Origin of the sequence: Brucella sp. NBRC 12950 (assembly GCF_030268145.1) — a bacterium.
Taxonomy (GTDB): domain Bacteria; phylum Pseudomonadota; class Alphaproteobacteria; order Rhizobiales; family Rhizobiaceae; genus Brucella.
Genome location: NZ_BSQC01000007.1, coordinates 1 through 57,205 on the forward strand (window position 1 = coordinate 1; position 57,205 = coordinate 57,205).

A 57,205-nucleotide genomic window follows, 5' to 3' on the forward strand; every position below is an offset into this window, starting at 1 on the left:
TTTCGCATTCGCTGCATGAATTCACTTGTGGCCCAAGTGGGCACAATTGAAGCGATCAAGGTTCGCCATTCAGGCGATGTGACGGGCAAGGTGATAGAGGGCACATATAGCGTATTAAATGAAGCCGAAAAGGTTCTCGCCGCCCCGCAGGACTGGTCAGCTATTCATTTGAACCGAGATGAGCAGGCGATCTTTGCCGATGCCGCACACATGCTGCGTTTTGGCAATGCAGAGGGCGTAACCCGTACACCCATCAAACCCGCTCAACTTCTCATCCCGCGCCGCCATGATGACAAGGCAGACGATCTGTGGACGGTTTTTAACACTGTGCAAGAAAACTGCTTAAAGGGCGGATTGCGTGGCATTAGCCGTGACGCATGCGGCCGCCCGCGCCGTGTTAAGTCCCGTGCTGTTAATGGCATCGATCAGGATATCAGGCTGAACAAAGCGCTCTGGACGCTGTCGCAGAAGATGGCGGAGCTCAAAGCGTAACAGCAAGCAAGACGGACGCAGGCAACGAAGGCCCGTCAGAAATGCCCGATGCGCCCCAATGCACGCAATCGGCACCATCGCAAATTTCGTATTTGAAAGTGAGAGCAGCAGCACTGAGCCAGCCAGTGCTATCGTGGAGGATGAGCCACCGCGACCGAGGCAACGGCTTTGCTTTCAATTCGGAGGCTAATACAATGTGGTTCATACCACTGAGTGTTACCCTTACTTTGAAAAAAACCCGGACCAGCTGGTTACTGACGATCCGGGTCAATTTCATTAAGTAAGGAAACGGAAGGCAGTGTTAAAGCTGCCTTCCACTCCGGAAACAGTCTAACAAAATCGAGCCCCGAATGAAATCCCAATGTTTTGCATTGCCGCGCACATGCGCCGGCGGTGGCAAACAGGCCGGATCGACCGGCCGATTTGCCAGATGAGAGGGGCTTTACCACCTCTCAAACTCACCCCATGCGCAAAGAGTATGACCCTTTTCTTTGCCTACTCTTTATGAACGAACTGTTTCACTACTCCAAACCAAAGCTAATCCTCTCCTGGGAATTGGAGGCCCAAAGGACACTGGCAAAGCAGAGGATTATGACGCGCCAGCGAACGAGCTGATCGGTGCATCCCGGCACAGGCCTCGGTGTCTTAAGGCCTTTGATATGCACTCAGAGCGTCGTCCGGTATAGAGTTTCTCTTTTCCTTGTTTTAGTCGAGTTTCAAGGGCTTAGGGCATCTGCCCTCAGCGCGCTTCGGATTGATTTCCGCCCAGCTTCGCTCGCTTTGCTCTCTGCAGCTGGTTCCCCGCGAAACCACCCCTCCGCTTGCACACCCGCTGTTCGCCACGAGGCAAGAGGTACAGCAGCGCAGAGCTGCTGACCTCTAAAGAGGGACAGAACTTAAAAGCGGAGAAAGCCTACCCATGACTATCTGCACTGATACGGCCAGTTTCGACAAAGCCCGCGCGATGCGTGAGGACGAAATGCTTAAAACTGCACTGTCAGCCAATTCCGACAATCGAAATCCTGCGTGCGCTCACCAAAGAGGGTTTTGTGCCGGTCGGAGCAAAACAATCGCGCGGGCAATGAAGGCCTGACAGAAATGGCCGATGCGCCCCAATCCACGCAATCGGCGCCGTCGTAAATTTCGTATTTGAAAGCGAGAGCAGCAGCACTGAGCCAACCAGTGCTATCGTGGAGGATGAGCCACCGCGACCGAGGCAACGGCTTTGCTTTCAATTCGGAGGTGTATGCAATGTGGTTTTTACCCCTTAGCATCACCCTAGAAATGAAAAGAACCCGTACGAGTTGGACGCTCATTGTACGGGTTCGGTTCATTAGCTAGGAAATAGGGAGGTGGGCGAAAGCCTGCCTTCCACTCCGGAAACAGTCTAACAAAATCGAGCCCCGAATGAAATCCCAATGTTTTGCCACTGCCGCGCACGTGCGCCGGCAGTGGCAAGCAGGCCGGATCGACCGGCCGATTTGCCAGATGAGAGGGGCTTTACCACCTCTCAAACTCACCCATGCGCAAAGAATATGACCCTTTTCTTTGCCTACTCTTTATGAACGAACTGTTTCACTACTCCAAACCAAAGCTAATCCTCTCCTGGGAATTGGAGGCGCAAAGGACACTGGCAAAGCAGAGGATTATGACGCGCCAGCGAACGAGCTGATCGGTGCATCTCGGCACAGGCCTCGGTGTCTTAAGGCCTTTCATATGCACTCAGAGCGTCGTCCGGTATAGAGTTTCTCTTTTCCTTGTTTTAGTCGAATTTCAAGGGCTTAGGGCATCTGCCCTCAGCGCGCTTCGGATTGGCTTCCGCCCAGCTTCGCTCTCTGCAGCTGGTTCCCCGCGATTTCGCCACGAGGCAAGAGGTACAGCAGCGCAGAGCTGCTGACCTCTAAAGAGGGGACAGGCAAAGGAAAAGGCGGAAGCAAACCCATGACCATCTGCACCGAGACTGCCCATTGGACCCGCGCGATGCGTGAGGACGAAATGCTTAAAACTGCACTGTCAGTTTTTGCTCTCACTGCCCATGAAAGCCGCTCACACCGCTTTCAGCCAATTCCGACAATCGAAATCCTGCGTGCGCTCACCAAAGAGGGTTTTGTGCCGGTCGGAGCAAAACAATCGGGCGGGCAATGAAGGCCTGACAGAAATGGCCGATGCGCCCCAATGCACGCAATCGGCGCCGTCGTAAATTTCGTATTTGAAAGCGAGAGCAGCAGCACTGAACCAGCCAGTGCTATCGTGGAGGATGAGCCACCGCGACCGAGGCAACGGCTTTGCTTTCAATTCGGAGGTGTATGCAATGTGGTTTTTACCCCTTAGCATCACCCTAGAAATGAAAAGAACCCGCACGAGCTGGTCACTTGTTTTGCGGGTTCGATTCATAACCTAGGAAATAGGGAGGTGGGCGAAAGCCTGCCTTCCACTCCGAAGACAGTCTAACAAAATCGAGCCCCGAATGAAATCCCAATGTTTTGTGTTGCAATGCATGTGCTTCGGCGGTGACAAACAGCCCGGATCGACCGGCCGGTTTGCCAGATGAGAAGGATGCGCTGCGTTGTCACGAAAATAACGGCCGCCGATTATTGTCAATGCCTCGTGATCATTGCCAGTCAATAGTGCAACATTCTTTCAACGAAACCACGCATCTTTGTAATCAATGCAATAGCGCTATTGTGCCTTACCCACTTTCGGATACCTCCATAGATTTACAGGGTCACAGACAAGCACCAGTTTGCCAGTCAGACTTCGGCCGAGAATATAAATCATCAATCATTTGTCGTTGATTGTTTGCTGCCTGTCCGCGCGACTAACGCAAACGCTGACGAGCGTTACCAGACCGGCGCAAGAAAGTGTTTTCAGGTTACGAACGATAGCGTTCTTCCAGTTCGTTCAACGCAGGAGTTGCAAGATGGTCTAATGCTGCAATGACAGGTGCACGCAATAGATAACCATCGGAACGAATATTGAGCGGATCTTTAATGTTCCGAATATCATCGATTGTGGATTGCCTGAATTTCAACATCACACGTTTTGATGGGTTACTTCGTGGTGGAAACGTCGTGACAGTGAGATCGAGCGCCTGGTCGTCGAAACGTCTGGCAATGAGCAGCAGCATATCTTCTAAGCTGCAACCGACTTTCGCCGTGATCTGCAATGCAAGCTCGTAGTCTGTGATCTTAAAAGCGAAGGTGAATGGCATGCTGATGAATGCGATTTTAGCAGCATGTTTTGACAAGCTTGCAGCCGAAACATTGAAAGCGCGTTTTGGGTCAGTCATCGGGGAGGGGGGAGGAAGTGCTACAGCGCGAGCCACTTCAAATTTGTCTTTGAGACTGGTTTCAGGCTTTTTGAGATCAGTCATTGCAGGGCCTCGATGCTTCTCAGTGTGCTGCCGGCAATACGCAAATCTGTTTGCAACGCCTTGCGCACAAACGGATTACTGACCACATTCTCCTCCTGCAATTCGCGAATAAAGATGACGCCCTGATCAAGCGTGTCATAGCCGTTTCGAGCTGGAATGTAGAAGTCCGCCAGCATCTCGTCTTCATGGATCGTGTTGAGAATTGTCTTTTGCCGATTGGTAAGACGTGTGTTTTGGGCCCAGTCGTTGAGTAGCAGAGCTGCTTTCGGGGCGGCCACGCCCTTTGCTTGCAGTGCATCGCGCAGTTGTATGTAGAGCGTTACGGTTGCCAGCTGCGATTCATATTCTTTGACACTGGGTCGGAAGGGGATAATCACCCTATCTGCAACGCTGAGAGCAAAGCGGGTCAATTCCTCGTGCTGTCCGGCCGTATCGATAATGATGTAATCGATGGCATCTGCTTCCGCCTGCTCGAAAGCCGCTAAAAGTGAGCTTTCATCATGAGCTATTTTGCATTGAAAGCGCGTGTGAAGGTCCGGATATTTTTGCATCACCCTACGGTGATACATTGCGGATGAACCCTGATGATCGGTTTCAATGAGGAGAGCGGTTGTCTCATCGGAAGCTGCAAGTGCTGCATTTATAAGGAGCCAGGAGATGGTTGACTTGCCCACTCCTCCCTTTTGGCCAGCGAGTACGATTTTCAACATTATCCATTCCAAGCAATACGGAAGAAGAGCTCATAAAAATTGATGGCTGAGCACCCAGTGAGATTGAATAAGCAGTCTGGTCATCGAAAAAAGGATCGTACGGCAATAATGGTAGATCCAGATCCTGTTTGTTGTTCTGATAACGGTAAACAGGTGAACGCTTTGCCGAAACGGCAATATGTTGTGTTAAATAATTCGCGGAACAAAAAGTGCGATGTAAATTGTGTGAAAATGTTCGGTTATTTGAGCATTTAAACATCTAAACAGTTGTACACCCATACAGTTGAGCGATCAGACCGTTAGCTAACATGTTGTCAGATCACACTACCTGCCATGTGCCCGGATAAAGGATTCTGACGTCAGAAGTTCGGTGCTGTGCCCAGCCGTTGGCTGGGCTTGGGTGGAGCCGGACCGCGTCTTTATTGAACGCCGTAGGTTCGGCGGAGCCCATCTAGTAAAAGCTTTGGTACTAAGCATGGTTTGTCCTCTCCTTTACAGTTTTAGCTCACTCTTAGTTGGCGATGTGTCGTCTGGGGGAGGATGATAAAGATGGGGTCTAAGATTGGGCTGTGAAGCAGGAAATGTAACTTGTCAGCGCTACACTCGACAAACCACCCATCTCGCCGGCTTAGCCGCGATGAAACGATTGCGATTGTGCGGGATCATAAGGCGGGTTTGAGCATCGCAGCTACCGCTCGCAAGCACAGTGTTGCGCGCTCAACGGTCTATAGGGCTTTGGAGAGTGGTCAGCCTTCACGCGCGGGCGCGGCATACGCGGTGCGGGTGTATTCACGCCTGTCAGCAGAAGACTATGCGGCGCTGAAAGCGGTTGCAGAATTGCGTGGGCAGACTGTTTCTGCCCTCTCGCGCAGTGTGCTGCGTCGGGCAGCGGGGTTCTTTGATGCGGATACTGAGATCGCAAAGGCCGCTGTGGGGCTATCGAGGGAGCTTAAAAGGATTGGTAGCAATCTCAATCAGGTGGCTTATCAAATCAATCGCGAGGCGCTTTTGCAAGGTAGAACAGCCCCACAGCCACAATATCTGGCCGAAATCCGAGCCATGCAACGCACTTTTCTCGTAGCAGCTGACAAGGTTGACGCCTTGCTTGTCCGTGCCGGGCAACGTCGCTTAACAACTGTGGCGCAGCTGATTGGCACGGAAGAAGAGGGCAAATGATGTGTTCTGCCAGCGTGTTTGTGACCAATCGTTATGAGTATTTCAAGAATGTCGGCGGTTTGAGCCATGCCCCGTGTTTTTCACGCGTCGGTTTTAAGGCTGCCAGCGACATGTCGCGCTATGCCCGCAATGTGCAACGCCTGCCACAGGTGATGTTTCGTACGGTTAGGAGCGGCTATTGCAGCGGCTATATAGGGTTGTCGGCACAACTCAATTATGTGCTCGGGAAAGCTCAACGGGTGATTGATCCGAGCGGGGAGTTTGATGGTGAGGATCATATTGCGCGCAAAGACACTCAGGGTCTGGCGTCGCGTTGGGCCGATAGCTGGAAGAAAACGGCACACGACGGCAAACACACGATGCACCTGGTAGCAAGCTTTCCGCACGGAACGTCCCAGAGTGCTGTAGAGGGCATAATCTATGATACCTGCGACGAGCTATTATCGCAGGGGCGTAACCGGTTTGACTATATCGCGGCCATTCACACCGATACCAACAATCCGCATGGTCATATCATCGTCAATCGTCGCAATGGGGAAGGTGAATGGTTCTATCTCGCGCGCGATCATGAGTTCACATACGATCTGTTCAAAGACACACTTGTTAAACACGCGCGCTCGTATGGCGTGGAGCTGAACAACTCGTCGCGTCTGTCACGAGGGCTTGGTGATTATGCGTTGGACAGCAATCCAAAAGAGGCAATGCGTGGGCTTGAAGGCGCTGTTCTCGATTATGGTTCCGCCGCCTATAGGTATCAGGAGAGCGGATCTGACAGTTTTTATGTGACGCTACAAACCCGCTTCGGCGCGCGCACCATTTGGGGAGTGGGTCTGGCAGCAGTGCTGGAAGATAGCGGAGCCACGCCCGGTGATAAGATCCGTATTCGTCATGAAGGCAAAAAGCCGGTCGAAGTTCTGGCGCAGGACGGCAAGATCATCACCACCCACCGCAATGACTGGCGCATTGATTTTGCCGGTGAGGAATACGGAACATTTTGTCGCCCTGAAACTGAAACATCGACAGAAAAGGAAGAAACTATCGCTGATAGACGGCGTAGCCTCGTATTGCAGGAGGCTAGCCGTTATCGCCGGTTTGCAGAGTTTTGCAAGGGAGCACAGATCGCGTTGAGCCTGGCGTTTCAGGCGGCGAGTGAGGCGCTACACAATGGACAGACAATTGATGATTTGAGACATGTTCAGGAGGATTTTATGAGTGAAGATGTAAATTTAAGTGAAGCGGCTATTGCCCGGGACCGCGATGCGCTATGTGCTTCCATTGAAGAAGCGCATGACCAGCTTAAGGCCGTGTGGGAACACTTGCCCAAGCTTCCCCATGACGAACGCCCTGTGGTCGAAGAACGGTATTTTAAAGTCGTTGATGACATAGATCGTCTGCTCACAGGAGAGCGGCGGCATGAGTTTATCCAGAAGGCGGAAGGCTCTGTCTACGCGGATGAGCATCGTCGTAAGCTGTCTCGAAAAATACCGACCCGCAGTTTGCAGTGCCTTGAGCAATACGGAATATCCAGTGACGAGTTTATTGCGCGTACCCATGTAGCAACGTGTTGTTATGCGTTAGAATCGCACTGGATCGAGCGGGATGTCGCAGCTGTTGCACAGCATCTGAACGTGGATGTTCATTCAGAAGAGGGGCGCGAAGCGGCTCTGCGCGAAACGGCAGAACTGCATAGTGCCATCATTGAGGATCTGAACGAGGCTGAAACTCTGCTGGATGGAATAGAGGAGGCTAAAATTCTGGATCAAATCCGCGATCTGGCAAGACAAGACCGGCTGACATTGGAGGAGAGCCGTACTCTGATTGATAACCTTGAGGAGGTTTTGGGTGGAGATGGCATGAGAGATCTTCAGAATGCCAATCCCGATGTATTTCGTAAGGCGGGTTTTGAGATTGAAGGGCGCGAGGCGCTGTCAATCGCGCAAGCCTATTGTGATGCAATGAGCCAGCACGGCTACGTCATGGACGCCTCTATACAGGCCATCGTGCGGGAGCGAGAGCTTCTTGTCCTTAATGAGCAGATCGCAATTCTGGAACACGATCGTGAGCTTGGCGATAAAGCCATGGAAGAGGAGCTGAACGAACGAGAATGCTATGGGCTTTAAGTCCGGGGAGTTTCGACGATGAATAGCCCACAGGACAACAAACGGCAGATCCTGACCGCGTCCTTCCTCTTCATAACAGGAGCGCTGTTTGGCTACATCCTCGCGCTGATGTTGCTGAGTGTATGGCACAGGGACTGGTATGTCGGCCCGTTTTTCATACTGACCAACTATATTGCACTTTATAAAGCCCACTATCCAGAATGGCTGTTGTCATCTTTGCTTGTTCTGATGCCTGGGATTGGCGGATTACTACTCAGTGCGCGGATGCTTGAACCCAATCTGACCGCGTTCGGCACAACTCATTGGCAGACCATCGCCGACATGAAAACCAATCGGTTTTTTTCTAATCCGGCAACCGGATTCTTGTTGGGGAAGACCGGTAAGGCTGAAGGTAGGGGAAAGCATATTGTCTCGGGCCAGTTTCCGCATTGCCTCTTGGTGGCACCCACAGGTGCGGGTAAGACAGTCGGCTTCGTCATCCCAAACCTTTTGACCTATCTGGGGAGCGCTGTGGTGTTGGATGTCAAAGGAGAGTGCTTTGAAAAGACAGCGCGCTTTCGCGACAAAATGGGACACTCGGTCTACCGCTTCGGCCCGCGCGACTTTGACATGCCAAGTCACCGGTTTAATCCGTTACATCGTATTTCTAAGTTGCGAAATCCCGCTCAGCGCATGGCAGAGATCGACAAATTGGCGACCCTGTTTCTGCAAGCCGAAAGCTCTCAAGCAGCCAGCTTCCTACCCAATAGCAAAGACGTCTTTATTGCCTGTGCCATTCTGGCCTTCGAACAGGGCAGCTTCACCCTCGGTCATATATATAAACTCGCTTATGGCGGCGAGCTCGATAACAAGCACAAGTTTAAACGCTACGCAAGACAAGTGCAGGATCAAAGCGCAAAGCTCCTGTTCCAGAAACTCGGCAACACCGCCAAAGACACTTTGAGCGCTTACCTCTCTATATTGAGTTCCAGCGGATTTTCTCCCTGGGCTAATCCGCATACCTGTGCGGTTACGGCAGAAAGCGATTTTGACTTCCGAACGTTTCGGGTCAAACCGCAAACAGTCTATTTTACCGTGCCTTATGATGATTTGAGAACAATATCCCCACTAGTGCGTATGTTCTTTTCAGAAGTCATAGCATCCTTGCAGGCCAGTGAGCCGGGTGAAGATGAACCATTTCCGGTAATGATCCTGCTAGATGAATTCCAGCGCATCGGAAAAATGCCGATCATTGTTGATAGCCTATCGCTGTTGCGCGCGTATGGCGGCAATGTTGCGATTGTCACGCAATCCATTCCCGACATTGATCGTGTTTATGGCATTGATGATCGAAAGGCAATTCAGGCCAACAGCGGCATTAAACTTTATCTGACACCTAGCGAAGAGGACACCATCGGAGAACTATCGGATTCCGTTGGAACTACGACGAAGAAAGTTTCAACCAAATCCCGATCGATCAAAGAGGGTGTGTTTGGTGCCCATATCACCGAGCGCTCAGAAGAATATCCATTATTGACGAGGGACGATGCGAGGCGTTTGCCATCTGATGAAATCATCATTGTCATCAACGGGCATATGCCGATCAGGGCCAAGCGACTGCAATATTTTGCGGATCGTAAGTTGAAGCCGCTGTTTCAGTCCCAAGATCTGAAAGGACCGCTACCGATGCCCACCCATGTTGTTACGGAGGCGGATTATACGTTTGCGAATGACCTCGAGAGCCTCAAAAAGGCAAAAAAGGATTTGAAGAAGGCAGAACAGAACAAGGAGCAACCTCATGCTCGCCTTGAAGATCAACTAAAACAGCGACAGCTGCAGAGCAAAATGAAATCGGGCAGAAATAATTGTGCTGGAAGAGTGAAAGAAGCGGCAAAAAGCCGGATAGTGCAACAAAGGAGGAAAGCAGAGGTAGGACTAACTTGGAACAGGAGCATCAGAAAAGATGTTAGTTTCGACGATTTTGAAATTATTTCATGTAACCTTTCTGATTTGATGAATTTGGCTAAATTGTAAAAATATTCGTCAAAACAATAGGTGATGAATTATGATTAATAAAATCTAAGGAATCTTTGTAATACTATCAATTATAGTAGAGGTGAAAATAGCTTATTGCTTAATAGGTCGGAGAATTCTGGCCTGTTTCGGTCGTCCTCATCTGGTTTATCTGTTGACCAGCGCTACAGGTTTGGGCGACGAATGCTTTTCCGTTTCCACCAGTTCTTGGCGGGCCAATTAAAAAATGGTAGGATATGTGGGACGGTGTTCTGCTTACTATGTTAGCAATTTTATTAGCGGTAATGGCAATTAATTATCTCTTTCTGAAGGCTTACCGTCACTGAATTGAGTAGTGCACAGACCACCGCAACTTAAAACAACCGCGCATTGTATGGGCCTAATAACTCTTGCCGAGTATTCGCTCGTCTCGCGCCAGGGCGCGGGACGGTTCTCCAGGAAATGGACCAGATGGACTTTTTGCTGCAGGATCGCGCTGTGGCGATGGTGATGAAGCAAGTGTCCTATCTCCAAAGCGGGGTGAGTTGTCGTCATTATTGTCTTTTTTCTTAGACGTAAGAGCCTGCATTATTGGCATTCCCAAGTGCAGCGGGCTTACGTGTTGTATCATTCCGGTGAGGCCGGAAACAATCGTTGGGATGAATATGATAATAAGTACGGCGATTCCGACGACAGTGATGAAGGGTATAAATTCCGTAATTGTATTTAACGAACTTGCTTTCATTGATTCAATGTAAGAGTTTGTAATACCTGCGATCAACGCCATGACCGCCGAAGTTATGACCGGATATAGTGCATAAGTGATTGCTCCTTGTAGCCATCTATAAAAATAATCGGATGTTCGTTCAAAAATCAGGCAGCAAATGAACGGCGGAGCAATCATGATGAACACTGAGATCATGATTTTAGAATAGATAATGATGAGAGCGGATACCGCGCCAAGGGTTGCCAAGCAAGTGACTACAAGTATGGTCAGGATTGAGCCGGTAATCCATCCCGTATGCATAAGTGCTTTATTTGAAGCGGTAGCCATGCTTGATAGAATTTGATCGATCGAACCGGCAAGGGATGGGCTGCTTCTTCCACCGGATGATACCGTTTCCAGCAAAGAACTCGCGATGGAGTTCATTCCATTTTCGACTGCGCTGGCGACTAGGCTAAAATTGCCCCATTTCAATCCAATATAGGAAATCAGGATAAGTTTCATCATCAGTGCCAGCATCTTGCTTGGGGACATATAGCCAATTTGCATGAATTGATTGAATATTGCCGTAACGAAGGCGATTGTGGCGACAGCTATCGCAATGGCACTAATGCCATGTGATAGGCTTGAAAATCCAGCTTCATTGGCTTTTCCAAGCATGGTGGTAGCGCTGGCGACATAAGATGCCACAAGACCATCTGACATCAGTATACCCCTAACGCGATACACATGTTTGCGGCGGCGTCATAACTTTTGCTCGCTTCGTCTATGTATCGACCAATGTAGGCTTGCTCTTTTGAACCTGGATTTGCTGGTAAACCCATTGGTAGAAAGTACCGTTTATAGACTTCGATCGCGTGGTCATAAGTTGGGTATAGCATTTCGCACGAACAAGTTTTTGTGCTGAGAATTGATTTGGCAACTTCCGCGAGATAGACAGCCTGCGGCAGTCTTTGCTCTGAAAAAGGGAGGTCAGTAATGAACGTTGGCTTGCTTGGTGACTTGCAATCACGGTGCTCCGTTGGACTAATGGTGTCGTCAGGCGCGTGATCACCAAACGTGAAAAACTTCCGATCTTTTTCGCGTGCGGCTGTATCATCGGCGGCAAATGCTGGCGTAGCACATAGAATTGCAGTGACGATCAATAGTGTCTTTTTCATGCTGCTGCCTCCTGTCCTGGTAGATAGATTTCGCTGATCCCGCGCATTGCACCGTTGCGGCCGGTTTGGATGATGACGTCGATGGTGCGGTCGATATAGGTGAGAAAGTTGTCGTAGGTCATAGGTATGCCGGACCGACTTGCTGCTATTGCAAGCCGGTCACGCGCGAGCTCTGGAGTTTCGCAATGGATCGTTGCAAATCCGCCTTCTTGGCCGGTGTTGATGGCTTCAAGAAATGTCATTGCTTCCCTGCCTCTGACCTCCCCGACAATCAGGCGGTCAGGGCGCATACGTAGCGAAGCTTCCAGAAGCTTGTCCGCAGAGCGGACATCTCCTGATCGATCTGCCACCAGAGAGACATGATTGGGATGCCCCGGAAACAATTCTGGTGCATCTTCTATCGTTATCAAACGGCTATCATAGGGAATGAAGGACACAAGCTTGCGTAGCACAACTGTCTTCCCGGTTTCTGTGCCGCCTGAGACAAGAATATTAAGACGCTTTTCGACGCAGAACCGCAACGTATCAATAAGATCTGCGCCTTCTATAAGCTGCCGCAGTGTGGCCAGTTTTTCCGCTCGCCTCTGCGATGCAGGGCATGATTTTGAATAAAGATACGCAAGCTCGATCTGGTTGATAGGAATAGTTGAGAACATTCGAAATGATAGGGCAGCTCCGCCAAACGCTGCTGGCGGTAGCACGGATTGCGCCCGGATAGGACGGTCACGGTACTGAATAGTTGCTGAAACAAGGAGGTTGTTCTGCCCGGTTTTGGTATGGGTATTGCCAGCAATCAGATTTGTCAGACGTTCAGCAACACCTTGATCCAGCGTCAGACCTGCAAAGCTCATGGTGACGTCACCGCGCTTTATCAGCCAGACCTTGCCGTCCGGATTGACAGAAACTTCAATCATTTCGGCGTCGATGAGCCAAGGTCCAAGCGGCTCGAGTGCATATTGAAGATATTCCATCAGAATATCTCCAGATCACGGTCAACGAAGATGGTGATGTTAGCGCCCTGATACACGCCGATCGTTGGCGGGCGCCTGAGATAATCGCCTATAACCCCGTTAAGCGAGGATTGCAGATTTTGCGACACAGGATCGGCGAGTGTATTAATCGTGGTGACGGAGCTGGTGCCATTGGAGTTGTGGTGCCCGTTCATTGCGGCCGTCGCGAGAGTCGGTGCAACGCCCATCACACTGATAAGTGTGGCCGATCCGAAACGTTGAAAGAAATGGCTGTCGACATGACCTTTGACACCAGCCTGGCCAACGGCGTCAGCGCCGTAGGAATTAATGGTCACTGTCTGGTTATCTGGCAGCAGAATGCGCTCCCAGATCACCATTACGCGCTTCTGACCCAGACTGATCGTGTCCGAGTATTTTCCAAGTACCTTAGAGCCGCGAGGGATGAGGACGCGACTGCCATCGATAGAATGGACATCTTCAGCAACAACTGCCCGAATTGAGCCGGGCAGATCCGTATTGATTGCTGTCTCCAGCGATGCCTGTAAGACAGTGCCCTGCAGAACCGTGTTTGACGGATTGGCAATGATTTTTGCCTGTTCAACCGGGATCGGTTTCGCCTGATCTCTGGCAAAGAGCACGTTTTGACTAAGCGTTCTTTGTTCAAGTGAGTTCTTGTTAGTACTTGCCTGTACACTATTGCTGTTGCTGCCATTGAGTGGGCTGAGTGGTGAGGTTACGCGTTTCCTTAGCAATGCTTCTGCATCCAGCTTTCCCGCGTCCGGACTTTTAGCGCCTTCGCCACTAGTAAGTCGCTTCGCGTCCAGCTCGTTATTCAGACGCTTTATATCGAGATCACGGTCACGGATCGCTCGCTTGTATTCGTCTGATGCCTTTTCCATACGGCTTTTGAGGTCATTAAGCGCTAGAGTGAGCTTATTGACTTCCGTATCATCCCCGACAGCTTGAACAGGACGGTTTTTCAGATCCGCGATCATCCCTTCGAGCGATTTGATCTTCTCCAGCAGTTCCGGATTGGGATCCGGTGCCCTGACAGGAACCGGCTGCTGTATGTTGCCAAAGGCGTCGCCTTCACCATTGATAAACGAAGTGCTCTCGCTGGATTTCAAATCCGATACTTCACGTGTCGGCCACCAGATGTAGCCCAATACGCCAAAACACACGGTTCCGACAAAAAGCAAAATGCCTGCTTTCTGGCCGATGCTGATGCCCGGATTTAGCATGGCTTTAGATGATTTAACCGCATTCGCCAGATCTGCGGCTTTTTCTTCTGGAGATTTATCGATCATGGGAGCCTCCGAGCGCAGTTTTCACCGCTTGTCCGGGCTGCATCCGTTTAACAACCGTTTCCAATGTGCCGGAGCGCAGAACCCAGTAATTGGAGAGACCAGAAACGCGCATTACCCTGTTCTCCAGCACGGTGCTGTTGACCGTGCTTTCTTCGCCAGTCAAAGTCTTGAAAATCGCAGGCAGGGAAGAGCTGGGATAAAACTCAAAATAGGTGTAAATGCCGTCATCCCAGACATTCGTGGGTGTAATCGCATTTTTAACGTTGGCGCCGTAGTTCATGTAGGGCCCGGTCGGGTGGCCCCGGTTACTTTCCGGCACTACTTGTTCTTTGAGCGTGTAACCGCCGTTAAAACGAACTGCGAAATATGCGCTGTTCGGCTTCTCTACGACGTTCAGGTAATAAGCCCGCTTGTTGCTATAGAGCGTAATATTAGTGTTCAAACCGCGTAGAATTGGCTTAATAGCAATTACACGTCCTCCTGGTGCGCCCGCGTACTGAATGGCCTCGGTGTCGCCAGCAACAAGATAGTTGTAGACCTCACCGGCAGGTAGCTCGATTGCGGTTGATCTTAAGAGGGAAGTGTACACGCGAAATACTTGTCCATCGATGTAAGTGGCTTCGCGGACACGGCTATCCATGCGGTTTGACTTCGGCACCGTTTCAGCCATGGCAAATGCCGGAAGCGCGCCAATGACACTGGCGATAATCAATCGTTTCATCATTGCTTCAGCTCTGCTCATATTGTTGCGTGACAACCCTGTAATTCTTGACGACAAAGCCGAACGGATTTTTCCAGACCGCCTCTAAACTGGCTTGTTTGGATGGTGTGAGCTCGTATTCGAGTGTAACTAGAAAGGCATTGTCTTTCATGCCGTCTGTTGAGGTGAGGCGCTTTCTGAGCCGGACCTGAGCCCGATTGTCAGATAAAAGCGCAATGCTTGAAATCGCGACATCAATGCGGGCTTTATCGCTATATTGTCTGGCAAGATAGTCTGGGCTTGACCCGTCCCAAAGGCCGATCAGTGATTTGAGCGCAAGACCGGTTGACCGGGTTTTGACGGTTTCAATTCGAAGATCATTGTCAAAGATATTGTAGGTCTCACGATCACTTACATAGGAATAGATCATCGATTCAATGATCGCATCTTTCTGGGTGATCGAGATCGAACCGACGTTAACATTTGGAAGTGTCACACCGTTTCGAACATCAAACGGCACAAGAGCCGGTGCCGGCTTATCAACCGCAACGGCAACAATACCGGCCAACAAACAGCCGGTTACGCCAAAGCCAGATGCGAAATAGGCAATTTTACGCCAGCGGCGCTCTCGATCCACCGCACCAAAGATTAATTCGTATTCAAGAATTGCACCAATTTTTCGCATTAATAGTATCCTGATGCCGTGATTATTGCGCATTGCCGAATGTGAAGAATTTGCGTTCCTCGGCGCGTTCTGCAGCTGCATTAACCCCGGCCAGACCGTTGTAAACGGCCTCGGTTGAAGTGATCTCAAGGGATTTGGCGAGTTGGATGGAAAGCTCGGCGAGCATGCGGGTGTTGTTATCGATTGAGGTCTTAATGTCGGGACTGTTCTGCGTTTCTTTCAGTATCTGCTGAACACGATCTAAAGACTGACCTGCTTCCTTATAGGATTGCTCTGCAGTTGCCGCTAGCATGGCTCCGCCCGCCGCTTGTTGGGCCGTGCGTTGCTGGATGGGTTCGCCAGACGCGGTCCATCGTGACAATGTTTCAGAGGAAAGGCCTGCGGCTTCCAAACTTCTTTTAACGGTCTCCGTCATCGGAGCCGATTTACCCGAGGCAAAGCCTGTCCATTGGCCCGCTGATCCCGACATCAGTGTCGACAATACGCCGCTCGTGCTGCTGAAATTTCCATCCAAAAGACCATTCAATTCACCTGGTAGCAACATACCAAGAACGTTACGCGGTCCGCTAAACTGATCATAAATGCTCTTGAGCTGGTCAAATTGCTTCGTCAGCATTTTGTATTGCTCGTAAGCATTCTTCAGTAGTTCATTCTGAACGAGAACGTTCTCTTTGAGAACGCCGAGCTGTGCAATTGCTTTTGCAATATTTGCGGAATCGTGAACCAAATAGAATGCGTGTGCAGATGTGGCGCTAAACCATAAAATTAGGCCTGTTGTTAGAACAGTAGCTTTTGCTTTCATTGCACTCGTCCCTCAAAATTAAAGAATTCGCGCTCTTCTGCGCGATCCGCAGCCTCTTGCAACGCCAGCGCACTGATCTGACGCGTCTGGATGGCTGCCATTCTGGTCCGCAGCGCCATAATTCGCGCCATTTCAGCACGCGCATAGGAATTCAACACCCAGGCTTGCGCCGGATTCTCATTAGCTTTCATTTGCTCAATGATGTCTTTAAGACGTCTTGCAATCAGGGAGACGCTCTGAGCGCTGTTGGCGCCATAAGAGCGGAGTGCATCGCTCGCCATTGCATAGTTGGCACCTGCTGCAAGTGCGGGTTCAATCGTGCCTTCTGCATCAAGGCCACCGATTTTCGCGAGATACTCATTGTACTTTTTCGGGATGACAACAACGTAATTCTGAGTTTCTGCAAATGGTGGCACCCCACCATATTTTAGGACGGAACCAGGACCCGCATTGTAGCCAGCTAGGGCGTGAACAATATTGCCCTTAAACATCGCGAGCATCTTCGCTAGATACTTCGCACCACCACGCACCTGTGCCAGTGGTTCGGTTTTGTATTGAGGATCGACGCCCATTTCCTGCGCCGTACCTCTAATCAGCTGTGTCAGTCCAAACGCCCCAGCTTTCGATCCAATAAATGGATTAAACCGCGACTCTTGCCAAATCAACGCCTGTAGCAGAGCTCGCCACTGTGGTTGTGATAAACCGGCTATTGAAACGCCAGACAGGCTATAAGTCTCTCTGGCTCCCTGAATAATTACTTGTTCTACAGTGAGGGAAGCATCCCCAAAAGCTTTGGAGGCCGCTGGATTTGTGTCCTGCGGATTATAGAGATTACTTTCGACACCTTTTGTTTCGTTTGCGCCTCGTTCCAAGTTCTCAATAGAAACGCGCGTCGCGTCTTTTGGCAAAGCGCTTGCATCAATTAACTTATCCAGCTCTGAAATTATCTGATCGTCGGACTTCAAAATATTCGTGTATTGATCAAACCTATGATATTGGGTTTTAAGGTCTTTCAGTGATTGATCGAGCTTAGCTGTTTCTTCAATAAATCTTTCGCTATCAAACACCTCCTTACCGAAAAATGCATAGGCTGGCGCGTTTAATGCCAGTAACAGTGTCCACAGAGTTGCCAGGCTACAGCTTGATAGTTTCATCGGTTAATGCCCACAACTGGTTGATCGGCGTGAACTTGCAGTTCACACGTCCAAACGAAAAGCATTTGGATTTTGCGGGCGCTACACTGGTGCAACCTCCAAGCACACATATGAGTAAAAGGCTGGCTACAAGTTTAATCATGGGAGCCTCGGGAAATGTATTCTTGAAACGCTTTTTGTCCGGATGGTCCACCTCCAAGGATACTCAAATGCTCGCCCAAACAGGTCAGATCAGTATTGACGGCGATGGATTCAGTGTCATTGCGGATCAATGCCATACGGGTGCCTGCAGGGCTGTTCAGTACGGTTTGCAACTCGCGTTCATTGAGCCGGATGGCGTCGTAATTGCTGGCATCGGCATTGCGGTTCGGAAGGACAATATGCGTGCGGATTGCCTGAAACATTGATGGTCCAAGGCGGGATTCGGATATTTGTGAGGGAAACTGTGTAACCAGCATCACTACGGCATTGAGCTTGCGAGCGGTTACTAGCCAGTTTTGCAGCTTTCTTGCAAAGTAATCGGTATTGAGCGCACTCCACGCCTCATCAATGACGATCAAAGTCGGCTGTTTATCCTGCAATTTGCGCTCAATCAGCCGGAACAAATAACCAAGAATAGCGGTCTTTTCTTTCTCATGGCCGCTATCAAGCACAGTGGTCATGTCAAAGCCCATGACCGGATTGTTCAGGCTGAATTCTTCGACGCTGTTTTCACCAAACACCCAACCATAACGGCCATCGGTACACCATTCGCGAATGCGCTGTTGTAATTCTCCGTCATCATCAATATGCGCAAACAAGTCCGGAAAGTTTCTGAAATTGCGCAAATGATCGGGGGCTTTGGCATTGCCGCTTACAGCATCGGAAATCGCCTGCCGCTGCAAGGCGGTGAATCTCTTGTCATCTCTATCAAAAAGCGCGATCAGCCAGTCAGTTAACCATGCCTGACCCTCGGGGTCCGTCTGCCCATAGAGCGGGTTGAGACCGGTAGGCAGCTCGGGCGAAATTTTTGTATAGCTGCCCGACAGGGCCTTGATGGCGGTTTCCATGCCCTGACGATAATCAAACAGGAAGGTCTGTACTCCAAGCCGACGCGACTGCGCAGTCAGAAAGTTGATCAGAACCGTTTTTCCCGAACCCATATCGCCAAACATTGCGGTATGGGCCGCCGGTGGTTCCGCATCAGGACTGCTTTTGGGGTGGAAACTGAATTTATAGATGCCATTGCCGGGTGTGGGAAAAGCAGTAATCGGTGCGCGCCATGGCAGATTATGACCATCAAGGCCTGTCGGAGTTCGATGAAACGCTGCCATACCGGCAAAGACCTGGTTGGTTACAAGCCGGGTGCGAGCACGAAAATGTTCATTGCCCGGCCACTGAGCAAAGTAATGTCCCATACCGGCAAATGCTTCCGTAACAACTTTTGCCCCGGCTTCCTGTGCAGCTGCGCGGATCTCGGCGGAGGCCTTCTCGATTTCATCACCTGTTTCAGCATAGATAGCGATTGTCATATGATGCGATCCAAGACGTTCAAGGCCACTCGCTATCCGATCTCGGCCTTGCGCCATCTGATGCTGATCGGTGACCGCCGCGTCATTGACGCTTACGCGCTGCGCCAATGTCCGCCGAAAAAGCTCCTTTGCACTCTCATCAGCGACCGGTACAAAGGAGTTTGTCAGGACAAAATCGAGCGGCAACTTCAAGTCGTCAAAAATACCAGCATAAGAGCTCCGCGGGTAATCCTTGATTGTGAATATGCGGCCGATGCGGTTTGAAACCGAGCCACCAGAAATCAGGATGATTGTGCCGTTCTGCGTTGGTCGATAATTGGCGATAGATCGTGACAGAATAGCGCATTCTTCCAGAGGATAGGCTCTGGTTTCAATCCCACAACCGATGCTTTCCAGATAGCCAATTAATTCGCCGCTTTTGCCGTTTAGTACCCGCGCATTTTGCGCAGCAAAAGCTGAACAGATCAGCGCAGTTAATTCACCAAGGCGTGTAATACGCTCGCGACTGTCGGCATGATGGGCATCATAGCGGTTCGGTAGTGCCTGATCTCCGCGCAAGGAACGGATACTCTCAGCCAGTCCGCCAAACTTCATCAACAGAGAGGATGAAGAAATGACGGAAATCGTAATGGATGTGTCTTTGTGGCCTTTTCGCATTAAGTGCGAAAGCCATTTGTCATCCAGTTCTCTGGCAAACTGATTACCACGAATCTCTGTCGGCGCATATTTGATGTTTTTCGAGATGCTATGCACATAATAGCTGAACTGTTCATCCGAATTGGCAACGACAGAAGCAAACAGCTTTTTAAGGCCATCGATGGTCGCATTGCTGGAGCTCGAAGAATTAATTCCATCGAGCCTAATGCATTGAATGAACTTCCGCTCTTTTGTCTGTAAAGTGACATCATCTGCCAGCAAGAACGCATAGGGCAGGTAGTCTTCGAATTGCTCTTCGTGCGCCATGGCGCGGGGAAAAATCCTCTTACCTGCCGATGAGAAATAAAGATCACGAAAGCCGCGTGAAGCAAGTTTGAATTTATGGTTCATAAGACACACCACCCCAAAGCCGGGCATTTTTGCTGCGTTTGATATTTTTAGAGGTGATCCAGATCACATGCAGGAAGTTCTGGTCCCATTTAGAGGCGACAAGTAAAATGACGTAAAGTAATGCTATCGCGATCAGAATGTAGAAGGACTGGAACCACATAAACAAAAGCCCGCTGACTGAAATAAAACACACAAAATCAAGCAGTGGTAGAAAAAGAAAAGATGGCTTCTTAAGCAAGCCTCTGTATATTTCGTCACGCTCAAGCACATCCATCTCCATAAATTATCGATGTAATGGCGAAGGAAAGCTCCTCCACCATTCGGAGATTTGCTAAGCACCAGCCCACAGACTGCTGACGATCGTCGAAGCAGAACCGATGCAAACGATGGCAACCACAATCCATAACAACTGGCGAAAATCGATGATGCCAAAGAACCAAGTTAGCAGTGATGCGACAACGGCCAGTGTTGCAGCCGTCTTTCCAAGAGGTCCGGTCAGAGACTTCACGATGCTATCGAGAAACTGCTGAATAGGGCTAAGGTCAATATTTGCTGCCAGTGTTGGCTCAACCGTGCTCAGATAGATTGCTAAGACCGACAGGCAAATAGCAGCAGCCTGCGCCTTCCCGGTGATACGCTTTGTGCGATGCATGCAGTATTTCTCCAATTGGTTAAACGTAATGCTTCCGTAATCGAAAAAAGACGCCCAGGACCTTACGGACGTGCTCGCGGGTCTCGCCATACGGTGGAACGCCACCATTTTTTACGACAGCAGCAGGACCAGCGTTATAGGCAGCGATGGCGAGATCGGGAGAACCAAAAGTATCAAGTAGGCTTACCAAATACTCAGCAGAGCCGCGTAAATTGTCAGCGGGATTATTGATGTCAACGTTGAGGTGCGCTGCTGTCTCCGGACTTAATTGACCAAGCCCGATTGCACCCGTTCTGCTGACGGCAGCAGTATTATAGCCGCTCTCAATCTCGATATTGGCGCGATAAAGAGCAATCCATTCATGTGATGTGAGATTGGCTTTCGCTAAGGCGGATGCGGTTACGTATTTTTGGGCGGTTGCTTCAATTGCTTCGAGAATTGATTTTGATGGCTGAACAGTCCGGTGTCCTCGGTAAGTTCCGGCCTGAGATAGAATACTGGCCGGAATTGCGCCCCGATCCGCGTCTTGAGTGTGCGGTTCAAATGGGGTCAGTTCGCCGGTTTCAATATTGAACTGTAGGACCAGCCCCTCAGAATTTGCAGGATCAGATAAAAATAGACCGAGGGCGGAAGTAAAGAGTAACATCATTCTGGATTTCACAGCCGCTCCTTTTCGCTTTTGTAATGCAAGACAGAGGTACGTAATATCTGTGCAAGCTGTTTATCAGGCCGGCGTATGATCTAAAGGATCGCTAAGCCATGCGTGTATTGGTTTTTCTATAAATTAACATCGGATTCCAGCCGTTTGATAAATAAGGATGACATAGAATACATATTACGCTTTGAAATTGTTTAACGGAAATTTCGTCTTGCTTTATTATTAATAAAAAAGAAAAATATATTATCATATTCGATTATTTCTATAGTAAAACAATTATAGTAATATTTACCAGTTTTATATCTATAATTTCTATGACCAATCAATGTAAATCCGATATGAAGAAGCGATTAGAGAACAGAAAAGAAATTCTATTAATTCAATATATATTGGGTATATAGTCTGATTGTAATCTAGAGCAAAAGAAAAGGCTGATCTATCCCAATTTATTATTTTTTGTTCATTCTGTGTCAGAATAATGAACTTGATTAATTCTTTAAGGCGGGCAGCGCAGTCGGGCGTCGGTTCTTAGTGCATTGTCGAATTGTGGTTCCACAAGTATTACTTCGCGCCTGTCTGATTAGCCATCTATCGCGCATGTGAAGGATCAGAAACCGTCGAAAGGGCAGCCAATTAGGACGCCTATTTCCTGATGCGAATTGGGCCCATATTGTTCTTGCAATGATCATTCCACTGATCATGTTGCTTGCATGCCCCATGCGACAGCTGGAAATGGGTGATGATGCAGCGCGTGCCTCAGGCGTGCATGCCAGTCGTACGCGGTTGCTGTTGATGATCTTGGGTGTTGCCCTGACCGCAACCGTCACAGCTGCGGCTGGTCCCATTGCCTTCATAGCGCTTGCAGCCCACAGATTGCCCGCCGCATCAGCCGTTCTGCAGGCGTTACCCTAATGCCATCCGCACTCACCGGAAGCCTGTTGCTGACAACTGCCGATTACGCAGCCCAGCACGCCTTCCAAACACAGCTCCCCGTCGGCATCTACTTCGTCTTACTTCTCGACAAACAAGGAACAAAGTGAGGGTGCAACGGTCGGTGTAGATCCGGGATGCCTTATGGTCAGACGGATTAATCGTTGACCACCGAAATGAGGTCATGGACGTTCTTTATCATTTTGATGCTGAACCCGTCGCCACCATTGACCGCAGTGCCTTGCGAATTCTGGGGCTGCGGGCAACGAAAGTACATGTAAATGGCGTCATAAAGACATCTGAAAGCACCAATGTTCAAATCTGGCTTTCGCAACGTTCTGATACCGCGAACGCTGCGCCAGGTCATTGGGACACGTTGGTGGCGGGAGGCAAAACGAGCAATGTAAGTTTACATGAAACCGCTGTTAAAGAGGGATGGGAAGAAGCCAGCATTACTACAGAACTCATGTCCGATGTTATACAACGTGAGCGCATCCCATGTATTTACTTTAGTCCACAAGGAATGCATCGGGAATTGCTAGTCTCATATGACATCGTGCTTCCAAGTGATTTCGAACCGATATGCAACGACGATGAGGTTCAGGCTTTCAGGCGCGTTGATGCGAAAAAATTGACGACATCAGACGGCATAGTTCTGCCGATGAAGTTCAGCTCCAAGGTAGTTCTCACGTCTTCCGCAAGAACCCCATAAAGTTGTGGGGTTCTTGCGGTTTGGTTTCCAAATTTTATTACCAACATGCCAGTCAAAATCCCGTAGCGTATCGTGAAATCCTGGCATTGTTCGGTCCAGAGCTCCGTGAGGAGATGCTCCAACCAAAAATCTTGACTGGTCAACTAGAAAGCGAATGTCATCCGCTTTCCTGAGAAGACCAAAGCGATCGTATTTATTTTGACAGGGCCTTTTCGCGAGCCTTGCGAGCAATGCTTTCAGCAAAAAGTGGCGTTTCGCGATGATTGTGATCTCCACCTGCAGCTTGGCGTGCTGCTGCGGCATCTTCGAAGCTTTGTCCGTGTTGTTCGATAAATGTCATGAACGCGTCGGTTGGATGACAAGTCACCTTGTTTGTATAACGGGTGCGGTTGCCCGCAATCGCTTCGCCGATCAGTTCCCAGATAACGTTGACCTGAGTACGCTCACCAGTTGGCGTGAACACGTCAGAAATTGAGTTCATCTTACAGTACAAAGCTGTCGCTACTTCTGCTACATAATGCTGAATTACCAAGCCGGTGCCGATTTTTTCAACGTTGATCGACATCTTGCGACCGTCGTCGGTGAACGTAGCGCCGCAAGCGATGTGGTCAGGTGGGCAGCAACGCTGGTATTCTGCTTCAGGCAGATTGAAAAGCCAATCTGCAATATCGATCTGATCGAGCGGAACATCAATGTCATGCGAATATGCAGAAAGCGACAACAGCTTGTCGGTGAGAGCTTTCATGGTCTAATTCCTTCGTTCTTGAGCTGCATGATGCAGACAGATGCATGTTTTGAACTGCTTCAGCGCTCTGACACGCAGTCCGTAATGAGCTAGTTCAACGTCTGCTCCGGAAGGAAAATCTCACGAAGGAATGGTTTGAAATATTGTACGAAGGGTTCCTGTATCTATCCTTTAGTGTGGACTATCAGAAAGTCTTGTAAATAGGTTCCTAAATCTTTTATCCTTTACGTGTCGTATACCTCATTTAGGTCCAGCAGATGTGGGTTGAGAAAGCGCCTCAACATTGTAAGTAAACTCAACCATCTGCCGGGAAAAACCGTTGTCGGAAATACCGATATCTCGCCTCAACTCATGCAGAGGCGAGATATTATCAGACAGCAAAATCAGGCACGTTCCGCAGCAATTGCCCAGTTATGAAGGCAGCGGTCAAGGCCTATCGCTATCTCAAGTACAAGAACGTCATGCTCTCTAACCTCGCCGCTTCTTGCTCGAGACACAAATTTTAGCGGGAAGTCTGTCCGGCGCGAGATTGAACAAACTTCCATCCATTTGAACCCGTTATCGACCTCGATATCCATGGTGATCTGCGAATAACTCGGGAGGCGATCTGACTCAACGATGCGAGTTGGCAGGTTGATCACGCTAGCAATCATCTTCCGCACTGCTTCAAGAGAAGCGGAATGGTAATCCATTCCGGTGTTAGAGGTAAAAGCCGCTTGGAACTCCAACTGCCAGAACTCCTTGAGCCGCATGTGGGCAGTCGTTTGCTCCTGCTCCCGACGATATGAACGCCCAGCCTGCCATACGCAGAGGGGCAATTTTGTACCAGTGTGATTGTTTAGAAGATACGTCATATAGGAATAGGTGGAAGGCGTAGTCTCGGGCCGAAGGACAAGTTCGGTTTCAGTAGGGTCGTGCTTTTCCTGAACCCAGACGTCAGCGTTCTCATATGCATCGGAAATAAGTTGCCGAGGTATCAGTGTCGGCGCTTCAACACGACGCATGTCCCATGCTGGATTGACGGAGCGAAGGAAGAAGCGCACCTCCTCCGAGAAATGGCGGATGAACTCTTCACGCCGGAGGATTTCACGTTCCTCCCAGTGCACGAGAGAATTTACGTTCGAAATGCTGAGCATGGCCTAATCTCCATGGTGGCCATAAAAGAATGAGGTGAATGCTTTACGTCCAATCGGTCGCGCGATAGCACGGCTTACGACTGGACCCGAAGACCTCGTCCTGCAAACACGCGCGCGCCAACGGTCCGCTGGTTGCGGCCCTGTCTCGTCGGTGTTGCGTGTATGGTGCTCATAAAGGATATGGATGCATGAACATCGGTATCTTGTCAATTCCAACATCAACCAGCGTTTCCGCTACCCAGTCATTGACGCACATCGAAGGGTGCGATGACCTGTCGAAGAAAGTCGATGAGTTTGCTTGCAGCCAGAGATCTTGGGTGATTTTTGGGCGTAAGAAGCCAAAGATCAATCGTTGTTTCTGGAACGATACGTCGTCTAATCAACATATCGGGAGCGAAATCCAAACCGACAAACGAGGGGACGATCGAAACGCCCACGCCGCTGGCTACGAAACAGCAGGCAGTTTCGGAAAGCGGGACTTCGATGCGGTTTTTCTTTTGAACACCTTTGATTTGGAAAGCGCGGTCAATCGTCATTAGTGAACAGTCATCGCGAGCTAGAGAAATGAATGGGTCGCTGCTCAAGTCTTCAAGATCGATAACGGCTTTGTCTGCCAGTGGATGACCTGCAGGCAAAACACAAACCATTTCGAAACGTATGAGACGCTCTGCTTCAACATTGGGGTTTTCGAAGGGCAATACGCTCAGACCGATATCGACTTGCTGCGCCGCGACAAGATCGATAATGCGCGGAGAGGGCAGACTACGCATGGTAAAATGGATGTCGGGCTGGTCTGCAAGCAGAGGTGCCAGGGATTGGGCCAGAAATCGAGTGGTCAGCGCAGGCGGAGCGACAAGGGTTATTTCGCCCCACTCCTGATTGCGTACAGCATCGGCCAGTCGAGCAACACGTGCCGTGCCTGAAAACATCTTGGCAACCTCAGTTGCAAGCATCCGTGCTTCAAGTGTCGGTGTAAGGCGTCCATTTGTTCGAACAAATAGCTGGAAGCCGCACGCGTCCGAGAAACTTCGAAGCAGCTTGCTGACGGCTGGCTGCGATATTCGCATTCGTTCCGCAGCATGCGTTACCGATCCGGTTTCGATTGTGTTGTGGAATGCTTCCAGCTGGCGGATATTCATATGGATACTCTCATCATGAATCGGCAATATGAGTTTTGGTTATAATGATAGGATAATTTGATATTTGACAATTATGTCCTGTCTCGCTTTTCTCCTTGAAAACAAGATGGACTGATCGCCGGTGCGATTTGTTCCAAAAAGGGGAATGAGCATGACATTGGTCCGTACTTCGGTCTTTGCCGCCACACTGGGTTCGGCCCTTATGGCTGTGACGCTTTCAACAACAGCCCATGCCGGCATCTTGTCGGTATGCGTAGAAGGTTCGCCAGAAATATTCAATCCACAACTGAGCAGCAACGGCACCACGTCTAACGTTCTCGCGAACATTTACGATAATCTGGTATCCGTGAAGGCGACCAGCTCCGATATTGAGCCTTCGCTGGCCGAAAGCTGGACAGTTTCGGATGACGGACGGTCCTATACATTTACACTTCGCAAAGGCGTGAAGTGGCAATCCAACGCCGGATTTAACCCGAGCCGCGATTTCAACGCTGATGATGTGATCTTCACATTTGACCGGATGATGAAGGCGGACAATCCTTATGCCAAGATCAATGGCGGCAACTACGTCACGTTCAACACCAAGCTTGCCGATATTCTGGAATCGGTGAAAAAGATTGATGATTACACAGTCACTTTTACGTTGAAGGAGCCGCTGGCCCCTTTTATCGGAATTATGGCGCATCAATCGCTGGCTATAACTTCAGCGGAATACGCAGATGTCTTGTTAAAGGCCGGAACGCCTCAAGCTTTTGATATGCAGCCCATTGGAACCGGGCCTTTTGCCCTACAAGCATATCAACAGGATGCTATGATACGGCTTATACCATTCAAAGAAACATGGGGCGCATCTATCGGTGATAAGAGCCGCACGCCAATGGTCGATGCGCTTATCATGGCAATCAGTACGGATGCATCCGTTCGGCTGCAGCGTGCTTTGGCAGGCGAATGTCAGATAGCACTCTACCCCAATCTCGCTGATCGCGAGATGATCGAGAAAAGTGACATCCTCGATCTTAGACAAACGCCGGTGGCCTCAACCGGGTTCATTGACTTTAACTTTAGAGACGAGAAGTTTCAGGACAAACGCGTGCGAACAGCTCTCGCTGAAGCAATCAACGTGCCAGCACTGGTCGACGCAGTCTATAGCGGCATGGGTGTAGCTACAGGGGCACTCATCCCTCCTGTCTTGTGGGGGCACGCCAAAGACTTGCCACCACACGAATATAATCCAGAAAAGGCCAAGGAACTTCTGAAGGAAGCAGGCTATTCAGATGGATTTTCGACACAAGTATGGGCTGTTCCTGTTTATCGCCCCTACATGCCAAATGGCCGCCGCGCCGCAGAAATGATCCAGGCAGATTGGGCTAAAATTGGCGTGAAGGCTGAAATTGTTACCTATGAATGGGGGGAGTATGTTCAGCGCGCCCGAGCAGGCGAAGCCCCGGTTGCCATGTTTGGCGGTATTTATGACTTCCCGGACCCAAGTCAGATTCCAAATAATTATTTTATCTGCGATTCCGAAGGCAAGCCAAGCCCATCCAATGTGGGCGGCTGGTGCGACAAGGAATTTATCAGCCTCATGAATGAAGCTGGACGTGTCAGCGACAAGGAAAAACGCATCGAACTTTATGAGAAGGCGCAGAGACGTTTCCATGAGGAGGCGCCTGCGGTCATTCTCGGTGGAGCCGATACGCTGACAACGGTCAGCAAGAATGTGAAGGGCTTTGAGCCTGCCATCTTCGGTACAAGCCGGTTTTCAGGCGTGACGGTTGAATAGAACAAGATTTCGTGGCTCCCGGACACGTTCTGTCGGGAACCGCATTGGCATGGGAGCGAATATGAAAGTTTTGATAATTGGTGCGGGTATACTTGGTGCCAGTACCGCCTACCATCTCGCCCGGAAGGGTATCAATGTTGAAATCGTTGATGCCCAGCACGAAGGTAAGGCCACTCTCGCTGGGGCAGGCATCGTGTGCCCATGGGCAACCAAGCTCGAGAACGGTGCATTTTACGACATGTATGCCGCCGGTGCTGCCTATTATGAAACATTGGTGGACGGGCTTAAATCCTTTGGAGAAACTGACCTGGGCTACGGCAAAGTTGGCGCATTGGTCGTTGCGGAAGACAGACATGAATTTGACGCTGCAGCTCAACGCATTGCTCATCGTGTTGCAAATGTTCCTGAAGCGGGCGTGGTCGAGCATCTAAGCTCAGCAGCTGCTCGTGCGAAATTTCCACCCTTGCGGGATGGGATGGAAGCAATATTCATTCCTGGTGCCGCACGCGTGGATGCCCGGTTGTTGGCGGCAGCCATGTTGCGCGCGGCCGTCTCTCTTGGCGCTACAGTCGGTCAAGACCGTGTCACGCTCTCATTGAGGGAAGGAAAGTCTGTCTGCATTGCAAGCGATGGCACTTTGTATGAGGCCGATGAAATCGTTGTGACGGCAGGAGCATGGGCGTCACAGATTCTCGCCACCCTTGGTCTCACCCATCCGGTCGAGCCTCAGAAAGGGCAGATCATTCACCTCCGTCTGCCAGGTGTTCAGACTTCGAACTGGCCGGTGCTTCTGCCGATGGGGAGCCATTACTTGTTGGCTTTCGACGATTCTCGTGTGGTTATCGGTGCAACGCGCGAGGACAATTCCGGTTTCGACTATCGTGTGACGGCAGGTGGTGAAGCTGAAGTACTGAATGCCGGGCTGGCAGTGGCGCCCGGACTTGCTAACGCAACGCACATAGAGACGCGGATCGGCTTCCGTCCGGCATCCGGAAATGCGAAGCCTATTCTGGGTCGTGTTCCGGATGTTGCCGGATTGACCCTTGGTAATGGACTTGGTGCCGCAGGGCTCACCATTGGACCATTTGCTGGCAAGTTGCTGGCGGATTTGCTGACTGATGCACCACTTGGCATTGATTTAGGCGTTTATGCGCCAGCGTAACATCCACACCAACCAATAAATGAACCTGTAAGAGAGGTATAGTCATGGTAACTCGTTACCGGAAGCATCGCATTATGCATGCGGCAGTCGAACATAACGGCTTGATCTTCGTCGGCGGTCATGCGGCAACCGACATTTCGCTCGGCATGAAAGAACAGACCCAACAGATATGCGCCAAGTTGGACGGAGTCCTCGCGGAGTGTGGTTCCGACAAAACGCAGCTTGTTTCTGCCCGCATCTATCTCAGTGACATGGCAAAAAAGGAAGAAATGAACGAAGCCTGGCTTGAATGGCTCGATGGGGATGATCTACCTTCCCGCGCTACCATAGGGGTGGCTGATCTTGGCGATCCGAAGCGGTTGATTGAAGTTGTGGTCGTTGCTGCAAGGAACTGAAGACAGTGATAAATCCGCCGATAATTTCGGCGGATTTTTATCGGGCACCACTGATCACTACCATTGAACAGCGGGAGCTAGGCAGCGGTCTCTCTAGAGCAATGGACTTAAGACATGTTTCCGTTTGGTTCCGTTGAAAAAGTTGTTTTACTCCTTAACCGAAGGGGCTATTCCCTCCGTGAGAGATCAGGCGAACAGCTGATAAGGCGGATGCGTCAAGGTTTGGTTGAGCGTGTTTTGCTGTGAAGCGGCGGCGAGGAGACAACACGTTGGGGAAAACACGTGGTGCGTGAGCACAAGCATGTCCCTTGTGCATTCGCTGAAGCAGTTCAGATTTAAGGTGAATTGAAAAAGTCCGGCGTTAAGTATCTGCATGAACCGCAGCAGGTTCAGACAAAAAAGAGACCAAAGCTATGAGAATGCTCCTCCACCGAACGTTCCCGATAAAACCCAAACCTAAAGCAAACGATCAGTTGGATATGATCTCTGCTCCATAGACGCAAAACGCGACTTGCAGGTTTACGTCTCAAAAACAAAATTTGTCTCGAAAAAGAAACGAAAGACCCCACCGGAGTGGGGTCTGTAACAGTCGAATATTGCCGAAATGGCTGAAGGCGATCACTATCCGCCGCCGCCGCCGCCGCCACCGCCGGCACCACAACCGGAGTTGGTAAGGCTGAAAGTAACTCCATAACTGGAAGAACAGCGCATTCCCGAGGAAATATTGTAAGAGAGTAAGCCCGACATTCCGGCAATTTCTCAAGGTTTGCTTTTACTTCTCGGCACGCTGTTTCCCTCTAAAGGTGCTAGCGGTTCCCACGGCAGACGGCAAAAGATTGCGATACGCTTTTCGGAATTAAGACTGTTGCAACTTCAAGGCTGGATGCTCGTAGGCGCTTCTCCGCTGACATCATCTCGCTCCAAGCATGGACGATCCGCGTGCCCAATAGAATAATCCGCTCCGGCCCAGGTTAAATCTTCAGCTGTTGCTGAATCGAGCTATGAGCTCAGCAGTGTTTTTTACGCCGGATGACTTTATCAGTCTTGCACGATGCGACTCGACAGTTCTGCTCGAGATGTTCAGCTCGCTTGCTATCTGCGCGTTTGTCTTTCCTTGAGTCATCAACGCTACTATTTGCCTCTGGCGATCCGTTAGACGAATGCGCTGGCTGGCGACAGGGCGGCTAATCGGTTGGAAACAATATAATGCCTCCGCAAACGGATCGGCTGGACACCGAGTGCGTCCATGGACTTTGCACCAGAACCGCCTGCCATCGCTCGCTGTCATAATTCGTTCGTCGTAATAAATGTCACCACCGCTCATATGTGCCTGCCACATCTTGCCAGTTCGTACGAAATCAGAATGCTTAGGATATAGGCGGGCGAAACTCTTGTCGATCAGATCGGACGATACGTAGCCGAAGAGAGACAGGAACTCTGTGTTGCAATCCCTAATAATCCTGAACGTTGCGTAGACCATGGGAACTGGAATTTCATGCAGAGAAAACATGAGACCTCAAAGCTAATCGTGCGCAATTCAAGGCTGAAGAACTGCCGTATTAATACGGCTAACCGGAGGCCCATGACAAGTCGTATTTTATGCGGCGCTGCCTAATATGAAGACGAGATGGCAGGCGGGAGGATTTATGAGAAAAGTTTATTCAACTGCAACGCTGGCGCTTGCAGACGCACTCAAAGACGGCATGACGATCATGTCCGGCGGCTTTGGATTGTGTGGTATTCCGACAGCTCTGATAGAAGCAGTTCGCCTGTCAGGAGTTAAAGACCTGACTGTGATTTCCAACAATGCCGGCATTGATGGCTTTGGGCTCGGGGTTTTGCTAGAAACCAGGCAGATCCGTAAGATGATCTCGTCTTATGTTGGAGAAAATAAACTCTTTGCGGAACAGTTTTTATCGGGCGTGCTGGAGCTGGAATTCAATCCTCAGGGAACGTTGGCCGAGCGTATCCGAGCAGGCGGCGCAGGGATCCCGGCCTTTTACACCAAAACAGGTGTTGGAACGCTGATTGCAGAAGGCAAGGAAGTTCGTCGGTTCGATGACGATGATTACGTGATGGAAACCGGGCTTGTGGCAGATGTGTCGCTCGTTCATGCCTGGAAGGCTGATACAGAAGGTAACCTTGTTTATCGCAAGACAGCACGTAATTTCAATCCAATGATGGCTACGGCTGGGCGGGTCACAGTCGCCGAAGTTGAACATCTTGTTCCGCTTGGCGAGATTGATGCGGATATGATCCATACGCCGGGGATTTTCGTTCAGCGCATAGTGGCTGCTCCCGAAGTGGAAAAACGTATTGAGCAGCGAACTGTCGTCGAAAGAAAGTTGGAGGAAGCCTGACATGGCCTGGACACGCAATGAAATGGCGGCACGAGCTGCGCGCGAGCTCGAAGACGGCTTTTACGTCAATCTCGGAATCGGTATTCCAACTTTGGTCGCCAACTACATTCCTGATGGCGTGCAAGTCACTTTGCAAAGTGAAAACGGCATGCTCGGGATGGGTCCGTTTCCATTTGATGGAGACGAAGATGCCGACCTGATCAATGCAGGCAAACAGACCATCACGCAACTGCCCAATACAAGCTATTTTTCGTCAGCTGACAGCTTTGGGATGATCCGCGGCGGACATATCGATTTGTCGATTTTGGGTGCTATGCAGGTGTCTGAGAGTGGGGATCTTGCGAACTGGATGATTCCGGGCAAGATGGTAAAAGGCATGGGCGGTGCCATGGATCTCGTTGCGGGAGTGAAGCGTGTCGTCGTAGTCATGGAGCACGAAGCAAAGGGCGAGCCTAAAATACTAAAGGAGTGTAGCTTGCCTCTGACAGGGAAAAGAGTTGCAGACCTCATCATCACGGATTTGGGCGTCTTCACGGTCGTTAGAAATGGTACACCGAAACTGACACTTATTGAACTGGCAGATGGTGTTTTACTGGACGAAATCAGGGCAAAAACCGAGGCTGACTTCGATGTGCATCTTTCTGCTGGGGAGGTGAGCCATGGCTGATGCAGTAATCGTCGCAGCAAAGCGCACGGCTGTTGGCAGTTTTCTAGGTTCATTTGCAGCGACGCCTTCGCATGAGCTGGGCGCGTCGGTGATCAGGGCCATTCTTGAGCAAACAGACATAGCGCCAGAGAATATCGACGAAGTTATTCTTGGTCAGGTGCTTACCGGTGGTCAAGGGCAAAATCCTGCGCGGCAGGCCAGTATTCTTGCGGGTTTGCCGCATGGCACGACAGCCTTCGGCATCAACCAGGTCTGTGGTTCCGGGCTGCGATCAGTGGCGCTGGCCGCGCAGCAAGTCACGTCTGGCGACGCAAGGATCATGATTGCTGGTGGGCAGGAATCGATGTCGCGGTCTGTGCATTGTCAGTATTTGCGTGTTGCAGCGAAGATGGGGGACGTTTCGCTCGTTGACACCATGCTATCAGATGGGCTGACGGATGCATTCAATTCGTATCATATGGGAATTACAGCTGAGAATGTTGCAAAGGCGTATGGGATTTCGCGCCAACAACAAGATGACTTCGCACTGCGCTCTCAACAAAAGGCTGCGGCAGCTCAGGCGGCCGGGCGATTTGACGCTGAGATCGTGCCTTTTTCGATTGAAACGAGGAAGGGAACAATCGTTGTTAATAACGACGAATATATCAAGGCGGATGCCAGTGCTGAAAAAATGGCAGGGCTGCGTCCGGCTTTTGAAAAGAATGGAACTGTCACTGCCGCAAATGCTTCCGGCTTAAATGACGGCGCTGCGGCGCTTGTTATCATGTCGGACGCTGAGGCAGAGCGGCGCAATCTGCCTATTCTCGCGCGGATTGCCTCCTGGGCTACGGCGGGCGTCGATCCAGCGGTAATGGGGATCGGCCCAGTTTCGGCATCGCGAAAAGCACTTGCGAAGGCTGGCTGGAGCACCAGCGAACTCGATCTGATCGAAGCAAATGAAGCTTTTGCAGCGCAGGCCTGCGCTGTAAATCAGGACATGGGCTGGGATGTTGATAAGGTGAACGTGAATGGCGGCGCCATCGCGATTGGGCATCCAATCGGTGCTTCAGGTGCTCGTATTCTTGTTAGCCTTATTCATGAAATGAGGCGCAGAAATGCCCGTAAGGGTCTTGCCACTCTTTGCATTGGTGGTGGTATGGGCGTGGCTATGTGTCTGGAAGCCTAGTAGTCATCCCGCAGTCTAGTGCAGTTCTTTTGTGACTTCCGTCGCCTTTAGGACACCGATCTGATTTCATTCAAATCGGTGTTCTATTTTCTATTGTATTAAGACAGGTTTCCTGGTGGGCTGTTGCTGATGCACTTTTATTTGCTCTTCAGAATGAAATCTGAGCATCGCTCACCGATCATGATTGTGGGGGCATTTGTGTTACCACTTACAATCGCTGGCATTACCGAGCAATCAGCAATTCTCAAACCTTTCAGCCCACGCAGCTTGAGCGTCGGGTCGACAACGGCCTGATCGTCCGTTCCCATACGAGCAGTGCATGAGGGATGAAACACTGTCTTCGCAAAGCGGCGACAGTGTTCTTCAAGCCCTTCGACCGTATCTCCTGCCGTACCTGGTGCCAACTCTCCGCTGAGGTGCTCAGCTAAAGCTGGAGCTTGCAAAATACGGCGACACAGGCTGACACCACGCATCAGTGTTTGTATATCTTCATCTGTCGTAAGATTGTTGGCATGCAGAACAGGCAGTGCGTCAGGATCTGGATTCCGGAGTGTCACCTGTCCGCGCGATGTCGGGCGCAGGCAACACGGATTTAGAGAAATTCCATGCTGTTGCGGTGGTGCGCGGTCAGCATCCCCCACAAGCGCCGGGACGACATGGATCTGGACATCCGGCCTACCACTTCCGGAAGTGTCGAGAAAACCACCTGTTTCGATGACGTTTGACGCGAGCACACCAGAGCGGGTGAGTAGATAGCGGCTCATGTTTTGGACAGCTTTAAGCCCTCGATCTGCTCCGAACAGGCTTAATGGTGATTTTAGGCTGCCATAGACAGAAGCTGAAACATGATCCTGATAGTTTTTGCCAACGCCATCCAGACGATGAATGTGATTGATACCGTGCGGCACGATCGAAGATTCAGGTCCTATACCTGATAGCATTAGTATCTTCGGTGTGCCCAATCCACCAGCCGCCAGAACTACGTCTTGACGGGCAGTGTATTGAAGCACCTGTCCGTTTTGCATCCGCACTTCGACGCCATGTACCCGGTCGCCATCAACAAGCAGCCGCTGCACTTGTGCACCGGTACGAAGCGTAAGGAGCTTATTTTTTCGAACAGGCTTCAGATAGCAGACGGAGGTTGAGGCCCGGCGTCCGGCATTCGTGGTGCTCTGATAAAAGCCGACGCCTTCCTGATCTTCGCCGTTGAAATCCGGATTGAGCCGCAGTCCTGTTTGCTGCGCGGCGCGCAGAAAAGCATAACCCAGTGGATGACGATGTGCGGGATCCGATACGGTGAGAGGCCCCTTGGTACCGTGGTACTCATTATCGAACAGGCAGTTTGCTTCCGCTTTGCGAAACCACGGCAGGACATCGGCATAAGACCAGCCTTTGGCGCCATTTGCATTCCAGTCGTCATAATCCTGCGCATCGCCGCGAATGTAGATCATCGCATTGACTGAGGATGAGCCACCAAGCGTTCGGCCTTGCGGGATGTGCATCACTCTGCCGAGCGCACCTGCTTCCGGTTCTGTTGCGTAAGGCCAGGTTCGCTTCGAGCCAATAACGCGCACGAATGTGCCTGGAATATGTACAAAAGGAGTTTTATCACTGGGACCTGCTTCAAGCAGCAGCACCGAACGGCCGGCATCCACAAGACGGCGCGTTACAACCGCACCGCCTGAACCGGCACCGATCACGATATGATCGAAGCTATCCATCAGATCAGCCATTCATCTGTGAGACAAACTTGGTGGTCAGGTAAGCCTGGATTCCCTCCGAGCCACCCTCTGAGCCATGGCCGGAATCTTTAATCCCACCAAAAGGCGTTTCCGGGGCTGCAAGGCCAAAGTGATTAAGCGAGAGCATGCCAGTTTCAATGCCGCGAACCATAGCATGAGTGCGATCATTACGGGTTGAGAAGCCGAAAGCAGCCAGACCATATGGGAGACGGTTGGCTTCTTTGATGGCTTCGTCTAATTCGGCGAAGCGATTGACGATCGCGATGGGTCCGAATGGCTCTTCGTTCATGATCCGTGCTGAAGGCGGTACATCTGCAAGAACCGTCGGTTCAAAGAAGAACCCAATATTTCCATGACGTGCGCCACCAGTCAGAAGCTTTGCGCCCTGTGAAACTGCGTCATCAACGAGATCCTGCATCATGTCCAGTCTGCGGGCATGCGCAACCGGACCCATACCAACACCTTCGACTGTTCCAGCATCGAGCTTCAATGCTTTCGCGTGGCCGACAAAAGCCTCTGTAAAAGTGTCAAATACGGCTTCCTGAATCAGAAATCGCGTTGGAGACGCGCAGACCTGTCCCGCATTACGGAACTTAAGACCCGCACCCAGTGCGGCAGCTTTTGCAACGTTATAATCATCGCAGACGATGAAAGGTGCATGGCCACCAAGTTCCATTGTTGTACGCTTGAGATGCTTTGCAGCCAGTGCCCCAAGATGTTGGCCGACCGGAACTGATCCGGTGAAGGAAACTTTGCGAATAATTGGCGATGGGATCAGATGCTCGGAAATTTCAGCCGGAACGCCAAAAACAAGGTTCAGTACGCCTGCTGGAACGCCCGCATCCTCAAAGCAACGCACCAGCGCGATGACACAGCTTGGTGTTTCTTCTGGTGCTTTGGCAATGATTGTGCAGCCCGCCGCCAGTGCGCCCGCAATCTTGCGCACAATCTGACCAATCGGGAAGTTCCACGGGCTGAAAGCTGCAACCGGACCCACCGGCTCAAGGATTACGTTCTGCATGACCTCTGGCTGGCGGGTAGGGATTACCCGCCCATAGGTGCGACGTGCTTCTTCCGCATACCATTCAATATGATCGCCTGCGCTGCCTGCTTCCATGCGCGCTTCGGATAGTGGCTTGCCCTGTTCACGCGTAATAGCCTGAGCGATTTCTTCTGAACGTTCCCGCGCAAAGGATGCAGCACGCTTGAGTATAGCTGCGCGATCATAGGCAGAGGTGCGCGCCCAGTTGACAAATGCGCGGTCAGCAGCTTCGAGAGCGGCATCCAGATCTGCGATTTCAGCAAGAGAAACTTCAGCTACTTTCTCGCCAGTTGCAGGGTTAACGACAGGGAAGCGGCGTGAGCCGGAACCAGCAGTCCACTTTCCATCGATGAACATGGTCTGTGTCATTTAATGTCTCCAGACATAAAGTGAGTCATGCAGCCGTCTCAGGCTGCGTCTTGGGGGGATTTGATTTGATTTTAGACTTCGGGCAGAGGTGCGTATTCTGGTCGTGCTGGGGTGAAAACATCGATGTTGATCACCTCTTCATCCCCAACCACAACTGCGTGGTGCATGGTGTCTGAAGGGATAACAACAATGCCACCTGGCCCAAGTCGCGTGACAGTGTCGCCAATGTGGAAATCAGCGGTGCCCGAAACGATGTAAGCGATCTGTTCGTTGGTGTGTTTATGAGGCTTAGGTTCGTGACCGGGCTGCAGGCGGTGCAGAGCCAAAGTCGCTGCGTTGCCCGAAAAGGCTTTCTGTTCGACACCGGCTCGAATAGTTTTCCACTCGATTTTAGACCAGTCGATCTGATGGATGTTCATGTTATTACTCCTTGAAATTGTGAACCGTGGTCATCAGCTGGCTTGCTCCGTTGCGAAGTAGTCCCTGATCGGAACCACAGACAAAAACGGTCATGCCGCGATGGTGGAGGGCTGGAATATGGCTCGCATCGGAAACAAAAAAGCCGGATGCTTTTCCATGTCGCTTAGCGGCAGCGATAACCTGATCAATGGCTTCATGCATTTCTGGTGCATCTGCGGAACAGCCAAGCGAGTATGATAAATCCTGTGGCCCGATAAACAACACGTCCACTTCGGGTACCGCAGCAATTTCGTCGAGTGCGTCAAGCGCGCAGGCATCTTCGATCTGGGCCAGAAAGATAGTCTGGGAGTCGGACAAAGCACGGTAATCCGCAGCGCGCATGCGACCATATTCTCCTGCACGACCTGATGGGGAAAATCCACGTCCGCGTGCGTATTTCATTGCATCAGCAACGGCACTGGCGTCGGATGCATTGCGAATATGTGGAACCATAATGCCGATACAACCCAGATCAAGTGCAGGCCATATGGCGGCTGGCGATGCGAGGGTTGCGCGGATCATAACAGGCAAGCCGACTGCACGCCCGGCCATGGCTATCTGATCCAGTGCTTCAATCCCGATGGGAGCATGCTCCTGATCTGCAATAATAAAATCGACGCCACCGAAACCGAGCAATTCGGTGACCTGTGGGCTGGGAGTTTTCTGGAACGGGCCAACCAGTAGTTCCCCGGCCATAATGCGTTCGCGCAGGATCATATGTTCCGCCCTTTGTTTACTTTTGCGTTATTGCTCATCATTTCCGGTGCGCGACGTCACACATCTCCCTATGCTTTTCCCGTGTTATCCAAAGGCGATGGAATGAAATGTCGCCAGTGCTCATCCAGTATCGGCATATCGGCAAATCGTTTGCGCCCATCAGCCGCGCGGCCAATGACTTCCGCGATAGTCACGTCTTTGGCTTTACACCAGACGTCCAGTTCACTGACCGCATCCGAAAGAACCTGCCAACCACGCAGCATGACTTCGGAAGACATGCCGACCGCCGAAGCACCCGCCAGCACCATACGCGCAACATCATGGCCGCTTGTTGCGCCATTAATACCGATCAATGATGATGAAGGGCCCATCAGAGTGCGTGTATTTGCCAGCCAGTGACAGGTCAGGGGCAGGTTCCAGAACCCCCCTATACCACCGCTTGTGCTTAATATCGGCGCCATCGTTTCCAGATCCGGAACCATTCCAAGCGCACGGCCAGCCATAACAACGCTTTCTGCACCGGAGGCAAAAGCTGCCTTAGCGAGTTCTGGTACACGCTCGCTTTGGCCTGTGATCTTGATCCAGACAGGGATATCAAGTGCGTGAACCATCATGGCGGTCAGTGCGCCCACACGTTCAGGCGAAAGCTCTGTAGACACAGCGCCCTTAGCGGCCTGACTGGCATAAGGAGTGCCTATATTAAATTCCAGAACCCTAAATCCCGCAGCCTGAATCGCTTTTGCCATGGCTACTGCTGGTTCTGGCTGGGCAAGAATAAGCGAGGCTACGTAAAGACAATCATTTTGGCGCGCCAACTGATCCATTTCGACCGACTGTGCCAGCCAGTCTTCAAAGCCAAGCGGATGAAGGCCAGAGCGCGAAAGAATGGTTGCTGGTGGGGCATCAGCAGACCATGGCACGGGCCGCCAGTCAGCCCCGAGCGCAACATATTCTGCTCGGGTCAACTGGTCTTTGGCCGCCTCAGATTCATTCGTGGATTTTCCCACGACTGCCCCGGCACCACTAAGTATTGCAGATCGGATACCAGCTGCATCGATCATATGTTCACCCGGAGCGGCTATAACGGGGTTTTTAAGCGTCAGCCGACCAATACGGGTTTCGAGGCGGTTCATAATATTTCCTTCATCCCATCATACGTGGCAGTGACAGCACAACTTCAGGAACAAGCGCGATGAGTGCGAGAACGAGAATGGCGAGGCCAATCATCGGCAGAGCATGAAGTGCAATTTTTTCCATCGGTCTTCGGGTCACGCCAGCAATAACAAACAGGCATAATCCGACAGGTGGCGTTACAAAGCCGATGAGGACATTGAACACGACCATTACGCCCAGATGAACAGGGTCCATTCCCAGAGTTGTGCCGATGGCGGTCAAAGCCGGAACCGTGAGAATGAGGACGCCAATCGTGTCCAGGAACATACCTAAAATCAGCAGAATGATGTTGACCATCAACAAAATGATCAGGGGGTTGTCTGAGATTGTGGTCAGCCCTGCGACTGCTTTTTGCGGCAATTGCTCAACAGCGAAGATAAAGGCAACCACATTCGCCATTGCGATCAGCACGTAGATCGCCGCGCTGAGAATTGCTGTATTAACCAGTGCACGTTTGAGAAATGTCAGCGTTAATGCCCGGTAAATGAGACCGGACACGATCAGTGCGTAGATAGCAGCAACGGCTGCAGCTTCCGTGGGCGTAAAAATGCCGCCACGAATGCCCACAACAATGATAACTGGCAGCAGCATAACCGGAATAGCATGGATTGCTGAGCGCATGATCTCAGAAAAGCGCATTGGAGCTGCACGCGGATAATTGCGCTTTCTGGCGATGAAGATTGCGTAAGCAGATAGCACAACAGCGAGAATAATACCCGGCACAACACCAGCGATCATCAATGCCGAGATCGATGTGCCGGATAGAGCGCCATAAATGATCATCGCAATCGATGGCGGAACCAGAGGTGCCATCAGTGATGACACAGCAATCAAAGCGCCGGAATAATCAACATCATAGCCCTGACGCTTCATATCCGGCACCAATACGGTGCCAAGTGCTGCTGCATCAGCAGCCGCAGAACCCGTCACGCCGCCGAAGAGAAACGCACCCCATACAGCGGTCAATGAAAGGCCTCCGCGGAAGCGTCCGACCACCGAATTGGCAAGCCCAACCAGTTTTTTTGTCAGACCACCAACGTCCATCACGTTGCCGGCAAGGATAAACAGCGGAATGGCGAGCAGAACGAACATATCCATGCCTGCGATCATGCGCTGTGGCAGCGTGATCAGGAACCGCGTTTGTTCGGTCATAACAAAATAGCCGAGTGCACTTGCTCCCAAAACAAAGGCAATTGGCATGCCGATGAGCAGGAAGAAAAAGAAGAAACCGCCGAGCCAAATCATTCGTGCCCCTCCAGAATTTCCGTTTCCTGCACGCCAAAGATTGAACCTAGAATGATATGGATCGCCAGAAGCAGCGATCCGACAACAATTGAAATATTGACCCAGAACAGAGAAAATCCGAGCGTGGGAGAGAGCTGCAATTGTGTCTTCATTGCAAATTTCCAACCGTACCAGGCGATGAAGCCGAGAAAAGTCAGCATTCCTATTAATGATATAAAATCGCAGGCGCGGCGGATTGGGGAGGGAAGGTAATCCAGCAGAACCCGCATCCCAAGGAACTGACCGCGTGAATATGCCAGACCGGCGCCCAGCATAACGATCCAGATCATTGTCACGCGCATTAGTTCTTCAGACCAGACCAGTGAATCGCCAGCCACATAACGGAACCAGACCTGTAGGCCGCCAAGAAGTGTGACCAGCGTAATGCCTGTAAGGCAGATGCTTTCGATCACAATGACGTAGCATTGTTGCAGTCGCTTCATTTTTGCATATCCCGATGATTGGATGCGTCGAGATTACTGTGCGCCATTGATGGCTGCAGCTTCATCAGCAAAGGCTGCAATCAGCGGATCGCTTGCCTTATATTTCTCAACTAGGGGGGCAAAAACTTCGCGCATTTGCTCTGTCATTTCAGCTGAAGGCTTGACTACCGGGATATTGCGTTGCGCCAGTGTTTCAAGGACGCGTTTGTCCTGTTCCGCGACAGCCATGATTTGCGGATGAACGGTCTCTGCAACAGCATCCCGCATGGCCTTCTGCTGGGCAGCATCCAATGTTTCAAACGTATCTTTGTTGATCAGGAGGAATGAGGGCCAGAAGTAATGACCGGTCAATGTGACGCCTTTGGCGACTTCGTAGTATTTCTCGGAGTCAATTGAAGACAGGTTGATCTCTACCGCATCGAGTGCACCGGTTTCCAAAGCTGAGTAGACTTCGCCATAGGCCATTGGAGTTGGATTGGTTTCAAGTGTCTTCCAGATATCGATAAATAATGGAGTAGGTGGAACCCGTGTTTTAAGGCCTTTAAGGTCTGCCAAGGATTCAACCGGCTTGCGAACACTCAAGAAGTGACGTTGACCACCATCATAAAGCCCAAGCGCAATCATGCCGTGGTCTTCGATTTTATCCATGATTGCACGTGCGGAATCAGATACCGCCAGCTTAGCAAAACCTTCATAATCCGGGATGATCCCCGGCAACTGCAATGCGTTGACAGTTGGAATCATTGTCGCGAGAGCTGAAGAGGAATTAACGGTCATGTCGATTGTTCCCAATTCGACGCCTTCCATCAGCTCTCTCACATCACCAAGCTGCCGCGAGGGAAAAATCTCGATCTTGACATCACCGTTCGAGATTCGCTCCACCGCTTCTTTGAAACGCACGGCCGTGTCGTGATTGGGATGACTTTCAAAAACTGCGTGACCCAAACGAAGAGTAACCGGTTCTGCATACGCACTGTGTGCCATCACGCCCAACATGGCCGCCAGAAAATAGGCTTTCATTTTAATCCCTCCCAAGATTGTTCTCATATAGAGAACTCTGTTCTTAATAAAAACGACGTGCTAGCATCTGTCAACAGCAACATGGCAAACTCATGAGGTGAATTGGCAATTCGTAAGAATCAAAAATCTAAGTAAGAAGAAATCGTGTAATAAATTCAATTCGCTAGGCGGGTAGTAAAACTGGAAATAGGAGAGATCGTGACTGGAACAGACAATGTTAAGGCCGCTGAACTATGCCTGCGGATATTGGAACACGTTGCTTTCTCCCCTGAACGCGACGGCGTGACGCAGATAGCTGAGAGCTTTGGAATTGCCAAAAGTGCGGCGTTCAAACACTTGCATACGCTAATCAGTCGCGGGCTTGTTGTGCAGGATCCATCGACCAGTCGCTATCGCCTTGGCCCCAAGGCCTGGCTGATCGGGCAGCAGGCACAAAGTCTCAATGACATCACGGCGATCGCTTTACCATTTATGCTGGCAGCACGTAATGAAACTGGGTTGGCTGTTGTATTGTCGACGCCGATGCCAGCCTCTGCCTATGTTGTTCTAACCTGTCCAAGCACGCATCAGATAGAGATCGGTGTGCGCACCGGCAGCCATCTTGCATTGCATGCTTCAGCGCAGGGAAAGGTCTTTCTGGCAATGGGGGGTAGCAACCTGTCTGAGTTGAAGAAGACATCGCTAACTCCAGTTACACCACATACAATTACCAGTTGGGACGTTCTGGAAGAAGAATTGAAGAAGGTACGTGAATACGGGTTCGCTTCTGCGCCGCAGGAGGCTTTGTTGGGTATAAACGCCATGGCTGCGCCGGTTATCAATTACGACAATAAGCTGATAGCCAGCATCGGCTTTGTAGGTTCTGTTCAGCATATTCCAGACGTGCCAGATCCTGCGCTGGTCAATCGGCTACTTCGGTTGACGAGAGATATTTCAAGTGCTTTCGGGCATGTGAATTAAAACGGCATCCCGAAAAGTGGCCGGCACTTTTCGGGTAAAGTTTCTGTTCGCTGATATGCCCGATGTCCATTTAAGCCATCATCTGCAGACGCGCTTTCGTCTACGCGCCCTCGCTCAAATGGCCGGACACGCTTAGGCAAACTTTGCACTGTTCAACTTCCTCACAGACCATTCTTACGCGTTGACACCGATCCGCAAAATGCGCATAAGAGAACAGAGTTCTTACAGGGAGAACAAAGTGGCCGTCTCTTGAAGGCTTCAAGATAGTATTTCCCGACCAGAGAGCCGTTGGTCATCTGCCAGATGAAAATTTTGTGTTCACGTCATGATCGCTGCGATGATTGCTTCAATCATGCGGTGAACATCAGGCAGAGTCCTGAGTGATGCTGAATAATGGGAGGAATTGGTGTGGAACACATTCGGATGAGAACAGACGAACAGGAAGCCAGAATTGCCAAGATTCTGATTGGCGCAGTGGATCCTCATGTGCATAGTGGGCCTTCGATCGCACCGCGAATGGTTGATCATCTGGAACTCGCAAAAATCTATTCAGATGCGGGCTTTATCGCAGCCGTAACCAAGGATCACGATTATGCGGGCGTTGCGACGGCTCAGTTGATCGCGAACCATTATCCTGATCTCAGGACAAAAATTTATTCAGGAATAGTGCTTAACAACGTTGTAGGCGGTCTTAACCCTTATGCCGTTGAACATACAGCCGCAATGGGCGGTAAGGTTGTGTGGATGCCAACACTTGCGGCCGAGAACCACCTGCAGTGGGAAAAGACCGGGAGTTGGGCGCACCCAGCATCGACTCAGAAGATGCGTTCAGCATCGCCGGTACCTGTTCTTGATGGGCAGAAGCAGGTTGTTGATGCACTTAAGGAAATCCTCGATATTATTGCGAAGAACAATATGACGCTTGCGAGTGGTCATATCCATGTCAGCGAAACGTGGATCGTTTTCGAGGAAGCAAAGCGCCGTGGTGTTGAGCGCCTCATCTTCACGCATCCAGAAGACGTGGTCGGTGCATCGCTGGAGGATGTGCGCGGCATTGCTGAGATGGGCGCTTACGTCGAGCACTCACTGGCTTTCTTTGTGGAAGGTTCAAAGTTCAAAACCTGCACATCTGAGGACATGAAATCACTGGTAGATACCGCTGGTATTGATAGAACGATTATATGCTCCGATCTTGGTCAGGTCGGCGTTGTTGATCCGCTGGAAGGCTTTAAACGCGGCATTAGCATTCTGATGGAGCTTGGATATTCCGATGAAGACATCCACAAGATGGTCGCAACCAATGCAGCGAAAGTGCTTGGTCTAGAAAGCTGATAGAAGAAATACCACTTTTAAAACGCCGGTCTGGTTCAATCAGGTCGGCGTTTTAACCATGTGGGTGGCTCGTAATTCGCTTTTCGATTTCGATGGCAGCATTTTTGGTGGTTTCATGCAGGAATTGAAGCCTGTCATCCTTGAAACGTGACGCAATTGCTGCAGTTGTTACCGCTCTGATCGCCTTGCCAAATGGATCGGTGATTGCGTGAGCAACGGCCCATACATCCGGCACAACATGATTTTGCGTGTGCGAATACCCTAGTGAACGTGCCGCATTAACGTCATTACGGATAAGCTCGGTGGTAATGTCCGGAAAGTGTTTAAATGCTTCCTGATTTTGGCGCAGAATTTCTTGGGTCTCATCTTCCGACATGGTTGCGAGTATGGCTATACTCGCCGCACCAACGCCCAGAGGCCGCTGATCGCCCACCTGAATTGTCAAGGTCTGCAGCGGATAGCTACCAAGTACACGGTCAAGGCAAATTGTATGGTTTGCACTGCGCAGTGTCAGATAGGTCGTATCGCCTGTCATGCCTGCAAGGTTAAGTAATGCATCTCTTGCAAGCTGAGCGACCAGAAAACTCCGCGTTGCCGCCATTCCGAGGAAGACCAGTTCCGGTCCCAGGCTGAAAGACTTCTGATCACGATCAGCTTCGGCAAAACCTTGCTCCACCAGTGCTTCAAGCAATCTTAATGTCGTTGGAAGGCCCAGACCAGTGAGGCGGGAAACCTGTGAAAGACGCAAGCCGGACTTATCAGCTCCCGCCAACGCTTTCAGAACTTTTGCGAAACGATCCAGACTTTGCAATATACACCCTAATATCTCACAGTTGCGTTGCGCACCACATTGTTCAAAATGTGCTGCAACGCGCCGGGTTTTATTCCGGCGCGCATGGGATGCTCTGGAATTTGAAGATCAGAGCATATTTCCATTTAAACTAGTGTGCGTTTAAGCCGCCGAGAAAGATATATTTGACTTCGGTGACTTCTTCGATGCCAAAATGAGAGCCCTCACGTCCCAGTCCTGATTGTTTTACGCCGCCAAAGGGTACGGTTTCAGCGACAAGCTGTGTCGAGTTAACCCCAACCATTCCGCTTTCCAGCTTGTCACTCAGACGAAGCGCTCTACCCAGATTGCGTGTATAAAAATAGGCGGCAAGGCCGGAAACTGAATCATTTGCCATTTGGATCAGTTCATCTTCGCTTTCAAACCGGATTAGTGCAGCAAGCGGACCAAATGTTTCTTCACGACAGACAAGTATATCCGACGAAATCTCGGTCATAACGGTCGGCTCAAAGAAGTTTCCGCCCAGTTCATGTCTCTTCCCGCCAGCTATCAGATTTGCGCCTTTTGCAAGCGCATCCTCGATATGGCGTTCGACCTTGCTGACAGCGGCAGCATTGACGAGCTTTGATGATGCGAGTTCTTCGCATGGTGCCAAATTTTCCGAAATGCCTTCAGATCGAGAAGAAGTCAAAGGTGAACACTAGTTCAACGGGCCGGTTCTTCTCTCTCAATAGCCAAGCGTTCCGCTGATATCTGGTTGGCAACCAATTTGCCTTACTTTGTATATTCTAAAAACCAGCACGCTCTCTTCCGCGGGCCACGAACACCGATTGCATAGAAAGGCGCTCTTGCGCCTTTTGATGGTCGAATTTCCCCTGAACAGAAACGAGGTATGAAGCGGTTCTTCAGAGCTCGATCACTGCTGTTCCGACGACTTTTGATTGCGTCAGGTGCTAGACCCATGATGTTTTTGAGCTCATCAGCGCAGCTTGGGTAGTAATTTGTTTCCGTGTCGTCATTTCAAACGAAACGTCAGGTGCTTAATAGCTGATGATATATAATCTATAAAAATACTAGATTAATTATCAAGGGCTGGTTATGACCGTCAAATCGCGCGAACAGGAGTTCTGGCTGCAAGCCGACGAGGGTTCTGAACCCGCAAATGCTCAAAGACCAGTTCTAAGCAAGCTGCCACAACGGCGGCGCGATATTCGCCCGTCTTTTGTCCTGCAAAGGCTTGGGGCGACGGCAATTTCCGTTCTTGGTTCCGTTTCTTTGGTGTTCTTCCTGATCTTCGCAACCGGTAGCCCCGCTACTCTGCTCGCTGGCGGTCAAGCTACGAAAGACGAGATTGCCGCATTAAATGCGAGTTATGGCTTTGATCGCCCGTTGGTAGAGCAATATGCTCAATTTCTATTTAACTGCCTGCGCGGCGAGTTTCCAAAGTCTCTTCGTTTTGACGTCCCTGCGGTCGATGTTCTTGCACCGGCTATACCACTGACATTGTTTCTGGTTTTGACAGCACTGTTGACCGGTTCAGCATTAGGGCTGATCGCTGGTTATCTTTCAGCCACTTCATCAAGCAGGTTACTGCGTGAAGGACCGCTGGCCCTTTTGACTGTCGTGCAGTCCACGCCTGTGTTCGTGACCGGCATCCTTGCTGTTCTGCTGTTTTCGTTGACGCTCGGATGGCTGCCAACGGGGGGCAGTGGCAGCTTGCGTCATCTCGTTTTGCCTGCGTTGACTTTGTCATTGTTGATTGCACCACCCGTGGCGCGTCTGTTTCGTACCAGTCTCAAACAGCAGCAAGGCGCAGATCACGTGCGCACGGCTTTATCGAAACAGATTTCACTCAGCCGCGTGCGTTTCAGGCACATCGCAATCAATGCCCTTGTTCCTGTGATTGCACTTCTTGGCACACAGACGGGCACTCTGTTGGGTGGTGCTGTCTTGACAGAAACAGTCTTTGGTTGGCCGGGTGTTGGTACGGTTTTAGTAAGTGCAGTTGGTATGAAAGATTACCCAGTCATACTGGCCACAATTGTACTGATCGCCTTGACCGTCAGTCTCTGCAATCTTGTAGCCGATCTTCTCATTGCTGTTGTCGATCCACGTAGTGCGGTGACGAAATGAGCGAGATTTCGAGCCCGGAAATCGTTGATGCCACAGGTGAAATTCCAACGCCAAAACTGGCTTTGCGAGGCAAACTTGGCTTGCTGATCATCATTCTCTGGGTCTTTGGCGCTATATTCGCACCACTACTTGCACCTTTTGATCCCAATACAAGTGATCTGATGGCGTTTCTACAAGAGCCATCATTTAACAGCGGACACTGGCTCGGAACAGATGATCTTGGACGAGATATTTTAAGTCGGGTCTTTTACGGCGCGAGGCCAGTGCTGCTGGTTGCAACCCTTGCAACGCTTCTTTCCGCTTTCATCGGAAGCGTACTGGGTATTGTCGCAGGATTGACCAATCGTTTGTTAGACCAGTTCATTGCCCGGCTTGCTGAAATTCAGCTGACAATTCCTGGTCTTGTTTTGGCCCTTCTTGCGCTGGCATTGTTTGGTTCAAGGCTTGAGAATTTGATCCTTATTCTGGCACTTGAAAGCTGGCCCCTGCATTTTCGTGTCGCCCGATCCTACACCCTTAATGCGCGAAATCAGGGCTATATGGAAGCCGCATGGCTTGCAGGCGTGCCGTTGTGGAAATCCGTCTTGCGCCACATCGTTCCGGGACTGTTGCCATTGATGATTGCATCGTCAACGATAAGTGCCGCCTTCATCATCATGACAGAAGCTGGTCTGAGCTTCATTGGTTTGGGGATTCAACCCCCAACTTCCGATTGGGGCCTTATGATCGCCCAGGGGAAGTCGCAGCTCGGCGCCGCCTGGTGGCTATCGCTCATGCCTGCGCTTGCTCTGCTCAGCCTTCTCTTTGGCATGCAGCTTTTAGGCGATGCCCTTTCGGGCCGGCTTTCCGCGCGTGAAACAGGAGCGCAGGCATGACATCCATGAATACACTTTTATCCGTTGAAGGGCTGGTTGTCAGGGCAAGTGGAGAGGCAATTGTTGGTCCGGTGTCATTCACGCTTAATCAAGGCGAAACACTCGGGATCGTTGGCGAATCCGGTTCAGGTAAAACACTGACTGCAATGGCTGTTGGAGGACTTCTATCACAAGGCCTTCATGCTGATGGTCGGGCTTATCTCGATGGCATACCCCTCGCTTTTGGAAGATCTCAACGCGGTCGCGATCTCAGAACGTCACAGATTGGTGTGGTTTTTCAGAACCCGACAACTGCTCTTAATCCGCGGCTGAGCGTTGGCGCTCAGCTGTTTGAAGCCCTATCGCCTACAATGCGCCGCGAAAAGGCCAAGGCTGCCAATATCTGCCTGCAACTTTTGGAGGAGGTGGGTATCAGCGAGCCGGTGAAGAAGCTGACCGCGTGGCCACATGAACTGTCGGGCGGGCTGGCGCAACGCGTTGTTATTGCGATGGCTTTGGCGCGGCAGCCGAAACTGCTTATCGCAGATGAGCCGACGACTGCGCTTGATGTGACAGTTCAAGCGCAAATTCTTGATCTCATTGCCCGGCTGCAAAAACGTCATGAGTTCGGTGTTCTCCTGATTACCCACGACATGGGCGTGATCCGGGATCGAGCGGATAGCGTTGCCGTCATGGATGGCGGGGCGATCGTTGAAAGCGGCGTTACGAATGACCTTTTTGCAAATCCCAGGAGCCGTGCTGCGCGATCACTTCTTAAGGCAAGTAAACTGACTTTTGCGACTGTAGGTGGCACGCTTTACGACGCTGGATCCCAACCTCCACTTGTTGAAGTAAAAGCTCTTCAAAAGACATTTCGCAACGGTCCACGCGCGCTCGATGGCGTCGATATTTTGGTCAAGGCTGGCACGACGCTCGGAATTGTTGGCGAAAGTGGCTCGGGAAAAACTACGCTGGCCCGGATTATTGCCGGGCTGGAGCGCGCAGATGACGGCAATATCCTGATTGACGGTAACGCGCGACCTCCACGGACACGCTCAGACCACGTACAATATGTGTTTCAGGACCCATACTCGTCTCTCGATCCGCGCATAAGCATTTTGGAGACAGTGGCGGAACCTTTGCTTGCGAAAGGGCTTTGCAAAGCTGAAGCCGCGAGGATTTCCAAAGGCTTGCTCGAAGAAGTCGGTATTCATCCGTCTTTGTGGCATCGGTTGCCGGGACGCCTATCCGGAGGACAGCGCCAACGTGTCGGTTTCGCACGGGCAATTGCGCCCAGCCCCAAACTTCTCATCGCCGATGAGCCTGTCGCGGCACTCGACTCCACGTCGCGGGAACGCGTGCTTTCCTTGATGGAAGATATGCAGCGTCGGCATGGTACCGCGCAACTGCTCATTTCTCATGATCTCTCAGTCATTGCACGTTTGTGTCGCGAAGTCGTGGTGATGCGTGGCGGTGAAATCGTCGAGCGCGGCGAAACCCGCCGGATCTTTCAGGCACCGGCTCATCCTTATACTCGACAGTTGCTTGCTGCCATTCCCGGCAGAAAGCCTCCTGTCTCTCCCAACTCCTGAATCTGAACACGAAAACTGGAAAAGACACATGTTTATAAAGCGATCATTGCACGCATTGAGATTGATGGGAGCAAGCCTGATTGTCATGTCTGCAACGCTATCGGCGACCCACGCACAAGCACCTGCGGACTATGGCAAGACACATGAATTGGTGGTGGCGTTGCCCTATGCTTTGCAGACCCTTGATCCCGCCGTTGGGGGGAACTTGCGTGGGGATTTGAGCATCATTGCATCGATCTATTCGCCATTGACACGCCTTGATGGTGAAGGAAAACTGGTAGGTGTTCTGGCAAAGAGCTGGAAGCAGGAGTCGGATACGCGTTGGGTGTTCGATCTGCGTGACGACGTGTCTTTCTCCAACAATGTGCCATTTGATGCTTCAGTTGTTAAGTGGAACATCGAGCGAATTCTGTCGTCAGATAAGCCAAGCTGGATCGTATCGTCGATGAAGGCAGTCGATAAGGTTGAAGTCCTTTCACCGCATCAGGTTGCCTTTACACTGAAACAACCCGACATCGAGTTTCCCAAGCGGCTGGCAGGGATTTTCTATCTGGAACCGGAATGGGCCAAGTCACACAATCCAGCGATTGAGGCACTTGGCACCGGCCCTTATAAGTTGGTCAGCTATAATCCCGAGGGCGAAGTTCGCCTTGAAGCAAATGAAAACTATTTCGGCAAGTCAGCAACATTCACCAAGGCGCAGTTCCGCGTTGTTGTGGATGCTGCGGCCAAGATCAATGGCCTGAAATCCGGCGAGATCGATGCCGCAGCTGTTATCGCACCGCAGGATCTCGCACAACTCGAAACCAATGGGAATCTGATAGCAGGTGCGCGTCCAAGCACGCGCGTACAGATCATCCGTTTCAACACCAATATTAAGCCGCTTGATGATGCGCGGGTGCGACGGGCTTTGAACTACGCAATTGACAAGGAAGCCATTACCAAGGCCCTATTCAAAGGATTGGTAAGCCCCGCCAACAGCCAGATCATCACCAGCTTTCATGAGGGTTATAACATAGAGCTGAAGCCGTGGCCTTATGATCCAGCGAAGGCTAAAGCGCTGCTTGCGGAAGCTGGTTATCCGGATGGCTTTGATGTCGAGATGGTGTTTGGCAAAGGCACCTATGTCGGTGGAGAGCAGGCAGCACAAATTATCGCGGCGCAACTAGCAGCCGTTGGCGTGCGGGCGCAGCTCAATATTTTGCCTGCTTCGTCCCATGCCGAGCGCGCGGCATCCGATAAAGCAGCCGGCCTGACTTGGTTTGGTTACGCCGATACGGCCAGCATTGCAGCCGAAACACTGACCTATCTTGGCAGCACGCATTTTCAGACGATTGGACCCGTCCCCGCCGCCTTTGACGAAGCGGTCAAGCAGGCAAAGGGCGCACTAACCAAGGAGGCCGAGCTCGCATCGGTCAAACGTGCAACCGAAGTGGCATCTGATGAAGCACTCGCCGTCTTTCTTTGGGATCTGCCGCAAACCTATGCCTACAGCAACAAAGTCGTGTGGGACATTCGCCGGGATGACTGGACGCTACCATACGAAATCAAACCTGCTGAATAAGCCATTCTTCCAACCTACCGAGTACAGGAAATACCTATGACCAGTGGTCTGACGAAATACATCCGACACAAGAGAAAGCTGCACGACGCACGACAGGGAAAGCCATCCGGCGCAGGCCAGCTTTCCGCCCGTGTCGTTGCTGAAGGACGCAGCGGAATCCGTCGTCTTTTCATTCGTGATTTTCAGATTATCACCGATGGATCTCCCGCCGGCGGTGGTTTTGATCTTGGTCCGGCCCCGGGTGAATTGCTGATCGGCGCCGTTGCTGGTTGCCTCAATCATGGTTTTCTTATTCAGGCGTCACTGCTCGATATCGAGATTGATGCGCTGGAAGTTGTCGCCGAAGCTGTCAGCAAACCCGGACAAATCGGAACAGGCTCAAACGAGCCCGTTGATCTGGAACTTCGATACACCGCGAAAATCCAATCTCCCGCATCTGACGCCGAGCTGGAAGACCTGCGCCAACGCGTTGAGCTTAACAGCTTTGTTTATAACGTCGTTACCCGCGGCGCTTCGATTGCAGGGCGTCTAGAAAGGATCAGCGTATGACCATTCGAGTTATCGAGACAGATAAGGCAACTTCCGGCGGTCTGCGTTTCGCGACACGGGCGACTCCTGAGCCTGGTTATGGGGAAGTACTCATCAATGTGACAAACACCTCTTTGAATTTCGGCGAAACTCGACGGGGGGCACGCGGTCTTGAGGCTGATGGCACGGTTCTTGGATGGGATGCGTCCGGTGTGATTGTAGCCGTTGGCCCACAAACCAAAGCGCCACCCATCGGAACATTGGTTGTGACACGTGCCCCACTTGGTGCCTGGGCTGAAAAGCGCGTTGCACAGGTAGAAGATATTGCTGTCATTCCGGAGGGTGTAGATCCTGCAGAAGCTGCAACTCTGCCGACAGCAGCTGTCACGGCGCTGGCAACCTTACAACTTGGTGGGCCAATTCTCGGCAAGACGGTGTTGATCACCGGCGCTTCTGGCGGCGTAGGCCGCTTTGCAATTCAGCTTGCACGGCTGGGTGGCGCGCGCGTTATCGCCTCTGTGGGATCAGATGCTAGTGCAACCGGTCTGGGGGAACTTGGCGCGGATCTTGTTGTGACCAGCCTTGATGATGTGAAGGAAGGTATCGATCTGGTGATCGATAATGTCGGTGGGCCGCAGCTCGTGCAGTCCTTCAAACTTCTTAACCGTCATGGAAATGTACAAAGCCTCGGTTGGGCCTCAGGAGAAGACGCCACTTTTGGCAATCTGGGCACGGTTGGTCCGGTTGGGCGCCACATTCATGGCTTCCTGATTTCCGAGTACCGGGTGGGCTCTTATCTCAAGGCACTGCTGCAATGGCTGGCTGAGGGCAAGCTTAAGACTGAAGTGAAATGGCGTGGTGACTGGAACGAGTTTGACCAGGCGGTTGCGGCCCTTCTTGACCGGCGTTTGCATGGTAAAGCCGTTCTGGATGTGAAACCATGAATGCACATATACAATCCTTCCGGCACACGCAATGGTTCGATCCGCCAATAGAGGCCGACATTCGAGCGCGGGTCGATCAGGTAAAAGCTGAGCTTGCTCCGCATGTGGTAGAGCGGGACCGTAAAGGTTCCGCACCGACTGAGGAGGCAGAACTTCTGCGTTGGTCTCGTCTGCCGGCATTAACGATCGATGATGGTCTGAGGCTGTTTCGGAAAGCTGATAGCCGCCGCGAAGCGATAAAAGCACGATGGCAACATGCCCTTTTTGCGATCCGGGAGGTCTCACGCGTCGATTTATCCACCGCAGCTCTTCTCGGTTACAATTATATGCATCTCCTGCGTATTGAGATTGCCGGGCGTGGGCCCGTGTTCTCGAAAGCTGTGGAAGATTCGTTGCGGACACCGACACTTTGGGGCGGTGCCAACAATCCAAACGGTCCTGCGGCAGACTTAAAGCGGGTTGACGGAGGATACATTGCCAATGGAACGAAAAGCTTCGCAACCGCTGCACAAACAGCGGATCGTCTCGTGATTGGCGAAAGCTATCGCTCTGCAGATGGTCTTGAAAAACGTCTGACTTTCGTTCTTGATGCATCGACGCCTGGGATTGTCCATGCTGATGACTGGGATGGCATTGGCGCGCGTCGCTCGGCATCAGGCAGTCTGGTATTTGAAAATGTATTTATCCCTGATGACGCGATTTTCAGCACATCAGCCGCCGATCCTACAAAACGACCCCTCAATGAATCCATAGGCTCGTTGGCCTTTCAGATCATGTTCGTTAATTTTCTCAATGGGACAGCGTTGGGGGCAATTGATACTACTCTGTCGCAACTGCATTTGCGCAAAAACGGTCAAAACTCATCTGTGCCGGACTACGTTGCAGACAGTATCGGACGTGCCATAACAACAGCCAACGCGTCCTTTGCCCTTTCAACTGTGGCCAACAAAGCGTTCGGCGAACTGGTCGCAGACATTGACGAAAATCGGCTGACACCGGAACGTCGTGGCGAGATTGCCGATCTCATCTCTCAGGCCAAAGTTGCATCGGACGCGGCATCGCTTTCAGTAACTTCGCGCATTTTTGAGGCCGTTGGCGCGCGTTCTGCGACTTTGAAGCAGGGACTGGATCGCTACTGGCGTGATGTCCGCATCTATACGCTGCATGATCCGGTCGCTGTAAAAATACAGGAAATTGGCAAATATGCCGTCGACCTTGAGCTGGCAACGCCTTCGGCGAACAGTTGATTTTGTTGGAACTTATCCCATAAGGGTCGTTCAGCGTTAAAAGCTGAACGGCCTGTCACGCAAAGAGTGAGCCGATGGACATAAATGCCGCAAAATCCAGACATCCGAAAGAGCGCCGAAAAGGAAGCTGGCGCTTCCTGTTCCGCTCTGACAGTGTTGCACTCAATCTTGTTGCCACAGTCGCGGCGTCAAAAGACAGAACCAAGGGTATTGACCGCTTCTCAGAGCCATCATTGCTGGACAGATGGCTTTGTGAAGCAGAGCTACCGCCGCTCTCAGGTTGTGTGACAGACGAGGAACTCGCAAAAACAAAGGCTTTGCGAGAGGCGATATTTAGGCTGGCCGACAATCGTATCAATCAACGTGAGATTTCGGTGACTGATATTGCTTTGATCAACGCTCATGCCCGTTCAGGTATGCCGGTTTTGCGTATTGCTTGTGACGGCTGCAGCACTGAGCCGCCCGATGCAGCCGAAATGAACGAAATTCTTGGTTTGATTGCGCGTGATGCTATCCAGGTATTTACCGGCCCATATCGCATGCGCATCAAGCAATGCGCTTCGCCTCGCTGTCATGTGATGTTCGTTGATAAGTCGCGGGCTGGCAATCGGGTATGGTGTGCTATGTCTCCGTGCGGGGACCAAGCAAGCGCCCGCGCGTATCGTCGGCGCGGCAAAAAACATAATACTTTAAATCAACGTGGCCAGGATGGAAGCTAGCGAAAATACTGCTCTAAGCTTCCCCCTTTTTTCGTAAGCGCTTTGAGCATGTGATTGTGTAGATCACTAGTGGCAGTCATCATCAAAGTAACTTTGACCGGTTCAAACGGGCAATTATTTTCCTTCTCGAAGCGGTGTCCTGCTGGTCCGTTGGCGGTGGCGGGGACCTGGAATGTCTACTTGATCGACATGCGTGAGTAACGGCAACTGTCACGATAGACGGTGACCGGACGACCCTCACAAAATTTGTCAAGCAACAGACGTTCGGGAAGTCGCGGATCGCTACCGATCCGGAATATTCCGTCTTCAAGCGCGACAAGTTCCATATCAAGGTCAGGCCCCTCTACTCCGCCCGGCGAGATGAGCCATAGCTTGTCCTCACGCATGACGATGCGGAAGGTGGGGCACCAGGGAGAATAGCTGCGATAGCGTCCCGTCAAACCAGCGTAAGGGTGTTTTTGCTGAGTGAGGCTATGGAACGGTTGCGTATTTTCTGGCCTATAAACACGATCACCGAACGCCCACTGGCTTAGGTTGGCATCAAAGGTTAAGTGGAAATGCTCCATGTCCGGGTGATCGGTCATCATACGCGATCCCCAACTGCGCCAAATATTGGCCCTTATACCGTTACTACGCAGATAAAGGCGCTGGTCTTCCTCAAAAATCTCGATAATGTCAGGACCAGTTTCACCAATTGCGTCAGAAGCGAAACGGCCAATCATCGAGGAGTTGTACCCTTTGCAATCGGTGCCGAATGCCAGATCCAGCCGCGCTGCCGGCACCGCGCCTTTTACCAGCGTCGCATGTGCGTGCCGGGCAAGCGTCTCCCCAACGGCATAGCAGCCATTTGCATTGGTAAGGACACAGATGCCAAGACCTGCGGTGCGGTCAACCAGAAGGAAGCTCGAATGCCCGATCATTCCGCCGCCATGTGTGAGGCAGATATGCCCGCCAACCGTTTCGATATTGATGCCATAGCCATACCGACTTTCGCTAACTGCAAGGCCACCGAAGTCGTCGACATTTCCCTCGCCCTCATGCCCGAGGTCCGTGATTGCGCGCAACAGAGCAGCGGCAGGAATTGCCTGTTCTCCGTTGATCCGGCCATCATGCAAAAGCGCCGTCATCAGGCGGACCATGTCGCGGATGGAAGCGGCGATGCTTCCGTCGCCGCCTTCTGCCTCGACCCACGGAGCCGCGGCAAGTGCTAAGCCGGGTCGCCACGGAATATCATCGCGTGCGGGCTGGCTTCCTGTCGCAACATGCGCGCGAGTGGTGCTCTCAAGCCGTGCGAAGGAGTCGGTCATTCCGAGCGGAGCCAATAAGCTGGCTCGCGCATGGTCAGTGGCATGCATGCCAGTCAGCCGACTGACGGCAAGACCAAGGACGTTATAGCCGAGATTTGAGTAGTGGAAGAACGTGCCGGGAGGGCTGGCAGTTTTGCTGTCGCGCAGACTCCAGCACTGCGCCAGTTCGTCTGGTGGATCATCAGCGCCCTTGACGAGCCCAGCAGTGTGATGAAGCAAATGGCGCAACGATGGTTCGGGATAGTCCGAACCAATTTTTAGCCAGGGAAGAATGTCAGAGGCAGGACGGTCCGGGTCACAAACGTCATTCTCGATCAGATTGGCGATCATTAATCCGGTGAAAAACTTGCTGATAGAGCCGATTAAGAACGGTGTTCGTGCCGTGATTTCCTTATGCTCGAAATCTCTGCCAAATTTCAGATAACGGGCGTCGCCATCCCGCGTGACAATGCCAAGTATGCCTCCGGTGAAAGGCCATTTGCCGGGAAGTTCTGTATAAATACGTGCGAGGATTGATGGGAGGTCGGTCATCGTGTCTCGTTGCAAAGGAATTGAGTGAGTGCGCGCAGTGGGGCGCCGGTTGCGCCCTCGGGCCATGGACCTACGTCTCGTAGCAACCACGCGGTGGAGCCGTTATCAATATGCGCCCATTCAGTGTGGCTCACGAATTGTGAAAGATAACAGGCTGCAATCTGACCGCTATCGGTTTCACCTGCCGCCACATTGCTGCGGTCAGCGATACGCGAACGCAACAGAGTGTCGCGTTCTTTACGCAGAGGGAGATACCAGCCCGGATCACCTGCGCTGTCACCGGCCCTTGTCAGTTTTGCAGCCAAACTTTCTTCATTTGACCACAGGCCCCAGAACTCAGGTCCGACACCGCCACCATCGCTTAGTGTGCCAACGTCAATCAGCGCACGAACATTATGTCTTTTGAGCCAACTGAGTGCGTCGGCGAGCAGAAGGCGCCCTTCGCTGTCTGTATCCATCACTTCTGTCGTGGAATTATCAGGGTGGTATACCCGGTCGCCGGGCCGCATGGCACGGCCCGAGGGCATATTTTCCGCCATCGGCAATACCGCTAACACATCTGGCGCTTTCTTAAGTGCTACGGCTGCAAAAAGCGCCCCAGCGACCGCGACAGCTCCGGCCATGTCACTTTTCATATAGCCGATCTCCTGGAGATCGCGCTTGAGGTTAAGACCGCCAGTATCAAATGTTACCCCTTTGCCAGCAAGCCCTACAGGTCTATTTCCGGAGCCGAATTGTAAAATGACCACTCGAGGGGCTGCATCTGCGCCGCGCCCGACTGCAAGTGTCGCGCCAAAGCCCTCGGCCTTCATACGCGGCTCGTGCCATATCTCAGCACCAATATTGAGCTCGGCAGCACGTTCCGCAATTTCCTTTGCAAGGGCCTCCGGTCGAAGATCTGCCGCAGGTCGCTCCACCAGATCACGCGCCCAATTTGTCCAGTGCGCAATGATGAGCCCGTTTTGCGCCGCTTGTTGATGCGCAGACTGATCGACGTCTTTTGACAAAATGAGGCGTAACGTTTGATCTG

General features: G+C 51.3%; 54 protein-coding genes (1 of these 54 cut by a window edge). 24 read left to right on the forward strand and 30 right to left on the reverse strand.

The features are described from left to right. Both QSJ70_RS12865 and QSJ70_RS12870 read left to right on the forward strand, forming a co-directional pair. Window positions 1-492 (forward strand): DUF932 domain-containing protein (locus tag QSJ70_RS12865; RefSeq protein WP_285536859.1); only part of this gene is annotated, 492 nt, incomplete at its 5' end. A 1,941-nt stretch (window positions 493-2,433) separates the two neighbouring features. Beyond that, window positions 2,434-2,637 carry a hypothetical protein gene (locus QSJ70_RS12870; RefSeq protein WP_285536861.1) on the forward strand — a complete coding sequence of 68 codons (204 nt, stop codon included), beginning with the start codon at window positions 2,434-2,436 and terminating at the stop codon, window positions 2,635-2,637. 727 nt (window positions 2,638-3,364) lie between these two features. On the opposite strand, the gene QSJ70_RS12875 is transcribed toward QSJ70_RS12870, so the two are convergent. Together QSJ70_RS12875 and QSJ70_RS12880 are read right to left on the reverse strand one after the other, a co-directional pair. Further along, window positions 3,365-3,865, reverse strand: a complete 501-nt coding sequence (locus QSJ70_RS12875; protein ID WP_285536863.1) for a hypothetical protein — start codon at window positions 3,863-3,865, stop codon at window positions 3,365-3,367. Then, on the reverse strand, window positions 3,862-4,575 hold the full coding sequence (locus QSJ70_RS12880) for a ParA family protein (protein WP_285536865.1): 714 nt from the start codon (window positions 4,573-4,575) through the stop codon (window positions 3,862-3,864). The genes QSJ70_RS12875 and QSJ70_RS12880 overlap by 4 nt, the downstream gene beginning before the upstream one ends. Window positions 4,576-5,163: 588 nt before the next feature. Here QSJ70_RS12880 and mobC point away from each other — a divergent pair. Genes mobC through QSJ70_RS12895 form a run of 3 tightly spaced genes read left to right on the forward strand, consistent with a single transcriptional unit; the run spans window position 5,164 to window position 9,884 of the window. Beyond that, window positions 5,164-5,751, forward strand: a complete 588-nt coding sequence (mobC, locus tag QSJ70_RS12885; protein WP_215780054.1) for a plasmid mobilization relaxosome protein MobC — start codon at window positions 5,164-5,166, stop codon at window positions 5,749-5,751. Then, window positions 5,748-7,871 carry a relaxase/mobilization nuclease domain-containing protein gene (locus QSJ70_RS12890; protein ID WP_285536869.1) on the forward strand — a complete coding sequence of 708 codons (2,124 nt, stop codon included), beginning with the start codon at window positions 5,748-5,750 and terminating at the stop codon, window positions 7,869-7,871. Before mobC ends, QSJ70_RS12890 begins: the two co-directional genes overlap by 4 nt. An 18-nt stretch (window positions 7,872-7,889) precedes the next feature. Continuing rightward, the gene (locus tag QSJ70_RS12895; RefSeq protein ID WP_285536871.1) at window positions 7,890-9,884 is read left to right on the forward strand and encodes a type IV secretory system conjugative DNA transfer family protein; all 1,995 of its coding nucleotides are present in this window, start codon (window positions 7,890-7,892) and stop codon (window positions 9,882-9,884) included. Between the two features lie 379 nt (window positions 9,885-10,263). Here QSJ70_RS12895 and QSJ70_RS12900 read toward each other — a convergent pair whose 3' ends face one another. From QSJ70_RS12900 to QSJ70_RS12955, 12 genes are all read right to left on the reverse strand, one after another. Further along, a complete protein-coding gene (locus tag QSJ70_RS12900; RefSeq protein WP_285536873.1) occupies window positions 10,264-11,292 on the reverse strand; it encodes a TrbL/VirB6 family protein in 1,029 nt (342 codons plus the stop codon). Beyond that, entirely contained in the window at window positions 11,292-11,747 is a 456-nt protein-coding gene (locus tag QSJ70_RS12905; protein WP_285536875.1) for a hypothetical protein, read from the reverse strand. Before QSJ70_RS12905 ends, QSJ70_RS12900 begins: the two co-directional genes overlap by 1 nt. Continuing rightward, the gene (locus QSJ70_RS12910) at window positions 11,744-12,718 is read right to left on the reverse strand and encodes an ATPase, T2SS/T4P/T4SS family (RefSeq protein ID WP_285536877.1); all 975 of its coding nucleotides are present in this window, start codon (window positions 12,716-12,718) and stop codon (window positions 11,744-11,746) included. The genes QSJ70_RS12905 and QSJ70_RS12910 overlap by 4 nt, the downstream gene beginning before the upstream one ends. Continuing rightward, window positions 12,718-14,025 carry a TraB/TrbI/VirB10 family type IV secretion system protein gene (locus QSJ70_RS12915; RefSeq protein ID WP_215780082.1) on the reverse strand — a complete coding sequence of 436 codons (1,308 nt, stop codon included), beginning with the start codon at window positions 14,023-14,025 and terminating at the stop codon, window positions 12,718-12,720. The genes QSJ70_RS12910 and QSJ70_RS12915 overlap by 1 nt, the downstream gene beginning before the upstream one ends. Further along, window positions 14,015-14,749 (reverse strand): TrbG/VirB9 family P-type conjugative transfer protein, encoded by a 735-nt coding sequence (locus tag QSJ70_RS12920; RefSeq protein ID WP_215780084.1) that lies wholly within the window; start codon window positions 14,747-14,749, stop codon window positions 14,015-14,017. The genes QSJ70_RS12915 and QSJ70_RS12920 overlap by 11 nt, the downstream gene beginning before the upstream one ends. A gap of 4 nt (window positions 14,750-14,753) precedes the next feature. Then, the gene (locus QSJ70_RS12925) at window positions 14,754-15,410 is read right to left on the reverse strand and encodes a VirB8 family type IV secretion system protein (protein ID WP_285536879.1); all 657 of its coding nucleotides are present in this window, start codon (window positions 15,408-15,410) and stop codon (window positions 14,754-14,756) included. A 22-nt stretch (window positions 15,411-15,432) separates the two neighbouring features. Beyond that, window positions 15,433-16,212, reverse strand: coding sequence for a type IV secretion system protein (locus QSJ70_RS12930; protein ID WP_285536881.1), 780 nt, complete (start codon window positions 16,210-16,212; stop codon window positions 15,433-15,435). After that, window positions 16,209-17,366, reverse strand: a complete 1,158-nt coding sequence (locus QSJ70_RS12935) for a lytic transglycosylase domain-containing protein (RefSeq protein ID WP_285536883.1) — start codon at window positions 17,364-17,366, stop codon at window positions 16,209-16,211. The genes QSJ70_RS12930 and QSJ70_RS12935 overlap by 4 nt, the downstream gene beginning before the upstream one ends. 134 nt (window positions 17,367-17,500) lie before the next feature. After that, window positions 17,501-19,924 carry a VirB4 family type IV secretion system protein gene (locus tag QSJ70_RS12940; RefSeq protein ID WP_285536884.1) on the reverse strand — a complete coding sequence of 808 codons (2,424 nt, stop codon included), beginning with the start codon at window positions 19,922-19,924 and terminating at the stop codon, window positions 17,501-17,503. Next, on the reverse strand, window positions 19,914-20,192 hold the full coding sequence (locus QSJ70_RS12945) for a VirB3 family type IV secretion system protein (RefSeq protein WP_215780096.1): 279 nt from the start codon (window positions 20,190-20,192) through the stop codon (window positions 19,914-19,916). Before QSJ70_RS12945 ends, QSJ70_RS12940 begins: the two co-directional genes overlap by 11 nt. A 63-nt stretch (window positions 20,193-20,255) precedes the next feature. Beyond that, window positions 20,256-20,576, reverse strand: a complete 321-nt coding sequence (locus QSJ70_RS12950; protein WP_215780099.1) for a TrbC/VirB2 family protein — start codon at window positions 20,574-20,576, stop codon at window positions 20,256-20,258. Window positions 20,577-20,595: 19 nt separating this feature from the next. Beyond that, the gene (locus QSJ70_RS12955) at window positions 20,596-21,237 is read right to left on the reverse strand and encodes a lytic transglycosylase domain-containing protein (protein ID WP_285536891.1); all 642 of its coding nucleotides are present in this window, start codon (window positions 21,235-21,237) and stop codon (window positions 20,596-20,598) included. 678 nt (window positions 21,238-21,915) lie between these two features. On the opposite strand from QSJ70_RS12955, the gene QSJ70_RS12960 reads away from it, so the two are divergent. The 3 genes from QSJ70_RS12960 (at window position 21,916) to QSJ70_RS12970 (ending at window position 22,876) form a co-directional block, all read left to right on the forward strand. Beyond that, window positions 21,916-22,146 (forward strand): iron chelate uptake ABC transporter family permease subunit, encoded by a 231-nt coding sequence (locus QSJ70_RS12960; RefSeq protein ID WP_285536893.1) that lies wholly within the window; start codon window positions 21,916-21,918, stop codon window positions 22,144-22,146. Further along, window positions 22,146-22,274: a hypothetical protein gene (locus QSJ70_RS12965; protein WP_285536895.1), complete on the forward strand. Its 129-nt coding sequence runs from the start codon at window positions 22,146-22,148 to the stop codon at window positions 22,272-22,274. The genes QSJ70_RS12960 and QSJ70_RS12965 overlap by 1 nt, the downstream gene beginning before the upstream one ends. Window positions 22,275-22,348: 74 nt before the next feature. After that, complete coding sequence (locus QSJ70_RS12970) at window positions 22,349-22,876, forward strand: NUDIX domain-containing protein (RefSeq protein ID WP_215780101.1); 528 nt, start codon at window positions 22,349-22,351, stop codon at window positions 22,874-22,876. A 193-nt stretch (window positions 22,877-23,069) separates the two neighbouring features. Here QSJ70_RS12970 and QSJ70_RS12975 read toward each other — a convergent pair whose 3' ends face one another. The 3 genes from QSJ70_RS12975 to QSJ70_RS12985 all read right to left on the reverse strand — a co-directional run bounded on the left by QSJ70_RS12975 (window position 23,070) and on the right by QSJ70_RS12985 (window position 25,896). After that, window positions 23,070-23,621, reverse strand: a complete 552-nt coding sequence (locus tag QSJ70_RS12975) for a hypothetical protein (protein ID WP_285536900.1) — start codon at window positions 23,619-23,621, stop codon at window positions 23,070-23,072. A 383-nt stretch (window positions 23,622-24,004) separates the two neighbouring features. Then, window positions 24,005-24,757: an aminoacyl--tRNA ligase-related protein gene (locus QSJ70_RS12980; RefSeq protein ID WP_285536902.1), complete on the reverse strand. Its 753-nt coding sequence runs from the start codon at window positions 24,755-24,757 to the stop codon at window positions 24,005-24,007. Window positions 24,758-24,999: 242 nt separating this feature from the next. Continuing rightward, on the reverse strand, window positions 25,000-25,896 hold the full coding sequence (locus QSJ70_RS12985) for a LysR substrate-binding domain-containing protein (RefSeq protein ID WP_215780105.1): 897 nt from the start codon (window positions 25,894-25,896) through the stop codon (window positions 25,000-25,002). Between the two features lie 151 nt (window positions 25,897-26,047). On the opposite strand from QSJ70_RS12985, the gene QSJ70_RS12990 reads away from it, so the two are divergent. The 3 genes from QSJ70_RS12990 to QSJ70_RS13000 all read left to right on the forward strand — a co-directional run bounded on the left by QSJ70_RS12990 (window position 26,048) and on the right by QSJ70_RS13000 (window position 29,233). After that, the gene (locus QSJ70_RS12990; protein WP_215780107.1) at window positions 26,048-27,676 is read left to right on the forward strand and encodes an ABC transporter substrate-binding protein; all 1,629 of its coding nucleotides are present in this window, start codon (window positions 26,048-26,050) and stop codon (window positions 27,674-27,676) included. 61 nt (window positions 27,677-27,737) lie between these two features. Then, window positions 27,738-28,838, forward strand: a complete 1,101-nt coding sequence (locus tag QSJ70_RS12995) for an NAD(P)/FAD-dependent oxidoreductase (protein WP_285536905.1) — start codon at window positions 27,738-27,740, stop codon at window positions 28,836-28,838. Window positions 28,839-28,882: 44 nt separating this feature from the next. Beyond that, entirely contained in the window at window positions 28,883-29,233 is a 351-nt protein-coding gene (locus QSJ70_RS13000) for a RidA family protein (protein WP_105707828.1), read from the forward strand. Between the two features lie 979 nt (window positions 29,234-30,212). Here QSJ70_RS13000 and QSJ70_RS13005 read toward each other — a convergent pair. Then, a complete protein-coding gene (locus QSJ70_RS13005; protein ID WP_215780110.1) occupies window positions 30,213-30,743 on the reverse strand; it encodes a PAS and helix-turn-helix domain-containing protein in 531 nt (176 codons plus the stop codon). A 136-nt stretch (window positions 30,744-30,879) separates the two neighbouring features. On the opposite strand from QSJ70_RS13005, the gene QSJ70_RS13010 reads away from it, so the two are divergent. Genes QSJ70_RS13010 through QSJ70_RS13020 form a run of 3 tightly spaced genes read left to right on the forward strand, consistent with a single transcriptional unit; the run spans window position 30,880 to window position 33,425 of the window. Then, a complete protein-coding gene (locus QSJ70_RS13010) occupies window positions 30,880-31,593 on the forward strand; it encodes a CoA transferase subunit A (RefSeq protein ID WP_285536908.1) in 714 nt (237 codons plus the stop codon). 1 nt (window position 31,594) lies between these two features. Further along, the gene (locus QSJ70_RS13015) at window positions 31,595-32,260 is read left to right on the forward strand and encodes a 3-oxoacid CoA-transferase subunit B (protein WP_285536909.1); all 666 of its coding nucleotides are present in this window, start codon (window positions 31,595-31,597) and stop codon (window positions 32,258-32,260) included. Beyond that, window positions 32,253-33,425 carry an acetyl-CoA C-acetyltransferase gene (locus QSJ70_RS13020; protein WP_285536911.1) on the forward strand — a complete coding sequence of 391 codons (1,173 nt, stop codon included), beginning with the start codon at window positions 32,253-32,255 and terminating at the stop codon, window positions 33,423-33,425. The genes QSJ70_RS13015 and QSJ70_RS13020 overlap by 8 nt, the downstream gene beginning before the upstream one ends. Window positions 33,426-33,562: 137 nt before the next feature. Here QSJ70_RS13020 and QSJ70_RS13025 read toward each other — a convergent pair whose 3' ends face one another. From QSJ70_RS13025 to QSJ70_RS13060, 8 genes are all read right to left on the reverse strand, one after another. Next, the gene (locus tag QSJ70_RS13025; protein ID WP_215780119.1) at window positions 33,563-35,146 is read right to left on the reverse strand and encodes a GMC family oxidoreductase; all 1,584 of its coding nucleotides are present in this window, start codon (window positions 35,144-35,146) and stop codon (window positions 33,563-33,565) included. 4 nt (window positions 35,147-35,150) lie between these two features. Beyond that, window positions 35,151-36,578 carry an NAD-dependent succinate-semialdehyde dehydrogenase gene (locus QSJ70_RS13030; RefSeq protein WP_285536914.1) on the reverse strand — a complete coding sequence of 476 codons (1,428 nt, stop codon included), beginning with the start codon at window positions 36,576-36,578 and terminating at the stop codon, window positions 35,151-35,153. Window positions 36,579-36,649: 71 nt separating this feature from the next. Next, window positions 36,650-36,997 (reverse strand): cupin domain-containing protein, encoded by a 348-nt coding sequence (locus tag QSJ70_RS13035; protein ID WP_215780123.1) that lies wholly within the window; start codon window positions 36,995-36,997, stop codon window positions 36,650-36,652. Window positions 36,998-37,001: 4 nt separating this feature from the next. Next, window positions 37,002-37,754 carry an HpcH/HpaI aldolase family protein gene (locus QSJ70_RS13040; protein ID WP_215780125.1) on the reverse strand — a complete coding sequence of 251 codons (753 nt, stop codon included), beginning with the start codon at window positions 37,752-37,754 and terminating at the stop codon, window positions 37,002-37,004. 68 nt (window positions 37,755-37,822) lie between these two features. After that, window positions 37,823-38,887, reverse strand: a complete 1,065-nt coding sequence (locus QSJ70_RS13045; RefSeq protein ID WP_285536917.1) for a beta/alpha barrel domain-containing protein — start codon at window positions 38,885-38,887, stop codon at window positions 37,823-37,825. 10 nt (window positions 38,888-38,897) lie between these two features. Next, window positions 38,898-40,172, reverse strand: a complete 1,275-nt coding sequence (locus tag QSJ70_RS13050; RefSeq protein ID WP_215780129.1) for a TRAP transporter large permease — start codon at window positions 40,170-40,172, stop codon at window positions 38,898-38,900. Continuing rightward, entirely contained in the window at window positions 40,169-40,654 is a 486-nt protein-coding gene (locus QSJ70_RS13055; RefSeq protein WP_215780132.1) for a TRAP transporter small permease, read from the reverse strand. The genes QSJ70_RS13050 and QSJ70_RS13055 overlap by 4 nt, the downstream gene beginning before the upstream one ends. Before the next feature lie 33 nt (window positions 40,655-40,687). Further along, window positions 40,688-41,674: a TRAP transporter substrate-binding protein gene (locus QSJ70_RS13060; RefSeq protein ID WP_215780135.1), complete on the reverse strand. Its 987-nt coding sequence runs from the start codon at window positions 41,672-41,674 to the stop codon at window positions 40,688-40,690. Between the two features lie 198 nt (window positions 41,675-41,872). On the opposite strand from QSJ70_RS13060, the gene QSJ70_RS13065 reads away from it, so the two are divergent. Both QSJ70_RS13065 and QSJ70_RS13070 read left to right on the forward strand, forming a co-directional pair. Further along, the gene (locus QSJ70_RS13065; protein ID WP_215780137.1) at window positions 41,873-42,634 is read left to right on the forward strand and encodes an IclR family transcriptional regulator; all 762 of its coding nucleotides are present in this window, start codon (window positions 41,873-41,875) and stop codon (window positions 42,632-42,634) included. Window positions 42,635-43,057: 423 nt separating this feature from the next. Then, window positions 43,058-43,966: a DUF6282 family protein gene (locus QSJ70_RS13070; protein WP_252349198.1), complete on the forward strand. Its 909-nt coding sequence runs from the start codon at window positions 43,058-43,060 to the stop codon at window positions 43,964-43,966. 52 nt (window positions 43,967-44,018) lie between these two features. Here QSJ70_RS13070 and QSJ70_RS13075 read toward each other — a convergent pair whose 3' ends face one another. Together QSJ70_RS13075 and QSJ70_RS13080 are read right to left on the reverse strand one after the other, a co-directional pair. After that, entirely contained in the window at window positions 44,019-44,777 is a 759-nt protein-coding gene (locus tag QSJ70_RS13075) for an IclR family transcriptional regulator (protein WP_285536923.1), read from the reverse strand. A gap of 130 nt (window positions 44,778-44,907) precedes the next feature. Beyond that, window positions 44,908-45,411: an aldehyde dehydrogenase family protein gene (locus tag QSJ70_RS13080; protein WP_285536925.1), complete on the reverse strand. Its 504-nt coding sequence runs from the start codon at window positions 45,409-45,411 to the stop codon at window positions 44,908-44,910. 443 nt (window positions 45,412-45,854) lie between these two features. On the opposite strand from QSJ70_RS13080, the gene QSJ70_RS13085 reads away from it, so the two are divergent. From QSJ70_RS13085 to QSJ70_RS13120, 8 genes are all read left to right on the forward strand, one after another. Further along, complete coding sequence (locus tag QSJ70_RS13085; protein WP_285536927.1) at window positions 45,855-46,889, forward strand: ABC transporter permease; 1,035 nt, start codon at window positions 45,855-45,857, stop codon at window positions 46,887-46,889. Further along, window positions 46,886-47,764 carry an ABC transporter permease gene (locus QSJ70_RS13090; RefSeq protein ID WP_285536929.1) on the forward strand — a complete coding sequence of 293 codons (879 nt, stop codon included), beginning with the start codon at window positions 46,886-46,888 and terminating at the stop codon, window positions 47,762-47,764. The genes QSJ70_RS13085 and QSJ70_RS13090 overlap by 4 nt, the downstream gene beginning before the upstream one ends. Further along, entirely contained in the window at window positions 47,761-49,335 is a 1,575-nt protein-coding gene (locus QSJ70_RS13095) for an ATP-binding cassette domain-containing protein (protein ID WP_285536931.1), read from the forward strand. Before QSJ70_RS13090 ends, QSJ70_RS13095 begins: the two co-directional genes overlap by 4 nt. 28 nt (window positions 49,336-49,363) lie before the next feature. Next, entirely contained in the window at window positions 49,364-50,899 is a 1,536-nt protein-coding gene (locus QSJ70_RS13100) for an ABC transporter substrate-binding protein (RefSeq protein WP_285536933.1), read from the forward strand. A 36-nt stretch (window positions 50,900-50,935) separates the two neighbouring features. Next, window positions 50,936-51,448 (forward strand): OsmC family protein, encoded by a 513-nt coding sequence (locus tag QSJ70_RS13105; RefSeq protein WP_215780173.1) that lies wholly within the window; start codon window positions 50,936-50,938, stop codon window positions 51,446-51,448. After that, on the forward strand, window positions 51,445-52,371 hold the full coding sequence (locus tag QSJ70_RS13110) for a zinc-binding dehydrogenase (protein WP_285536935.1): 927 nt from the start codon (window positions 51,445-51,447) through the stop codon (window positions 52,369-52,371). The genes QSJ70_RS13105 and QSJ70_RS13110 overlap by 4 nt, the downstream gene beginning before the upstream one ends. Continuing rightward, entirely contained in the window at window positions 52,368-53,618 is a 1,251-nt protein-coding gene (locus QSJ70_RS13115; protein ID WP_285536937.1) for an acyl-CoA dehydrogenase family protein, read from the forward strand. Before QSJ70_RS13110 ends, QSJ70_RS13115 begins: the two co-directional genes overlap by 4 nt. A 74-nt stretch (window positions 53,619-53,692) precedes the next feature. Continuing rightward, window positions 53,693-54,337, forward strand: a complete 645-nt coding sequence (locus tag QSJ70_RS13120) for a CGNR zinc finger domain-containing protein (RefSeq protein ID WP_285536939.1) — start codon at window positions 53,693-53,695, stop codon at window positions 54,335-54,337. A gap of 176 nt (window positions 54,338-54,513) precedes the next feature. Here the strand turns inward: QSJ70_RS13120 and QSJ70_RS13125 are convergent, their stop codons facing one another. Together QSJ70_RS13125 and QSJ70_RS13130 are read right to left on the reverse strand one after the other, a co-directional pair. Beyond that, window positions 54,514-56,175: a serine hydrolase domain-containing protein gene (locus QSJ70_RS13125; protein ID WP_285536940.1), complete on the reverse strand. Its 1,662-nt coding sequence runs from the start codon at window positions 56,173-56,175 to the stop codon at window positions 54,514-54,516. Then, a protein-coding gene (locus QSJ70_RS13130; RefSeq protein WP_285536942.1) for a leucyl aminopeptidase family protein crosses the window boundary here: on the reverse strand, window positions 56,172-57,205 show its 3' portion. The gene runs 355 nt beyond the window's last position; 1,034 of the gene's 1,389 nt are visible here — the last part of the coding sequence; the start codon falls outside the window, past its right edge; it ends in the stop codon at window positions 56,172-56,174. Before QSJ70_RS13130 ends, QSJ70_RS13125 begins: the two co-directional genes overlap by 4 nt.

Bases quoted from the DNA above. Each gene is read 5' to 3' on its own strand.
- QSJ70_RS13095 (WP_285536931.1), top strand. From the start codon at position 47,761: ATGACATCCATGAATACACTTTTATCCGTTGAAGGGCTGGTTGTCAGG.
- QSJ70_RS13115 (WP_285536937.1), top strand. From the start codon at position 52,368: ATGAATGCACATATACAATCCTTCCGGCACACGCAATGGTTCGATCCG.
- QSJ70_RS12960 (WP_285536893.1), top strand. From the start codon at position 21,916: ATGATCATTCCACTGATCATGTTGCTTGCATGCCCCATGCGACAGCTG.
- QSJ70_RS13035 (WP_215780123.1), bottom strand. From the start codon at position 36,997: ATGAACATCCATCAGATCGACTGGTCTAAAATCGAGTGGAAAACTATT.
- QSJ70_RS12910 (WP_285536877.1), bottom strand. From the start codon at position 12,718: ATGGAATATCTTCAATATGCACTCGAGCCGCTTGGACCTTGGCTCATC.
- QSJ70_RS13015 (WP_285536909.1), top strand. From the start codon at position 31,595: ATGGCCTGGACACGCAATGAAATGGCGGCACGAGCTGCGCGCGAGCTC.
- QSJ70_RS13045 (WP_285536917.1), bottom strand. From the start codon at position 38,887: ATGAACCGCCTCGAAACCCGTATTGGTCGGCTGACGCTTAAAAACCCC.
- QSJ70_RS13050 (WP_215780129.1), bottom strand. From the start codon at position 40,172: ATGATTTGGCTCGGCGGTTTCTTCTTTTTCTTCCTGCTCATCGGCATG.
- QSJ70_RS13020 (WP_285536911.1), top strand. From the start codon at position 32,253: ATGGCTGATGCAGTAATCGTCGCAGCAAAGCGCACGGCTGTTGGCAGT.
- QSJ70_RS12980 (WP_285536902.1), bottom strand. From the start codon at position 24,757: ATGCTCAGCATTTCGAACGTAAATTCTCTCGTGCACTGGGAGGAACGT.
- QSJ70_RS12930 (WP_285536881.1), bottom strand. From the start codon at position 16,212: ATGAAAGCAAAAGCTACTGTTCTAACAACAGGCCTAATTTTATGGTTT.
- QSJ70_RS12890 (WP_285536869.1), top strand. From the start codon at position 5,748: ATGATGTGTTCTGCCAGCGTGTTTGTGACCAATCGTTATGAGTATTTC.
- QSJ70_RS13010 (WP_285536908.1), top strand. From the start codon at position 30,880: ATGAGAAAAGTTTATTCAACTGCAACGCTGGCGCTTGCAGACGCACTC.
- QSJ70_RS13120 (WP_285536939.1), top strand. From the start codon at position 53,693: ATGGACATAAATGCCGCAAAATCCAGACATCCGAAAGAGCGCCGAAAA.
- QSJ70_RS13070 (WP_252349198.1), top strand. From the start codon at position 43,058: ATGAGAACAGACGAACAGGAAGCCAGAATTGCCAAGATTCTGATTGGC.
- QSJ70_RS13060 (WP_215780135.1), bottom strand. From the start codon at position 41,674: ATGAAAGCCTATTTTCTGGCGGCCATGTTGGGCGTGATGGCACACAGT.
- QSJ70_RS12915 (WP_215780082.1), bottom strand. From the start codon at position 14,025: ATGATCGATAAATCTCCAGAAGAAAAAGCCGCAGATCTGGCGAATGCG.
- QSJ70_RS13110 (WP_285536935.1), top strand. From the start codon at position 51,445: ATGACCATTCGAGTTATCGAGACAGATAAGGCAACTTCCGGCGGTCTG.
- QSJ70_RS13025 (WP_215780119.1), bottom strand. From the start codon at position 35,146: ATGGATAGCTTCGATCATATCGTGATCGGTGCCGGTTCAGGCGGTGCG.
- QSJ70_RS12970 (WP_215780101.1), top strand. From the start codon at position 22,349: ATGGACGTTCTTTATCATTTTGATGCTGAACCCGTCGCCACCATTGAC.
- QSJ70_RS12935 (WP_285536883.1), bottom strand. From the start codon at position 17,366: ATGAAACTATCAAGCTGTAGCCTGGCAACTCTGTGGACACTGTTACTG.
- QSJ70_RS12880 (WP_285536865.1), bottom strand. From the start codon at position 4,575: ATGTTGAAAATCGTACTCGCTGGCCAAAAGGGAGGAGTGGGCAAGTCA.
- QSJ70_RS13000 (WP_105707828.1), top strand. From the start codon at position 28,883: ATGGTAACTCGTTACCGGAAGCATCGCATTATGCATGCGGCAGTCGAA.
- QSJ70_RS12975 (WP_285536900.1), bottom strand. From the start codon at position 23,621: ATGAAAGCTCTCACCGACAAGCTGTTGTCGCTTTCTGCATATTCGCAT.
- QSJ70_RS13085 (WP_285536927.1), top strand. From the start codon at position 45,855: ATGACCGTCAAATCGCGCGAACAGGAGTTCTGGCTGCAAGCCGACGAG.
- QSJ70_RS13055 (WP_215780132.1), bottom strand. From the start codon at position 40,654: ATGAAGCGACTGCAACAATGCTACGTCATTGTGATCGAAAGCATCTGC.
- QSJ70_RS13030 (WP_285536914.1), bottom strand. From the start codon at position 36,578: ATGACACAGACCATGTTCATCGATGGAAAGTGGACTGCTGGTTCCGGC.
- QSJ70_RS12990 (WP_215780107.1), top strand. From the start codon at position 26,048: ATGACATTGGTCCGTACTTCGGTCTTTGCCGCCACACTGGGTTCGGCC.
- QSJ70_RS12965 (WP_285536895.1), top strand. From the start codon at position 22,146: ATGCCATCCGCACTCACCGGAAGCCTGTTGCTGACAACTGCCGATTAC.
- QSJ70_RS12940 (WP_285536884.1), bottom strand. From the start codon at position 19,924: ATGAACCATAAATTCAAACTTGCTTCACGCGGCTTTCGTGATCTTTAT.
- QSJ70_RS12870 (WP_285536861.1), top strand. From the start codon at position 2,434: ATGACCATCTGCACCGAGACTGCCCATTGGACCCGCGCGATGCGTGAG.
- QSJ70_RS13040 (WP_215780125.1), bottom strand. From the start codon at position 37,754: ATGATCCTGCGCGAACGCATTATGGCCGGGGAACTACTGGTTGGCCCG.
- QSJ70_RS12995 (WP_285536905.1), top strand. From the start codon at position 27,738: ATGAAAGTTTTGATAATTGGTGCGGGTATACTTGGTGCCAGTACCGCC.
- QSJ70_RS12950 (WP_215780099.1), bottom strand. From the start codon at position 20,576: ATGCATCGCACAAAGCGTATCACCGGGAAGGCGCAGGCTGCTGCTATT.
- QSJ70_RS12925 (WP_285536879.1), bottom strand. From the start codon at position 15,410: ATGCGAAAAATTGGTGCAATTCTTGAATACGAATTAATCTTTGGTGCG.
- QSJ70_RS12920 (WP_215780084.1), bottom strand. From the start codon at position 14,749: ATGATGAAACGATTGATTATCGCCAGTGTCATTGGCGCGCTTCCGGCA.
- QSJ70_RS13005 (WP_215780110.1), bottom strand. From the start codon at position 30,743: ATGTTTTCTCTGCATGAAATTCCAGTTCCCATGGTCTACGCAACGTTC.
- QSJ70_RS12985 (WP_215780105.1), bottom strand. From the start codon at position 25,896: ATGAATATCCGCCAGCTGGAAGCATTCCACAACACAATCGAAACCGGA.
- QSJ70_RS12905 (WP_285536875.1), bottom strand. From the start codon at position 11,747: ATGAAAAAGACACTATTGATCGTCACTGCAATTCTATGTGCTACGCCA.
- QSJ70_RS13105 (WP_215780173.1), top strand. From the start codon at position 50,936: ATGACCAGTGGTCTGACGAAATACATCCGACACAAGAGAAAGCTGCAC.
- QSJ70_RS13090 (WP_285536929.1), top strand. From the start codon at position 46,886: ATGAGCGAGATTTCGAGCCCGGAAATCGTTGATGCCACAGGTGAAATT.
- QSJ70_RS12875 (WP_285536863.1), bottom strand. From the start codon at position 3,865: ATGACTGATCTCAAAAAGCCTGAAACCAGTCTCAAAGACAAATTTGAA.
- QSJ70_RS12895 (WP_285536871.1), top strand. From the start codon at position 7,890: ATGAATAGCCCACAGGACAACAAACGGCAGATCCTGACCGCGTCCTTC.
- QSJ70_RS12900 (WP_285536873.1), bottom strand. From the start codon at position 11,292: ATGTCAGATGGTCTTGTGGCATCTTATGTCGCCAGCGCTACCACCATG.
- QSJ70_RS13125 (WP_285536940.1), bottom strand. From the start codon at position 56,175: ATGACCGACCTCCCATCAATCCTCGCACGTATTTATACAGAACTTCCC.
- QSJ70_RS13100 (WP_285536933.1), top strand. From the start codon at position 49,364: ATGTTTATAAAGCGATCATTGCACGCATTGAGATTGATGGGAGCAAGC.